Annotated in this window: 52 protein-coding genes, 1 rRNA gene and 1 pseudogene (1 of these 54 cut by a window edge); 31 read left to right on the top strand and 23 right to left on the bottom strand. The window is 65.6% G+C overall.

The features are described 5' to 3' along the window. From PSQ39_RS20065 to PSQ39_RS20055, 3 genes are all read left to right on the top strand, one after another. A protein-coding gene (locus PSQ39_RS20065; RefSeq protein ID WP_409242061.1) for a circularly permuted type 2 ATP-grasp protein crosses the window boundary here: on the top strand, window positions 1-928 show its final stretch. It extends 1742 nt beyond the left edge of the window; the window shows 928 of its 2670 coding nt (coding positions 1743-2670); the start codon falls outside the window, past its left edge; it ends in the stop codon at window positions 926-928. A 4-nt stretch (window positions 929-932) separates the two neighbouring features. Beyond that, entirely contained in the window at window positions 933-1835 is a 903-nt protein-coding gene (locus PSQ39_RS20060) for a transglutaminase family protein (RefSeq protein ID WP_273929177.1), read from the top strand. A gap of 92 nt (window positions 1836-1927) precedes the next feature. After that, a complete protein-coding gene (locus tag PSQ39_RS20055; RefSeq protein WP_273929175.1) occupies window positions 1928-2386 on the top strand; it encodes a RidA family protein in 459 nt (152 codons plus the stop codon). Window positions 2387-2501: 115 nt separating this feature from the next. On the opposite strand, the gene PSQ39_RS20050 is transcribed toward PSQ39_RS20055, so the two are convergent. The 4 genes from PSQ39_RS20050 to PSQ39_RS20035 all read right to left on the bottom strand — a co-directional run bounded on the left by PSQ39_RS20050 (window position 2502) and on the right by PSQ39_RS20035 (window position 9574). Next, a complete protein-coding gene (locus tag PSQ39_RS20050; RefSeq protein WP_273929174.1) occupies window positions 2502-4253 on the bottom strand; it encodes a methyl-accepting chemotaxis protein in 1752 nt (583 codons plus the stop codon). Window positions 4254-4417: 164 nt separating this feature from the next. Continuing rightward, window positions 4418-6760, bottom strand: a complete 2343-nt coding sequence (gene parC, locus PSQ39_RS20045) for a DNA topoisomerase IV subunit A (RefSeq protein WP_273929172.1) — start codon at window positions 6758-6760, stop codon at window positions 4418-4420. Continuing rightward, a complete protein-coding gene (locus PSQ39_RS20040) occupies window positions 6757-7605 on the bottom strand; it encodes a lytic transglycosylase domain-containing protein (RefSeq protein WP_273929170.1) in 849 nt (282 codons plus the stop codon). Before PSQ39_RS20040 ends, parC begins: the two co-directional genes overlap by 4 nt. Next, window positions 7595-9574, bottom strand: coding sequence for a DNA topoisomerase IV subunit B (locus PSQ39_RS20035; protein WP_273929168.1), 1980 nt, complete (start codon window positions 9572-9574; stop codon window positions 7595-7597). The genes PSQ39_RS20040 and PSQ39_RS20035 overlap by 11 nt, the downstream gene beginning before the upstream one ends. 122 nt (window positions 9575-9696) lie before the next feature. Here PSQ39_RS20035 and PSQ39_RS20030 point away from each other — a divergent pair, with 122 nt between their 5' ends. The 6 genes from PSQ39_RS20030 (at window position 9697) to PSQ39_RS20005 (ending at window position 15602) form a co-directional block, all read left to right on the top strand. Beyond that, entirely contained in the window at window positions 9697-10914 is a 1218-nt protein-coding gene (locus PSQ39_RS20030; RefSeq protein WP_273929165.1) for an MFS transporter, read from the top strand. Between the two features lie 260 nt (window positions 10915-11174). Further along, window positions 11175-11993, top strand: a complete 819-nt coding sequence (locus PSQ39_RS20025) for an SDR family oxidoreductase (protein ID WP_273929163.1) — start codon at window positions 11175-11177, stop codon at window positions 11991-11993. Beyond that, window positions 11990-12589, top strand: coding sequence for a class I SAM-dependent methyltransferase (locus tag PSQ39_RS20020; RefSeq protein ID WP_273929161.1), 600 nt, complete (start codon window positions 11990-11992; stop codon window positions 12587-12589). Before PSQ39_RS20025 ends, PSQ39_RS20020 begins: the two co-directional genes overlap by 4 nt. A 56-nt stretch (window positions 12590-12645) precedes the next feature. Next, window positions 12646-13542, top strand: coding sequence for a 4-hydroxy-tetrahydrodipicolinate synthase (gene dapA, locus PSQ39_RS20015; protein WP_273929160.1), 897 nt, complete (start codon window positions 12646-12648; stop codon window positions 13540-13542). A 55-nt stretch (window positions 13543-13597) separates the two neighbouring features. Continuing rightward, complete coding sequence (gene bamC, locus PSQ39_RS20010; RefSeq protein WP_273929158.1) at window positions 13598-14704, top strand: outer membrane protein assembly factor BamC; 1107 nt, start codon at window positions 13598-13600, stop codon at window positions 14702-14704. A gap of 124 nt (window positions 14705-14828) precedes the next feature. Further along, window positions 14829-15602 carry an MBL fold metallo-hydrolase gene (locus PSQ39_RS20005; protein ID WP_273929156.1) on the top strand — a complete coding sequence of 258 codons (774 nt, stop codon included), beginning with the start codon at window positions 14829-14831 and terminating at the stop codon, window positions 15600-15602. A 38-nt stretch (window positions 15603-15640) separates the two neighbouring features. On the opposite strand, the gene PSQ39_RS20000 is transcribed toward PSQ39_RS20005, so the two are convergent. The 4 genes from PSQ39_RS20000 to PSQ39_RS19985 form a co-directional block, all read right to left on the bottom strand. Further along, window positions 15641-16336, bottom strand: a complete 696-nt coding sequence (locus PSQ39_RS20000) for an SOS response-associated peptidase (protein ID WP_273929154.1) — start codon at window positions 16334-16336, stop codon at window positions 15641-15643. Window positions 16337-16455: 119 nt separating this feature from the next. After that, window positions 16456-16722, bottom strand: a complete 267-nt coding sequence (locus PSQ39_RS19995; protein WP_273929152.1) for a hypothetical protein — start codon at window positions 16720-16722, stop codon at window positions 16456-16458. 249 nt (window positions 16723-16971) lie between these two features. Beyond that, window positions 16972-17508 carry a hypothetical protein gene (locus PSQ39_RS19990; protein ID WP_273929150.1) on the bottom strand — a complete coding sequence of 179 codons (537 nt, stop codon included), beginning with the start codon at window positions 17506-17508 and terminating at the stop codon, window positions 16972-16974. 3 nt (window positions 17509-17511) lie between these two features. Then, window positions 17512-18651 carry a cupin domain-containing protein gene (locus PSQ39_RS19985; protein ID WP_273929148.1) on the bottom strand — a complete coding sequence of 380 codons (1140 nt, stop codon included), beginning with the start codon at window positions 18649-18651 and terminating at the stop codon, window positions 17512-17514. Between the two features lie 54 nt (window positions 18652-18705). Here PSQ39_RS19985 and PSQ39_RS19980 point away from each other — a divergent pair, with 54 nt between their 5' ends. After that, complete coding sequence (locus tag PSQ39_RS19980; RefSeq protein ID WP_273929146.1) at window positions 18706-19230, top strand: FKBP-type peptidyl-prolyl cis-trans isomerase; 525 nt, start codon at window positions 18706-18708, stop codon at window positions 19228-19230. 96 nt (window positions 19231-19326) lie between these two features. On the opposite strand, the gene dut is transcribed toward PSQ39_RS19980, so the two are convergent. The 3 genes from dut to PSQ39_RS19965 form a co-directional block, all read right to left on the bottom strand. Continuing rightward, window positions 19327-19773 carry a dUTP diphosphatase gene (dut, locus tag PSQ39_RS19975; protein ID WP_273929144.1) on the bottom strand — a complete coding sequence of 149 codons (447 nt, stop codon included), beginning with the start codon at window positions 19771-19773 and terminating at the stop codon, window positions 19327-19329. 18 nt (window positions 19774-19791) lie between these two features. Next, on the bottom strand, window positions 19792-21003 hold the full coding sequence (gene coaBC, locus PSQ39_RS19970; protein WP_273929142.1) for a bifunctional phosphopantothenoylcysteine decarboxylase/phosphopantothenate--cysteine ligase CoaBC: 1212 nt from the start codon (window positions 21001-21003) through the stop codon (window positions 19792-19794). Window positions 21004-21195: 192 nt separating this feature from the next. After that, window positions 21196-22719 (bottom strand): CoA-acylating methylmalonate-semialdehyde dehydrogenase, encoded by a 1524-nt coding sequence (locus tag PSQ39_RS19965; RefSeq protein ID WP_273929140.1) that lies wholly within the window; start codon window positions 22717-22719, stop codon window positions 21196-21198. A 166-nt stretch (window positions 22720-22885) separates the two neighbouring features. On the opposite strand from PSQ39_RS19965, the gene PSQ39_RS19960 reads away from it, so the two are divergent. From PSQ39_RS19960 to PSQ39_RS19925, 8 genes are all read left to right on the top strand, one after another. Then, entirely contained in the window at window positions 22886-23827 is a 942-nt protein-coding gene (locus tag PSQ39_RS19960; protein WP_273929137.1) for a LysR family transcriptional regulator, read from the top strand. 83 nt (window positions 23828-23910) lie between these two features. After that, window positions 23911-25572 carry a CTP synthase gene (locus PSQ39_RS19955; RefSeq protein ID WP_273929135.1) on the top strand — a complete coding sequence of 554 codons (1662 nt, stop codon included), beginning with the start codon at window positions 23911-23913 and terminating at the stop codon, window positions 25570-25572. A gap of 20 nt (window positions 25573-25592) precedes the next feature. Then, complete coding sequence (gene kdsA, locus PSQ39_RS19950; protein WP_273929133.1) at window positions 25593-26447, top strand: 3-deoxy-8-phosphooctulonate synthase; 855 nt, start codon at window positions 25593-25595, stop codon at window positions 26445-26447. Next, window positions 26444-26734 (top strand): DUF1330 domain-containing protein, encoded by a 291-nt coding sequence (locus PSQ39_RS19945; RefSeq protein WP_273929131.1) that lies wholly within the window; start codon window positions 26444-26446, stop codon window positions 26732-26734. Before kdsA ends, PSQ39_RS19945 begins: the two co-directional genes overlap by 4 nt. Before the next feature lie 74 nt (window positions 26735-26808). Continuing rightward, complete coding sequence (gene eno, locus PSQ39_RS19940) at window positions 26809-28092, top strand: phosphopyruvate hydratase (protein WP_273929129.1); 1284 nt, start codon at window positions 26809-26811, stop codon at window positions 28090-28092. Window positions 28093-28109: 17 nt separating this feature from the next. Further along, window positions 28110-28385 carry a septum formation initiator family protein gene (locus tag PSQ39_RS19935; RefSeq protein ID WP_273929127.1) on the top strand — a complete coding sequence of 92 codons (276 nt, stop codon included), beginning with the start codon at window positions 28110-28112 and terminating at the stop codon, window positions 28383-28385. 39 nt (window positions 28386-28424) lie between these two features. Beyond that, window positions 28425-29057 carry a nicotinamide riboside transporter PnuC gene (gene pnuC, locus PSQ39_RS19930; RefSeq protein WP_273929125.1) on the top strand — a complete coding sequence of 211 codons (633 nt, stop codon included), beginning with the start codon at window positions 28425-28427 and terminating at the stop codon, window positions 29055-29057. Then, window positions 29050-29745 carry an ATP-binding protein gene (locus PSQ39_RS19925; RefSeq protein ID WP_273929123.1) on the top strand — a complete coding sequence of 232 codons (696 nt, stop codon included), beginning with the start codon at window positions 29050-29052 and terminating at the stop codon, window positions 29743-29745. The genes pnuC and PSQ39_RS19925 overlap by 8 nt, the downstream gene beginning before the upstream one ends. Before the next feature lie 88 nt (window positions 29746-29833). On the opposite strand, the gene hslO is transcribed toward PSQ39_RS19925, so the two are convergent. Next, entirely contained in the window at window positions 29834-30823 is a 990-nt protein-coding gene (gene hslO / locus PSQ39_RS19920) for an Hsp33 family molecular chaperone HslO (RefSeq protein WP_273929121.1), read from the bottom strand. 43 nt (window positions 30824-30866) lie between these two features. Then, entirely contained in the window at window positions 30867-31391 is a 525-nt protein-coding gene (locus tag PSQ39_RS19915; protein ID WP_273929119.1) for a gamma carbonic anhydrase family protein, read from the bottom strand. Between the two features lie 90 nt (window positions 31392-31481). Here PSQ39_RS19915 and PSQ39_RS19910 point away from each other — a divergent pair, with 90 nt between their 5' ends. The 3 genes from PSQ39_RS19910 (at window position 31482) to PSQ39_RS19900 (ending at window position 35015) form a co-directional block, all read left to right on the top strand. After that, on the top strand, window positions 31482-32300 hold the full coding sequence (locus tag PSQ39_RS19910) for a ferritin-like domain-containing protein (RefSeq protein ID WP_273929118.1): 819 nt from the start codon (window positions 31482-31484) through the stop codon (window positions 32298-32300). Between the two features lie 162 nt (window positions 32301-32462). Then, window positions 32463-33668: an EAL and HDOD domain-containing protein gene (locus PSQ39_RS19905; protein WP_273929221.1), complete on the top strand. Its 1206-nt coding sequence runs from the start codon at window positions 32463-32465 to the stop codon at window positions 33666-33668. A 57-nt stretch (window positions 33669-33725) separates the two neighbouring features. Beyond that, window positions 33726-35015 (top strand): EAL and HDOD domain-containing protein, encoded by a 1290-nt coding sequence (locus tag PSQ39_RS19900; RefSeq protein ID WP_273929116.1) that lies wholly within the window; start codon window positions 33726-33728, stop codon window positions 35013-35015. Window positions 35016-35122: 107 nt separating this feature from the next. Here the strand turns inward: PSQ39_RS19900 and PSQ39_RS19895 are convergent, their stop codons facing one another. The 3 genes from PSQ39_RS19895 to PSQ39_RS19885 form a co-directional block, all read right to left on the bottom strand. Then, window positions 35123-36106 (bottom strand): Bug family tripartite tricarboxylate transporter substrate binding protein, encoded by a 984-nt coding sequence (locus PSQ39_RS19895; RefSeq protein ID WP_273929114.1) that lies wholly within the window; start codon window positions 36104-36106, stop codon window positions 35123-35125. 42 nt (window positions 36107-36148) lie between these two features. Beyond that, window positions 36149-37042 carry a site-specific tyrosine recombinase XerD gene (gene xerD, locus PSQ39_RS19890; RefSeq protein ID WP_273929220.1) on the bottom strand — a complete coding sequence of 298 codons (894 nt, stop codon included), beginning with the start codon at window positions 37040-37042 and terminating at the stop codon, window positions 36149-36151. 141 nt (window positions 37043-37183) lie between these two features. Further along, window positions 37184-38146 (bottom strand): tripartite tricarboxylate transporter substrate binding protein BugE, encoded by a 963-nt coding sequence (locus PSQ39_RS19885; RefSeq protein WP_273929113.1) that lies wholly within the window; start codon window positions 38144-38146, stop codon window positions 37184-37186. Between the two features lie 119 nt (window positions 38147-38265). Here PSQ39_RS19885 and PSQ39_RS19880 point away from each other — a divergent pair, with 119 nt between their 5' ends. Beyond that, complete coding sequence (locus tag PSQ39_RS19880; RefSeq protein WP_273929111.1) at window positions 38266-39171, top strand: AEC family transporter; 906 nt, start codon at window positions 38266-38268, stop codon at window positions 39169-39171. On the opposite strand, the gene queG is transcribed toward PSQ39_RS19880, so the two are convergent. After that, the gene (gene queG, locus PSQ39_RS19875) at window positions 39118-40242 is read right to left on the bottom strand and encodes a tRNA epoxyqueuosine(34) reductase QueG (protein ID WP_273929109.1); all 1125 of its coding nucleotides are present in this window, start codon (window positions 40240-40242) and stop codon (window positions 39118-39120) included. The two genes, PSQ39_RS19880 and queG, sit on opposite strands and share 54 nt — an antisense overlap. Between queG and tsaE the strand changes: the two genes are divergently transcribed. From tsaE to PSQ39_RS19860, 3 genes are all read left to right on the top strand, one after another. Continuing rightward, window positions 40222-40806 (top strand): tRNA (adenosine(37)-N6)-threonylcarbamoyltransferase complex ATPase subunit type 1 TsaE, encoded by a 585-nt coding sequence (gene tsaE / locus PSQ39_RS19870; RefSeq protein ID WP_409242060.1) that lies wholly within the window; start codon window positions 40222-40224, stop codon window positions 40804-40806. The two genes, queG and tsaE, sit on opposite strands and share 21 nt — an antisense overlap. Continuing rightward, the gene (locus PSQ39_RS19865; RefSeq protein ID WP_273929106.1) at window positions 40803-42332 is read left to right on the top strand and encodes an N-acetylmuramoyl-L-alanine amidase; all 1530 of its coding nucleotides are present in this window, start codon (window positions 40803-40805) and stop codon (window positions 42330-42332) included. Before tsaE ends, PSQ39_RS19865 begins: the two co-directional genes overlap by 4 nt. A 194-nt stretch (window positions 42333-42526) precedes the next feature. Then, window positions 42527-42811: a glycine zipper 2TM domain-containing protein gene (locus tag PSQ39_RS19860; RefSeq protein WP_273929104.1), complete on the top strand. Its 285-nt coding sequence runs from the start codon at window positions 42527-42529 to the stop codon at window positions 42809-42811. 29 nt (window positions 42812-42840) lie between these two features. Here the strand turns inward: PSQ39_RS19860 and PSQ39_RS19855 are convergent, their stop codons facing one another. The 3 genes and pseudogenes from PSQ39_RS19855 to PSQ39_RS19845 form a co-directional block, all read right to left on the bottom strand. Beyond that, the gene (locus PSQ39_RS19855; RefSeq protein WP_273929102.1) at window positions 42841-42996 is read right to left on the bottom strand and encodes a hypothetical protein; all 156 of its coding nucleotides are present in this window, start codon (window positions 42994-42996) and stop codon (window positions 42841-42843) included. A 203-nt stretch (window positions 42997-43199) separates the two neighbouring features. Next, window positions 43200-43610: pseudogene (locus PSQ39_RS19850) on the bottom strand (salicylate hydroxylase); the annotation flags it as partial. A 308-nt stretch (window positions 43611-43918) separates the two neighbouring features. Then, window positions 43919-44572: a DedA family protein gene (locus PSQ39_RS19845; RefSeq protein WP_273929101.1), complete on the bottom strand. Its 654-nt coding sequence runs from the start codon at window positions 44570-44572 to the stop codon at window positions 43919-43921. Window positions 44573-44674: 102 nt separating this feature from the next. Here PSQ39_RS19845 and mutL point away from each other — a divergent pair, with 102 nt between their 5' ends. Next, a complete protein-coding gene (gene mutL, locus PSQ39_RS19840) occupies window positions 44675-46654 on the top strand; it encodes a DNA mismatch repair endonuclease MutL (protein ID WP_273929099.1) in 1980 nt (659 codons plus the stop codon). 87 nt (window positions 46655-46741) lie between these two features. Here the strand turns inward: mutL and fdxA are convergent, their stop codons facing one another. Next, complete coding sequence (gene fdxA, locus PSQ39_RS19835) at window positions 46742-47071, bottom strand: ferredoxin FdxA (RefSeq protein ID WP_273929098.1); 330 nt, start codon at window positions 47069-47071, stop codon at window positions 46742-46744. 211 nt (window positions 47072-47282) lie between these two features. Then, window positions 47283-48647 (bottom strand): serine hydrolase domain-containing protein, encoded by a 1365-nt coding sequence (locus tag PSQ39_RS19830; RefSeq protein ID WP_409242059.1) that lies wholly within the window; start codon window positions 48645-48647, stop codon window positions 47283-47285. Window positions 48648-48825: 178 nt separating this feature from the next. Between PSQ39_RS19830 and PSQ39_RS19825 the strand changes: the two genes are divergently transcribed. From PSQ39_RS19825 to PSQ39_RS19805, 5 genes are all read left to right on the top strand, one after another. Then, window positions 48826-50067: a multidrug effflux MFS transporter gene (locus PSQ39_RS19825; RefSeq protein WP_273929096.1), complete on the top strand. Its 1242-nt coding sequence runs from the start codon at window positions 48826-48828 to the stop codon at window positions 50065-50067. Then, window positions 50060-51034, top strand: coding sequence for a tRNA (adenosine(37)-N6)-dimethylallyltransferase MiaA (miaA, locus tag PSQ39_RS19820; protein ID WP_273929094.1), 975 nt, complete (start codon window positions 50060-50062; stop codon window positions 51032-51034). The genes PSQ39_RS19825 and miaA overlap by 8 nt, the downstream gene beginning before the upstream one ends. Next, entirely contained in the window at window positions 51031-51753 is a 723-nt protein-coding gene (locus PSQ39_RS19815) for an ABC transporter ATP-binding protein (protein ID WP_273929092.1), read from the top strand. Before miaA ends, PSQ39_RS19815 begins: the two co-directional genes overlap by 4 nt. A 47-nt stretch (window positions 51754-51800) precedes the next feature. Continuing rightward, window positions 51801-54356: an FtsX-like permease family protein gene (locus tag PSQ39_RS19810; protein ID WP_273929090.1), complete on the top strand. Its 2556-nt coding sequence runs from the start codon at window positions 51801-51803 to the stop codon at window positions 54354-54356. 163 nt (window positions 54357-54519) lie between these two features. Further along, window positions 54520-55560, top strand: a complete 1041-nt coding sequence (locus tag PSQ39_RS19805; protein ID WP_273929088.1) for a lipocalin-like domain-containing protein — start codon at window positions 54520-54522, stop codon at window positions 55558-55560. A gap of 227 nt (window positions 55561-55787) precedes the next feature. Here the strand turns inward: PSQ39_RS19805 and rrf are convergent. Then, window positions 55788-55882: ribosomal RNA gene (gene rrf, locus PSQ39_RS19800) — 5S ribosomal RNA — on the bottom strand; the annotation flags it as partial.

Raw genomic sequence — 55882 nt, 5'->3', positions numbered from 1 at the left:
AAACACCATCCGCCTGGCCCGGGTCACCCTGGCCAGCCTCAATGGCGATGACCAATCGGCCCAACCCCTGCTGGCCTGGCTCAGCGAGATGGCCATCCTGGGCGGGCTGGTGCTGCCCAGCGTGCCGCCAGCGACGCAAGCGCGGCGCGTGTTCGAACGCTCGCTGATCGACGGCCTGGACAAAACCAACCGCGCCAGCAGCGTCGGCTTCAACCTGCGGGCCCTGCGCCAAGCCGCCTCGGCCGTGCGCGAGCGCCTGTCGCAAGAGCACTGGAACACCATCGTGCAGGCCGAAGAGGAGTTCTTCGCGCGCTTGAAAGCCCCCGCCGTGGGCAGCACGCCCAGCACCATCGAGGGCATGCAAGCCCTGGAAGTGGCCAGTGGCCACCTGGCCGCCATCACCGGTGGTCAGACCGATCGCATGACCCGTGACGACGGCTGGCGTCTGTTGTCCATCGGGCGACACATTGAACGGCTGGCCTTTCTGTCCTCGGCCCTGTCCCTGGGCCTGAAATCGGGTGCACTGCACGACGAGGCGGGCTTTGAGGCCACGCTGGCCCTGTTCGACAGCACGATCACCTTCCACGCCCAGTTCCAGCAAAGCCGCGAACTCGCCGCCCTGCTGGACCTGCTGGTGTTGGACCGCGACAACCCGCGCTCGCTGAGCTGGGTGGCGCAAACCCTGCGCGGGCGCCTGGCGCGCCTGGCGGGCAGCGCCCCGGGTCAGCTGAGCACCTTGTCCCTGCTGATCCCCAACCCCGACCTGTGGGACTTGGCCAAGCTTTGCAATGCCGAGGGCAGCGACGCTCACCCGTCACTGAGCGAGCTGCTCAGCCTGTGCACGACCGCGGCCTACAGCATCTCGGACGACATCAGCGCGCTTTATTTCACCCATTCCGGAGACGCCCGGCACAGCCTGGGCGCTTGAAGCCATGCGATTGGGCATCACCCACGAAACCCATTACGACTACACACCGCAGGTGGAGACGGCCCAGCACATGGCCCACCTGCGGCCACTGGAGACAGCCACCCAAAAGCTGATCAGCCACCGCCTGAGCATCAGCCCCGAAGTGGCCCAGCAGGGCGAGACCCGCGACGTGTTCGGCAACACGCGCGCCTTTTTCTCGCTGCAGAACCCGCACGACGAGCTGCGCGTGTTGGCCCACAGCGTGGTCGACACCAGCACACCACCCCAGCCTGGCCTGGAGGCCGCCGACAGCCTGCCCTGGGAGCAGGTGCGCGAGCGCTTTCGCTACCGCGCGGGTGGCCGCTACGACCCGGCTGCCGAGTTTGTCTTTCCGTCGGTCTACGTGCCCCGGCACGATGACTTCGTGAGTTACGCGCGCGCCAGTTTTGGCACCGGGGTCAGCCTGCTGGCCGGAGCACAGTCGCTGATGGAGCGCATCCACACCGACTTCACCTACGAGTCCAACAGCACCGAGATCAACACCCCGGCCGTCGAAGCGCTGGCGCACAAAAAAGGCGTCTGCCAAGACTTCGCCCACATCATGATCGCCTGCTTGCGCGGTCTGGGCCTGCCCGCGCGCTATGTCAGCGGCTACCTGTTGACCTCGCCCCCCCCCGGCCAGGAGCGCCTGGTCGGCAGCGACGCCTCGCACGCCTGGGTGGCGGTTTACTCGCCTGGCGAGGACGGCATGCGCGGCCAGTGGTTTGACTTCGACCCCACCAACCGGCGCAGCCCGGGCGAGGACTATGTGACCCTGGCCCTGGGCCGCGACTTCGCCGACGTCTCGCCCATGCGCGGCGTGATCCACGGCGGCGCGCACCACATCCTCAAGGTGGCGGTGACGGTCGAGCCCCTCGAAATTCAATAACTTCTTTTCACGCCCCTGTAGCGCCGCCAGGCGCTGGGCGGCGGGCACAATGCAGGCGAATCTGCCTGCCTTCAACCACTGTAGGAACCTCCATGAGCATTTACGCCAAACTCCAAGCCCTGAACATCGAACTGCCGCCCGTGGCCGCGCCCGCCGCCGCCTACGTGCCCTTTGTGCAAACCGGCAAGCTGGTCTTTCTGTCGGGCCACATCGCCAAGAAGGACGGCAAGGTCTGGGTCGGTCAGTTTGGCCGCAACATCAGCACCGAAGAAGGCAAGCTGGCCGCACGCGCGGTGGCCGTGGACCTGATGGGCACGCTGCACGCCGCCGTGGGCGACCTGAACAAGATCAAGCGCATCGTCAAGGTGATGAGCCTGGTCAACTCCACCGGTGACTTCACCGAGCAACACCTGGTCACCAACGGCGCCAGCGAACTGCTGGGCGAGGTGTTCGGTGCCGAGCGCGGCGCCCACGCCCGCAGCGCCTTCGGCGTGGCCCAAATCCCGCTGGGTGCTTGCGTTGAGATCGAGCTGATCGCCGAAGTCGAATAAAACGTCCCACGCCCCCTCTGCGCGCTCATTGAGGGGGCCGCAAACAGCAAAAAGCCCGGCCAAGACCGGGCTTTTTTCATGGGCTCGGGCCAAGGCCGGCCCAGCGCTCAGAAGCTCAGAAGCTTTCCCAATCGTCTTCCTTGGCCGCTGCGCTGGGCGCTGGTGCCTTGGCGGCGGCCAGTCGGGCCGTGGGGGTGGCGCCCACCGCGCGCGGTGCCGAGGCCGACAAGGACTTGGGCGCGGGGGCCGCCGAGACCTGGGGTGCTGGCACCGGGCTGGCCCGGCGAGACACGGAACCCATGGACTGAACCGCGACGGCAGATCCACTGAGCTTGAACGTGGCCACCACGCTGGCCAATTGGTCGGCCTGCTCGCGCAGGCTTTGCGCCGCCGCCGCGCTTTGCTCCACCAGGGCGGCGTTTTGCTGCGTCATCTGATCCAGGCTGGACACCGCTTGGTTGACATCGGCAATGCCTGCGCTTTGCTCGGTGGCAGCCGCCGTGATCTCGCCAATCATGTCGGTCACGCGACGCACCGAGGTGACGATGTCGCTCATGGTGTTGCCCGCGTCGGTGACCAGGCGGGTGCCGTTCTCGACCCGCTCGACCGAGGCGTTGATCAGCGTCTTGATCTCGCGCGCCGCCTCAGCACTGCGCTGTGCCAGGCTGCGCACCTCGCCCGCCACCACGGCAAAGCCACGGCCTTGCTCGCCGGCACGCGCCGCTTCGACCGCAGCATTCAGGGCCAGGATGTTGGTCTGGAAAGCAATGCCATCAATCACACCGATGATGTCGGCGATGCGCTTGCTGCTGGTGTTGATGTCCTCCATCGTGGCGACCACCTGCTGCACCACCGCACCACCACGCTCGGCCACCGACGAAGCGCTGGCGGCCAGGGTGCTGGCCTGCTGGGCGCTTTGAGCGCTGTGCTGCACGGTGTGGGTCAACGTGCCCAGCGAGGAAGCGCTTTGCTGCAGGTTGCTGGAAGTCTGTTCGGTGCGCACGGACAAGTCGTTGTTACCCGCTGCGATTTCCGAGCTGGCCAGCGCAATGCTGTCGGTGCTTTGGCGCACGCGGGACACGGTTTGACTCAACGACTCCCCCATCGCCGCCAGCGAACGCAGCAGCTCGCCAAACTCATCGCTGCGATCCGTCTCCACTGAACTGCTGAGGTCGCCCTGGGCGATGCGCGAGGCCATCCGGTTGGCCTGGCTCAAAGGCTTGACGATGCTGCGGATCAAGCCAAATGCACCCCACAAAATACCCAGCACGATCAGCGTGATGCAAATGGCGGCCACCTTGATGGTGAAGGCGCGCTCCTGGGCCAACGCATCTCGGCTTTGCTGAGCCAGTTGCTCTTGCAGTTTGACAAACTCATTGAGGCTGTCGAGGTAAGTGCTCAAGGCGCTCTTGAAATCGCCATTGACCAGGGCCACAGCTTCGGCTACCTGGCCCTCTTTCTTCAACTTTTGGGCCTTCTCCCGCAGGCTGATCATGGCGCTGCGCTTCTCCGCGATCTTGGCCATTTGGACCTTCTCAGCGTCACTTTGGGCGATCGCAACCAACGCTTTTTGCAGCTCGCTGATTTGCGCGGTGGTACTGGCGATGGAGCCCGACAGGGCCTCCGACACCGCCGGGTCCGCACTGAGCAAGACCGCATAAGTGCGAACGGAGTTGGCCTGGGTCAGCCCCGCCCAACGTGTCGCGCTTTGGATGCGCTCCACAAAGTTGGCCGAACTGCGGTCGCTTTCACGCTGGACCAAAGCCGAACGGTAAGCCGCAAAAGCGATCACTCCCAGAAGGGACACGATGATCAGCGAGACAGCCATCCACAGCTTGGTGGCCATTTTGAGTTGTTGAAAGCGCATAGAGGGACTCCGTCAAGACAACACGGGCAGCACTTTCAAACACGTCCTCAGGCTGCGATGCGCTCCTCACCGGAGGCACCGGGCCAAGCAGAACGATAGAAGGCGCCACTACTTGATGAACGGATCATAAATCATTTTTACCGTTTCAATATGACAATATCAATTTACTCCACGCGCAAGATGGTTTCTGGCTTGAAGCCCAGGTCCGCCGCCTTGCCTTTGCGTGCGCGCAAGCCCCGTGCGTTGTTCAGCGAGCGAATCTCCAGTGTCTCCTCGCGCGCCTTGCCACCGCGCCCCGTGCCCATCAACCGGATGCTGCGTGTGTAGGCGGCAGCGCCAGCCAGGGTGTCCTTGGGCTCCAGGTCGATCAGCAACAGGCCGCGCCCGCCCTTCTCCATGGTTTTGAGTTCGGCAATGTCGAAGGTCAGGATGCGCCCGCCCACCGAGGCACAGGCCACATGCGTGGCCGCCAACAAAGCCTGGCTGCCGCTGGTGTTTGAAGCGTGGGACGGCTTGCACACCGTCTCGCCCTCGCCCAGGCTGAAGAAGGACTTGCCGCTCTTGTTGCGCGACACCATGTTCTCCACGCTGGCCAGGAAGCCATAACCGCCCGAACCCGACAACAAGAGCGTCGCGTTGGCCGGGCCCGCAAAGTAATGCGCGGGCTGGGTGCCCGACTCGAGCTCAATCAGGGTGGTGACAGGCTGGCCATCACCGCGCGCGCCCGGCAGTGCCGCGACCGGCACCGAGTACACGCGGCCATTGCTGCCCAGCACGATCAAGGTGTCGACGGTGCGGCATTCAAAAGTGCCATACAAACCGTCGCCTGCCTTGAAGGCGAAGCTGCCCGCCTCATGGCCGTGGCCGTTGCGGGCACGCACCCAACCTTTTTCAGACACCACCACGGTCACCGGCTCGTCCACCACTTTGACCTCGGCCACCGCGCGCTTTTCAGCCTGGATCAGGGTGCGGCGTGCGTCGGCAAACAGCTTGGCATCGGCCTCGATTTCCTTGACCATCAAGCGCTTGAGCGAGCCCGGATTGCCCAGGATGTCTTCCAGCTTGCCCTGCTCTTCGCGCAGCAACTTGAGCTCTTGCTCGATCTTGATGGCCTCCAAGCGCGCGAGTTGGCGCAGGCGGATTTCCAGGATGTCTTCAGCCTGCCGATCCGACAGGTTGAAGCGCGCGATCAGCGCGGCCTTGGGCTCGTCGCTGTGGCGGATGATGGCAATCACCTCATCGATGTTGAGCAGCACCAGGTGCCGCCCTTCGAGGATGTGGATGCGGTCCAGCACCTTGTCCAGGCGGTGCTGCGAACGACGTGTCAGCGTGGCCTGGCGGAAGGCAATCCATTCCTCGAACATCTGACGCAGCGACTTCTGCACCGGTCGGCCGTCCAGGCCAATCATGGTCAGGTTGATCGGGGCCGAGGTTTCCAGGCTGGTGTGGGCCAACAAGGTGGTGATCAGCTCGGGCTGGCTGATCTTGCTGGTCTTAGGCTCGAACACCAGGCGCACCGGCGCGTCTTTGCTGGACTCGTCGCGCACCGTGTCGAGCACGGCCAGCACCGTGGCCTTGAGCAGGGTCTGGTCTTGCGACAGGGCTTTTTTACCGGCCTTGACCTTGGGGTTGGTCAGCTCTTCGATCTCTTCCAGCACGCGCTGTGTGCTGACGCCCGGCGGCAGCTCGTTGACCACCAACTGCCACTGACCGCGGGCCAGGTCTTCGATCTTCCAGCGCGCGCGCACCTTGAGCGAGCCACGCCCGCTGCGGTACGCATCGGCAATGTCGCCAGGGCCACTGATGATCTGGCCGCCGCCGGGGTAGTCCGGGCCAGGCACCAGGGCCAGCAAGTCGGCCTCGGGCAATTGGGGGTTCTTGATCAAGGCCACGCAGGCGTCAGCCACCTCGCGCAGGTTGTGGCTGGGGATTTCAGTGGCCAAGCCCACCGCGATGCCACTGGCGCCATTGAGCAGGGTGAAGGGCAGGCGGGCGGGCAGCTGAGTGGGCTCCTGGGTGGAACCGTCGTAGTTGGGGATGAAGTCGACCGTGCCTTCATCGATCTCATCGAGCAGCAAGCTGGTGATGCGCGACAGCCGGGCTTCGGTGTAGCGCATGGCGGCTGCGCCGTCGCCGTCGCGGCTGCCGAAGTTGCCTTGGCCGTCGATCAGCGGGTAGCGCTGGTTGAAGTCCTGCGCCATGCGCACCAGGGCATCGTAGGCGGCCTGGTCGCCATGCGGGTGGAAGCGGCCCAGCACGTCACCGACCACGCGGGCGCTCTTGACCGGCTTGGCCGCCGTGTTGCCCGAAAAGCCCAGGCCCATGCGCGACATCGAGTACAGGATGCGGCGCTGCACGGGCTTCTGGCCATCGCACACATCGGGCAGGGCCCGACCCTTGACCACGCTCAGGGCGTATTCCAGGTAGGCGCGCTGGGCGTAGTTGGCCAGGCTCAGGCCGTCGTCAGACTCACCGGAAGAAAAATCGAGAACAGGTTGGTCGCTCATGGGTAATCAATCGCATTGCGCTCCAGGGCGCTGAGCGTGGCGCTGCTCAGGCCCCGGGCATTCAGGGGTTCAATCATGTTGCCGCGGCCCGCGGCACCGCCCGGTACGGCGGGAATTTCGACACGCACGCGCTGGCCGGAGCGGCGCTGCTCCAGCACCGTGGCTGGCGGCTTGAGCAGGCTGTAGAGCTGCGTCACCGTGCGCACGTAGTTCTGGGTTTCGCGGATGTTGGGGATCTGGTTGCCAGCCCGGCTCACGGCGCCCGGGCCCGCGTTGTAGGCGGCCAGGGCCAGGTCCAGGCGGCCGTTGAACAGGCGCATCAAGTGGCGCAAGTAGCGCGTCCCGGTCTGGATGTTGGTGCGGGCATCGGTGAGCTTTTTCTCCACGGGCTGGCGTGCATCGCCGACCACGCCAAACTGCTCGGCCGTGGGCGGCATGACCTGCATCAGACCGACCGCGCCGCGCGGTGAAACCGCCAACTCATCAAAGCCGGACTCGGTGGCGATCATGGCCTGAAGCAGCTCGAAATCAATGCCATGGAGGTCGGCCGCCTCGCGCATGTGCAGCTTGGCCCGCTTGAAGCCAGGCGAGACATCAAAAAAGGCCAGCAGCTGCGGCTGCAGCGTCGGCACTTGCACCGGGCGCGGTGTGTCAGCCCGAGGGAAGTCACTGGACTCGGCCGTGCCACGGTAAAACAGCTCGTAGCGCGCATCCACAGCCTCGGCCGCGAAGTGCGGCGTGCCGCGCGCATCGATGTAGCCCCACACCTCGGCCTGGGCCGGGGCGCAGGCCAGCCCGCAGGCCATCAGCCCGGCCAGCAGGCGTGGACGCAGATCAGACGTCAATCTCAACCGCATCGCCGTGCAATTCCATCAGCTCGCGGCGCGCGGCGGCCTCGCCCTTGCCCATCAGCTTGGTGATCAGGCCTTCGGTGAACGCAAAGTCCTGTGCGCCCAGCTGCACCGGCAGCAAACGGCGGGTGTCGGGGTTGAGGGTGGTGTCCCACAGTTGCTCGGCATTCATCTCGCCCAAGCCCTTGAAACGGCTGATGGTCCAGCTGCCTTCACGCACGCCTTCTTTGCGCAGTTTGTCGAGGATGGACTGCAGCTCGCCGTCGTCCAGCGCATAGACCTTGGAGGCGGGCTTCTTGCCACGCGCGGGGGCGTCGACCCGGAACAGGGGCGGGCGCGCCACGTAGACGTGGCCGGCGTCAATCAACTTGGGGAAGTGACGGAAGAACAGGGTCAGCAGCAGCACCTGGATGTGCGAGCCGTCCACATCGGCGTCCGACAAAATGCACACCTTGCCGTAGCGCAGGCCCGACAGGTCGGGCGTGTCATTGGGGCCATGCGGGTCCACGCCGATGGCCACCGCGATGTCGTGGATTTCGGTGTTGGCAAACAGTCGGTCACGCTCCACCTCCCAGGTGTTGAGCACCTTGCCGCGCAGGGGCAGGATGGCCTGGCATTCCTTGTCGCGGCCCATCTTGGCGCTGCCGCCGGCCGAGTCGCCCTCGACCAGGAAGACCTCGTTGTGCGCGATGTCGCGGCTTTCGCAATCGGTCAGCTTGCCGGGCAGCACCGCCACGCCCGAGCCCTTGCGCTTTTCCACCTTCTGGCCGGCACGCTGGCGGGTCTGCGCTGCCTTGATGGCCAGTTCGGCCAGCTTCTTGCCGTAGTCGACGTGCTCGTTGAGCCACAGCTCCAGCGCCGGGCGCACAAAGTTTGACACCAGGCGCACCGCATCGCGCGAGTTCAGGCGCTCTTTGATCTGGCCCTGGAACTGCGGGTCCAGCACCTTGGCGCTGAGCACGTAGTTGGCGCGGGCGAACACGTCCTCGGGCAGCAGCTTGACCCCCTTGGGCAGCAGCGAGTGCAGTTCGATGAAGCTCTTGACGGCATTGAACAAGCCGTCGCGCAGGCCGCTGTCGTGGGTGCCGCCATTGCTGGTGGGGATCAGGTTGACGTAGCTCTCGCGCACCGGCGAGCCGTCTTCGGTGAAGGCCACCGCCCAAGAGGCGCCTTCGCCCTCGGCAAAGCTGTCGTGGCCACCATCGGCAAAGCCTTCGCCTTCAAACAGCGGGATCACCGGGTCGGCCGACAAGGTCTGCACCAGGTAGTCGCGCAGGCCGCCTTTGTAGAGCCAGTTTTGCGTGTCCTTGGACTTTTCATTCACCAGGGTGACCGACACGCCTGGCATCAGCACCGCCTTGCTGCGCAGCAAGTGGGTCAGCTCGCCCATGGGCAGGGCCGGGGATTCGAAGTACTTGGGATCGGGCCAGACCCGCACTGTCGTGCCCTGCTTGCGGTCGCCTTCCGAGGCGCCACCGCTGGCGCGGGTGCTCAGCGGTTCGATCACGTCGCCGGCAGAAAACACCAGGCGCGCCACTTTGCCTTCGCGGTAGGAGGTGGCTTCCAGACGCAGCGCCAGCGCGTTGGTCACGCTCACGCCCACGCCGTGCAGGCCACCCGAGAAGCTGTAAGCGCCGCCCTTGCCCTTGTCAAATTTGCCGCCCGCATGAAGGCGGGTGAAAACCAGTTCGATCACAGGCGCGTTTTCTTCCGGGTGCAAACCAAAGGGAATGCCGCGACCGTCGTCCTCGATGCTCACCGAGCCATCCAGGTGCAAGGTCACCTTGATCTTCTTGCCATGCCCCGCCAGCGCCTCGTCGGCAGCGTTGTCCAGCACCTCTTGGATGATGTGCAGCGGGTTGTCCGTGCGGGTGTACATGCCCGGGCGTTGCTTGACGGGTTCGAGCCCCTTCAGAACGCGGATCGAGCCTTCAGAGTATTCGGTCGTAGGTTTGACTGCCATGGCGCGGATTGTAGTGCGGCGCAGTGTCAAAGCTGGATACCTATACAGGCACGTCGGGGAGCCGCGCCCCCCTGCCACCAGGGCGACGGGCAAACATGGTCCGAATTGGCTACAGTGCCGGCATGAGCTCACAACCCAAAAATCTATCGATGGCCCAGGTGCTCATCTGTGGCGCCGCCATCGTGACCCTGTCCATGGGCATTCGCCACGGCTTTGGCCTGTGGCTGCAACCCATCACCCAAGACCAGGGCTGGCCACGCCAGACTTTTGCCCTGGCCTTGGCGATCCAGAACCTGTCCTGGGGACTCTGCGGCATTTTTGCCGGCATGCTGGCGGACCGGTTGGGTGCGTTCAAGGTGCTCATGGGCGGCGCCGTGCTTTACGGCCTGGGCCTGATGGGCATGGCCTTGGCCACCAGCCCCTTGAGCTTTGCGCTGAGCACGGGCGTGTTGATTGGGGCGGCCCAAGCGGGCACCACGTACGCGGTGATTTACGGGGTGCTGGGGCGGCAGATCGCGCCGGAAAAGCGCTCTTGGGCCATGGGCGTGGCGGCGGCGGCGGGCTCTTTTGGTCAGTTCCTGATGGTGCCCGTTGAAGGGCAACTGATCAGTAGCCTGGGCTGGAAGGAAGCCCTGCTGGTGCTCAGCGCCATGGTGCTCTTGATCGTGCCGCTGGCCTTTGGCCTGCGCGAGCCGGGCTTTCAAGGCAGCCAGGCGCCCAAGCGTGAACAAACGATCGCCCAAGCCTTGCGCGAAGCCTTCAAGTACCCAAGCTTCCAATTGCTGATGGCGGGCTACTTCGTTTGCGGCTTCCAAGTGGTGTTCATTGGCGTGCACATGCCCAGCTACCTCAAGGACAAGGGTCTGTCGCCCCAGGTGGCCAGCTACGCGCTGGCCCTGATTGGCCTGTTCAATGTGTTTGGCACCTACATCGCGGGCTCGCTGGGCCAGAAGATGGCCAAAAAGAACATCCTGGCCTTCATCTACTTTGCACGCGCCGTGGTGATCAGCATCTTCTTGCTGGTGCCCTTGTCGCCCCTCAGCGTGTACGTGTTCTCTGCGGTGATGGGCGCTTTGTGGCTGTCCACCGTGCCGCCCACCAATGCCACCATCGCGCAAATTTTTGGCGTGCAGCATTTGTCCATGCTGGGGGGCTTTGTGTTCTTCAGCCACCAGATTGGTTCTTTCATGGGCGTGTGGTTGGGCGGTTTCCTCTACGACAAAACCGGCAGTTACGACGTGGTCTGGTACCTGTCGATCGGCCTGGGCGTGTTTGCCGGCCTGGTCAATTTGCCGGTGCGTGAAGCCCCCATCCAACGCACCCCACTGCAAGCGGCTTGAAGACCGGCACCATGACCGCCCCAGCCCCACCCAGCCCCCCACCTGCGACGGGCCTCGATCGCCCCCCTGCGCACCGACGCTGGTGGGTACCAGTGGGCCTGGGTGGCCTGGCGCTGGCCGCCTTGCTGGCGGTATTTGCCCTCTATGCGCGACCTGACTTTTTATTGACACTCTCCAACCAGATTTGGGCTTGCTTCTGAGCCTCGGCCAGCCACAGGCCCCCAGGCGGATCAGCCTCGCTATTTGCGGAAGGGAACACAATGAAAACGATGGTCGTGACCGGTGCCTCAGACGGCATCGGCGCCGAAATCGCTCGCCAGTTGGCACGCGAGCATGGCAAGGGACTGGCCCTGGTGCTGGCCGCGCGCAGTGCCGCCAAACTCAATGAAGTGGCTTTGCAGTGCGCCAGCCAGGGCTGCGACACGCTGGTGGTGCGCACCGACGTGTCCGACGAAAGTGCCTGCCGCCACCTGATCGAGGCCGCCGTCGCCCGCTTCGGTCGCCTCGACGTGCTGATCAACAACGCTGGCATGTCGGCCCACGCTTTGTTTGAGGAGGTGGCCGAGAACGACCTGCACTGGTACGAAGACCTGATGCGCATCAACCTCTGGGGCAGCGTGTGGTGCACCCACGCCGCCCTGCCCCACCTGCGCGCCACGCGCGGCAGCATCGTGGCTGTGTCGTCGCTGGCGGGCTTGATCGGCGTGCCGGGTCGCACAGCCTACAGTGCCACCAAATTTGCCATGACGGGGTTTTTTGAAGCCCTGCGCACCGAACTCAAGCCCTCGGGCGTCAGCGTCACCACAGCCTACCCCGGCGTGGTGGCCACCGACATCCGACGCCACGGCTACAACGCCCAAGGCGCTCCCGCTGGACGCAGCGGTTTGCGCGAGGACAAGGCCATGTCGGTCGAACGCTGCGCGGCCTTGATCCTGCAAGGCCTGGCACGTCGCGAGCGCGAGGTCGTCATGACAGCGCAGGGCAAGCTGGGCCGCTGGCTGCGCTTGATCGCCCCAGGCCTGGTCGAACAGCTTGCCCTCAAAGCCCTGCACGACGATGTGCGACCTGACCACCGATGAACCCAGCCCCTTCCCCTACCGCCCCCGCCGTCCATGGACTCGGCGCCCCATCCCGCTGGGTGCAGCGCTGGTCCCACCTGGTGCAGCCCAAAGGTCGCGTGCTGGACGTCGCCTGCGGTGCAGGCCGGCACAGCCGATGGTTTGCACAGCGCCAACACGCCGTGGTGGCGGTCGACCGCGCCCCTGAAGCCCTGGCAGCCCTGCCTGCCGGCGTGGAGGCGGTCTGTGCAGACCTCGAAGGCGGCCCCTGGCCTTTCCTGGGCCAGACCTTCGACGCGGTGGTGGTGACCAACTACCTTTGGCGCCCGCTGTTCCCCGTTCTGCTGGCCAGCCTGGCGCCGGGGGGGGTGCTGATTTACGAGACCTTTGCCCTCGGCAACGAAAGCGTGGGCAAGCCCTCTCGGCCTGATTTTTTGTTGCGCCCGGCAGAGCTGTTGCAAGCCTTTGACGAGCTCGAAACCGTGGCCTACGAAGCGGGTTTCGAAGCCTCGCCAGAACGATTTGTGCAACGCCTGTGCGCCGTGCGACCCAACGGACAACCGAACGGTGCGCCCGCGCGTTACCCCTTGACGCCCCTGTCGGCAACCCCGGGCTGAGCCACGGGGCCCGGCAGCCTAGTTAGAATGCTCTTTTACCGTTTGAGACTGCGGACATGACCTCCCCAACCGGCCCTATTACAGGCAGCATCGTCGCCCTGGTGACTCCGATGCACGAAGACGGCAGCGTGGACTACCCCACCCTGCGCAAATTGATCGACTGGCACATTGCCGAAGGCACCGATTGCATCGGTGTTGTGGGCACCACCGGGGAATCGCCGACGGTCAACGTCGAGGAGCACTGCGAAATCATTCGCGTGTCCGTGGAACAAGCTGCCAAGCGCGTGCCCATCATGGCCGGCTGCGGCGCCAACTCGACGGCTGAAGCCATCGAATTGGCCAAGTTCGCGCGCGGCGTGGGGGCTGACTGCCAACTGCAAGTCGTTCCCTACTACAACAAGCCCACGCAAGAAGGCCAATACCGCCACTTCAAGGCCATTGCCGAAGCCGTGGGCGACCTGCCGACCGTGCTGTACAACGTGCCGGGCCGCTCGGTCGCCGATATGGCGCACGACACCGTGCTGCGCCTGGCCGAAGTGCCTGGCATCGTCGGCATCAAAGAAGCCACCGGCAACATCGAACGCGCCCAATGGCTGATCCGCGATGTGCCCAAGGGTTTTGCCATCTACTCGGGTGATGACCCCACCGCCGTGGCCCTGATGCTGTGTGGCGGTCAAGGCAACATCAGCGTGAGCGCCAACGTGGCCCCGCGCCTGATGCATGAACTCTGCGTGGCCGCGATCGCTGGCGACGTGAAGCGCGCCATGGAAATCCAGTTCAAGCTGATGCCCCTGCACAAGAATCTGTTCGTCGAAGCGAACCCGATTCCCGTCAAGTGGGCCATGAAGCGCCTGGGCCTGTGTGGCGGCGCCATGCGCCTGCCCATGACCGAACTCAGCGCTGCCAGCGAACCCGTGGTGGAAGCCGCGCTGCGCGCCAGCGGCCTGCTCTGAACCTCCCTCTGTTTTGCTGATCCGACACCCCATTCCTGCCTTGGAAGGACCCCTTGTGACCCAATTCAAACGACTGGGCCTGTGCAGCCTGTTGAGCCTGTCTGTCGTGCTGTCGGCCTGCTCGTCGCTGGACGGCGACAAGATCAATTACAAAAGCGCCACGCGGGCTCCGACCCTGGAAATCCCACCGGACCTGACCCAGCTCTCGGGTGACACCCGCTACGCCCTGGGCAGTGGCCCGGTGTCGGCCACGGGCTTCCAAGCCGCGATGGGCAAGTCGCCTGCCACGGCCGCCCAAACCGCCGCCAGCACCCTGGGCGACGTGCGCGTGGTGCGCGAAGGCAATCAACGCTGGTTGGTGGTCAAACGACCGGCCGACCAACTGTGGACGCCCGTGACCGACTTCTGGACCGAAAACGGTTTTGCCCTGGTGCTCGATGATGCCAAGCTGGGCATCATGGAAACCGACTGGGCCGAGAACCGCGCCAAGCTGCCGCAGGACTGGATTCGCAACTCGCTGGGCAAGGTGTTTGACTCCTTGTACGACACCGGCGAACGCGACCGCTTCCGCACCCGCCTCGAACGCAGCGCCGACGGCAGCACCGAGATCTACATCAGCCACCGCGGCATGGTGGAAACCTACACCACCAACAACAAGGAAACCGCACAGACCGCCTGGCAACCACGCCCGAGCGATCCGGAACTGGAAGCCGAGTTCCTGCGTCGCCTGATGATCAAGTTGGGTGGTGGTACGGCTGAGCAAGCACGCCAGCAGACGGCCGCCGCCACGGTGGTCGCCCAAGCCCGCGTGGTGCAGGTCAACAACTTGCCAGCCGCCCAGCTCGACGATGGCTTTGACCGCGCTTGGCGTCGGGTCGGCTTGAGCCTGGACCGCACCGGCTTCACCGTGGAAGACCGCGACCGCGCCAAGGGCCTCTACTTCGTGCGTTACGTGGCGCCGAATCCGGACAAGAAGGAGCCCAGCCTCTTCAGCAAGATGTTCAGCAGCTCGGACAAGAACACCGGCCCGGTGAAGTACCAAATCGCGGTGCGAAGCACGGACAAGCAGACCACGGTGTCGGTGCTGGACGCCAATGGCGCGCCCGACACCTCGGCGAACGCTCAGCGCATCGTGCAGGTGCTGGTCGACGATCTGAAGTAAAGCCCGGCCTGGGAGCGGACGGCGCAGCCTCTGCGCGTTCCGCCTCCCCGCCAGTGAGCCCCCCGGGCAGGCCTTTGTGGCCTGCCTTTTTTTTGCAGCTCACTCAGGCCTTTGCCCCAGCACCATGCGTTTCAAGAATCTGGCCAGCGGCAGCACTGGCAACGCCACGGTCGTGGAAGCAGGCCACGGAGCGGACTGCCGGCGCCTGCTGGTCGATTGCGGCCTGGGCCTGCGCCAACTGGCGCAGCGGCTGGGGCAGGCCGGCTTGCAGCCGAGCGACCTGCATGGTCTGTTCATCACCCACGAGCATTCGGACCACATCGGCTGCGCACTCAGCTTCTCGGCGCGCCATGGACTGCCGGTGTGGATGAGTGAGGGCACTTGGTTGGCCCTGGGCGAGCCCGATTTTGGGGACCGCTTGCGCCTGGCCCGCGACCAGGTCCCGATCGACTTCGGCCCGATGGCCTTGCACCCCTTCACCGTGCCGCACGATGCGCGCGAACCCCTGCAGCTGCGCTGCGAAGACGGCCAAGTGCGCCTGGGCCTGCTGACCGACCTGGGCCATGTGAGCCCGCATGTGCTGAGCCAGCTGGCGGGCTGTCACGCACTGTTGATGGAGTCCAACCACGACGCCGCGCTGCTCAGCCAGTCGCGCTACCCGGCTTTCCTGAAGCGTCGCATCAGTGGGCCTTGGGGTCACCTGGAGAACACCTGCACCGCCCAAGCCCTGCGCCAGCTGCAACACCCCGGCCTGCGCCAGGTGGTGGCGGCCCACCTCAGCGAGCAAAACAACCAGCCCGACTTGGTACGCCAAGTGCTCAGCGACGCCCTGGGTTGGCTGCCGGAACAAGTGGGCATCGCCTGCCCGGTCAATGGGTCAGCCTGGATCGAGGTCTGACCCCCATGCCAGCGTCCCCCGGTCGGGGCGGTCTGCCTTTATTTGGCTTTCTGCACAGGGTTGGCCAACAGCCAATTGGCAGGGTAGGCGCGCATGAACTCGCGGGCCTTTTCTGGTGGGGCGTTCAGCCAAGCCTCGTAAGCCCCTTCGTTGAGGATGGCGGGCATGCGCTTTTCGCTGCCGTCGTGCTGGTAGCGGCGGATCAAGGCGTGGCTGTTGGCATTCACCGTGAGCAAGGTGAAGCTGGTGATGGGGTCACCCCCCGGGCCATTCCACTGCGCCCACAGACCAGCCACCCCCATGGGTTTGCCATCCACGCGCGCAATGCGGGTGGACACCGGCTTACCGCTGCGCAGGTCATCTTCAAAAAACGCCATCATCGGCACGATGCAGCGCTGCGCATTGACCCAGGATTCGCGGAAGTTGTTCGAGGTGTTGACCGCCTCAGAGCGGGCGTTGACCAGTTTGGGTGAGCGCAAGCGCGCGTCCGAAGCCGACTTGACCCACGAGGGCACCAAACCGAATTGCCCCGAACGCAGCACCCGCCCCACGGGCGCCTTCTCAGCGCCATCGGCGGGCAACTCAGGGACCAAAGCCGCCTCAGGGTCGCGGCAAATGAACACGCCATTCATGCGTGGACGCAGTTCGCGCGCCAAAGCCAGTTCAGGGGCCGGCACATCGAAGGCCAGCGGGTAAAGATCGGCAGCGTGAACGCTCTCGTATTGGACAGTCATGCCGCGATGCTAGCGCAGGGAACGGCCTGTACCGGCCCCCAGCGCCGAACTATCTTGGGCCCCATCCCAGAAAAACAAAAAGCCACCCGAGGGTGGCTTTTCAAGCAAGCGCGAAGAATTTACTTCTTGGCAGCAGCGTCTTCAGCAGCCTTCTTGGCGGCGTCAGCAGCAGCGTCAGCGGCCGGAGCAGCGGCAGCAGCCGGAGCGGTGGTGGCGGTGCCAGCGTCAGCGGCGGGGGCAGCAGCGGGAGCGGCCGGAGCTTCAGCGGCGGGAGCCGGAGCAGCAGCGGGAGCGGGTGCGGGAGCAGCAGCGGGTTCTTCCTTCTTGCCGCAGGCGGCGAGGGCGGCAGCGGCAATCAGGGTTGCCAAAACGAGCGATTTCTTCATTTCAAGTTTCCTTGTTGGATAGAGAGAATTCCGGTTGCCAGGTTGATCAACTCGAACGACCTGACTGAGCGAGCGCTGTACGAATGCCGCGCAAATTTCACTCAACTTCAAATTATAGGAGGTATTCGTCAATCCCAACAAACACTGACAGCGGCAAAAAGTGCGACCTTGTGTGTCATTTTTGTAAAGCAGCCGAGAAACACCTGTGGCCATGGCCTTGACCCGCATCCAGCACGCACCGAGGAGGGATCAAAGCCCCAAAGTGGATGCCGGAAACGCAGGCGAACCGCGGCGCCACCAGCTGTCCAGGGACTCTCTCAACTGAACCCGGCGCTCGGGTACGGTGGAGCACACCCCTGTGCTGCGCTGCAAATCCAGGCGCTGCAGCATCCAGGCGGGACTCCAGAGCGCGCTGGGCAAATCGCCAGGGTCGGCACGGCGGCAGGCTCGGGCCTCAATCAGGTGATCCCAGGTGCGGCGCCACTGGACAAAGCGCGCATGGCGACGCTGCACCTCGTCGTAGTGACAGGCCAGCAGCAGCAGGCGCCGACCGCCGCGCGACCAGGCCTGCAAGGACTCGGCCACGGCCCGCTCACCCAAAGGCCAGTCCTCAAACGTGGCGTCACTCCACACCATCTCCTGCCAGCCTAGGCGAGCCGCCTCGGCCAGGGCCAGGCGCAGGCGCTCGGCGAAGGCCTCTCGGCCTTCGAAGCGACCTTGCAGGGCGTCCGGTGGCCAAGAGGATGAGGGCTGCGTGGCATCGGCGTCGGCGGGACGGGCCACCATGGCTCAGGCCTCGGTCGGGATGGGGTGCAGCCACCCAGCCTGACACCACTCAAGCAGCAGCTCGCGTGCGCCAGCGCTCAAACGTGCCACATCCTTGGCGCCCAGGACGCGCAGGCTGGCCAACTGGCGCATCAAGGTCGCGTCACGGCCCGCAGCGCGGAAGCCCTCGCCATTGATGAACACATGACGCTCGTCGTGCAGCATGCGGGTGCGGCGGTCCAGGCGCACCCCGGCGGCCAGCGACGGCGGCTCGCCGTCTTCTTGGCTGTCAAACCAGACCTGGGCCTTGGGCTCGGTCAGGTACTCACCAATCACCCGGGCCAGGGCGTCGGGGTCGTTGAGCACCCGCTGCAGCGCATCCGCCGCGAACAGGTGCAAGTCTTCGGGAATGGCGGCCGGATCGGCCACGGCGGGCTGGGTCGGATCACGGTACAGGCCGTCACCGGCCAGGTCTTCGGCGTCCTCGGCCAGGCGCTGCAGCACCTCGCGCGCCAGCTCGTCACGCTTGGGGGAGCGAAAGCCGATCGAGTAGGTCATGCACTCGTCTTCGGCGATGCCGTCATGGGCATAGCGCGGCGGCAGGTAGAGCATGTCGCCCGGTTCGAGCACGAACTCTTCCTCAGGTTCGAAGTTAGCCAACACCTTGAGCGGGGTGTCCTCCCGCAGGCTCAGGTCTTTTTGCCGGCCGATGCGCCAACGGCGCTTGCCGTGGGCTTGCAGCAAGAAAACGTCGTAGCTGTCAAAGTGCGGGCCCACGCCGCCACCCGGTGTGGCGTAGCTGATCATCAAGTCATCCAGCCGCGCATCCGGAATGAAGCGAAAGCCCTGCATCAGGTGGTGCACAGCCTCGTCGTGCAGGTCCACGCCTTGCACCAGCAGGGTCCAGTCGGGCTGGCTCAGCGCGGGCAGGCTGCGCCGGGGCAGCGGACCCGAGCGCACGGCCCAGCCGGGCTGGGTGTTGCGCACCAGGCGTGACTCCACGGCCTCGCTGGCGGCCAATTCGAACAGCTCGCCGCGCTCCAGCAGGGGCTGGAAGCCGGGCACGGCCTGGCGCACCAGCAAAGGCTTTTTCTGCCAATGGCGTTTCATGAATTGCTGGGGCGTGAGGCCGCCGAGCAAGGTGAGGGGTTGGTGAATGTCCATGGCAAAAAAGGGCCCGTGTGACCGGGCTGCAACTCAAACTGCGACAATTCTCCTATGGAAATCACTGAACAATGCGTGGTCGCGCTGACCTGGACCCTCACCGACACCCTGGGCGAAGAGCTCGACATCCTGGACGAACCGGTCGACTTTCTGGTCGGCGGCGATGATCTGCTGAAGAAAATCGAAGAGGTTCTGCAAGGCCATGAGGCCGGCGCCAAGGTCAAGCTGCAGATCGAACCCGAAGAGGGTTTTGGCGAGTACAACGAGAAACTGATCTTTCTCGAGCCCCGCCAGCTCTTCCCGGCCGAACTCGAAGAAGGCATGACTTTTGAAGGCAGCGCCCTGCCCGAGGGTTGCCATGCCGAAGCGCCGCGCGACGCGCTCTACACCGTCACCGACATCTACCCCGAGCACGTGGTGCTGGACGGCAACCACCCGCTGTCGGGCATCGCGATTCGCCTGCACCTGCAGGTGCACGCTGTGCGTGAAGCCACCGAAGAAGAAATTGGCCGCGGCACCGCTGGCACCGGCTTCTTCCGCATCCAGCCGATGGCGCCGGGCAACGACCAATTGCACTGAGCCTCACCCACCCCATGAGAAAAGCCCGCTGGCATCGCTGCCAGCGGGCTTTTTGCCTTGGGGCGCCGCAGCACCCGGTGCGCAAGGACGGGTTGCTCAGGCCTGGCCGGTGGAGCCGTAGCCGCCTTCACCGCGCTGCGTCGGCGCGAAGTCGCTCACCACATTGAATTGGGCCTGCACCACGGGCACGATGACCAACTGGGCAATGCGCTCCAGCGGTTCGATGGTGTAGGGCGTGGGGCTGCGGTTCCAGGCGCTGACCATCAGCTGGCCCTGGTAATCGCTGTCGATCAGACCCACCAAGTTGCCCAGCACGATGCCGTGCTTGTGACCCAGGCCCGAGCGCGGCAGGATCATGGCCGCATAGCCCGGGTCTTGCAGGTACATGGCGATACCGGTGGGCACCAATTGCCAGGCGTTGGGGGCCAGGGTCAGCGGCTCGCTCAGGCAGGCGCGCAGGTCGAGGCCCGCACTGCCGGGGGTGGCGTAGGCGGGGAGTTGATCCGCCAGGCGCGGGTCGAGGATCTTGACGTCGATGTTCATGCAAAAAATCTCAAATATTCAGCCGGCCTTGCGGCGGGCGATGTCGGCCACCAGTTGGCGAGCCAGGGTCAGCTTGGAGGCGCGGGGCGTTTCACAGACGCCCGCATCGTCCACCAGCAGCAGCTGATTGTCGTCTTGACCAAAGGCCGCCGGGCCGATGTTGCCCACCAGCAGCGGCACGCCTTTGCGCGCGCGCTTGGCCTGGGCGTGGGCCACCAGGTCATGGCTCTCGGCGGCAAAACCGACGCAATACAAAGCGCCTTGGCGGGCGCGGGGGCTCTGCGCCAGGGTGTGCAGGATGTCCGGATTCTCCACAAAGCTCAGCTGGGGGGTCTGGCCCGAGCCGTCTTTTTTGATCTTCTGGTCACTGGCCGAGGCGGGGCGCCAATCGGCCACCGCTGCCGTGGCGATGAACACGTCGGCCGACTCGGCGGCCGGCACGCAGGCGGCCAGCATGTCGCGCGCCGACACCACGTTGAGGCGGCGCACGCCGCGCGGCGTGGGCAGGTGCACCGGACCGGCCACCAGGGTGACCTCGGCGCCCGCCTCGCGGGCAGCGCGCGCGATGGCGAAACCCATCTTGCCCGAGGAGTGGTTGGTGATGCCGCGCACCGGGTCAATGGCCTCGAAGGTGGGGCCGGCCGTGACCAGCACGCGCTGTCCGCGCAAGACCTTGGGCTGGAAGAAGGCAATCACCTCTTCACAGATCTCCAGCGCTTCGAGCATGCGCCCGTCGCCGGTCTCGCCACAAGCCTGATCCCCGCTGGCCACGCCCAAGAGCACAGCGCCATCGGCCTGCAACTGGGTCAGGTTGCGCTGGGTGGCGGGGTGGGCCCACATTTCGCGGTTCATGGCCGGCGCGATCAGCAGGGGCACGCGCTCGATCGGGCGCGCCAGGCAAAGCAGGCTCAGTAACTCATCGGCACGGCCCTGCACCAGACGGGCCATGAAGTCAGCGCTGCAAGGCGCCAGCACGATGGCGTCGGCCTCCCGGCTGAGGTTGATGTGGGGCATGTTGTTGGCCTCGCGGCCATCCCACTGCGAGCTGTACACCGGGCGGCCTGACAGGGCTTGCATGGTGACCGGGGTGATGAACTGGCAGGCCGCCTCGGTCATCGCCACCTGCACCGTGGCGCCTTGGCGGATCAGTTCGCGGCACAGCTCAGCGGACTTGAAGCAAGCCACGCCGCCGGTGAGGCCCAAAACAATGTGTTTTCCCTGGAGGTCCATGGTGACAAAAGCCCTGCTGGACAAGGCCCGGTTGGCAAAGAATGCGGCAATGTAGCAGACCCCCGCGCAAGATCAGGGAAGCCTGAAAAGCCGGGTGACGAGAAAAAGCCGCGCCAGTGCCCCGCCCAGCCCGCCTCTCGGCGAGAAGACGGGCCACCCGCGCGGCCCTGTACCGGCTGTAACGGCTCGGTCTTACTTGGCCGTGGGCATCACGAACTCAGCGCCCTTGCCAATGCTTTCAGGCCAGCGCTGCATGACGCTCTTTTGCTTGGTGTAGAAGCGCACGCCCTCTTCGCCGTAGGCGTGCATGTCGCCAAACAGGCTCTTCTTCCAGCCGCCAAAGCCGTGCCAGGCCATGGGCACCGGGATCGGCACGTTGATGCCGACCATGCCGACCTGGATGCGGCGGCTGAACTCGCGCGCCACATTGCCGTCGCGGGTGAAGCAGGACACGCCGTTGCCAAACTCGTGGTCGTTGATCAGCTGAACGGCAGTGGCGAAGTCAGGCACGCGCACACAGGACAGCACGGGGCCGAAGATCTCTTCCTTGTAGATCTTCATCTCAGGCGTGACATGGTCGAACAGCGTGCCACCCAGCCAGAAGCCCTGGTCACAACCAGGGCCCGCGGTCTTGCCGTCAAAGCCGCGGCCGTCCAGCAGCAGTTGGGCACCTTCTTGCACGCCCGCCTCGATGTAGCCGCTGATGCGGGCATGGGCGGCGCCGGTGACGATGGGACCCATTTCGGCGGCCAGGTTCATGCCGTCCAGCACCTTCAGGCTCTTGGCGCGCTCCAGCAGCTTGGGGATGACCTTGTCGGCCACGTCGCCCACCAGCACCGCCACACTGATGGCCATGCAGCGCTCACCCGCCGAGCCGTAGCCGGCACCAATCAAGGCGTCCACCACCTGATCGATGTCGGCGTCGGGCATCACCACCATGTGGTTCTTGGCGCCGCCCAGGGCTTGCACGCGCTTGCCGTGGTGGGCACCGGTTTCGTAGATGTAGTTGGCGATCGGGGTCGAACCCACAAAGGACACGGCCTTCACGTCCGGGTGGACCAGCAGCGCGTCAACCGCTTCCTTGTCGCCCTGAACCACGTTGAACACACCGTCCGGCAGGCCGGCCTGCTTGAGCAACTCGGCCATGAACAGGCTGGCGCTCGGGTCGGTGGGGCTGGGCTTGAGCACAAAGGTGTTGCCAGCGGCGATCGCCACCGGGAACATCCACATCGGCACCATGACCGGGAAGTTGAACGGCGTGATGCCGGCCACCACGCCCAGGGGCTGGCGCATCGTCCAGTTGTCGATGCCGGTAGAGACCTGCTCGGTGTAGTCCCCTTTGAGCAACTGCGGGATGCCGCAGGCGAACTCGATGATGTCAATGCCGCGGCTGACCTCGCCCTGGGCGTCGGTGAACACCTTGCCATGCTCCAGCGTGATCATGCGCGCCAGCGTGTCCTTGTGCTGGTTGACCAGTTCCAGGAACTTGAACATCACGCGCCCCCGGCGGATCGGGGGCATGTCCGCCCAGGCCGGGAAGGCCGCTTGGGCGGCCGCCACGGCGGCATCCACATCGGCCACGCTGCCCAGCAGCACTTGGCGACTCACCTCGCCAGTGGCAGGGTTGTAAACCGGCTGGCGACGGGTGCTGACACCGGCGGTGGTGGCGCCTTGGATGTAGTGGCCGACATCGGCGCTGGAAAGGGTTTGGCTCATGCTGCCTCTTGGAAAGAAAAGGGGATTTCGACTCCGCTGGGTGGCCTCGCCCCTCTGATGAGGCAGCCAGGGCTCCCATGGCGTGGAGCGAAGTCTAGGCAGGGCCTCGGCCCCTGCCTAGGCCCTTGCGCTGAACTTATTGTTCAATTTGATGAACAATCAAGACATGGAAGAACAACTCATCCACACCTTGTGGGGCCACCTGCACTGGTTGGTCGTGCTGGCCCAGCAGGGCAGCTACACGGCGGCCGCGGCGCGGCTGGGCGTGAGCAAAGCGGCGGTCAGCCAACGCATCTCGGAACTGGAGCGCCTGGCCGGCGTGCCCCTGGTGCAGCGCACCACCCGAAGCGTGCGCCTGACCGAGGCCGGCCAGCGCCTGGTGGACGACACCCAAGCGCCCTTCGACACCATTGCCCACAGCTTTGCCAGCGTGCGCGACCTGGCCGGCACCCCGCGCGGGCGGCTGCGGGTGACCGCGCCCGTGGCCCTGGCGCGCCAGCAACTGGTGCCACGCCTGGCGGATTTCTTGCGCCAATACCCCGAGGTGCGGCTGGAGCTGGAATTGTCCGACCGCCTGGCCTCTCTGGCCATGGAAGGGCTGGACCTGGCCATCCGCCACAGCGACCAGGTGCCCGACACCCATGTGGCCTGGACCTTGTGCCCCACCCGCTCGGTGCTGGTGGCCAGCCCCGCCTACCTGGCCCGGCGCGGCGTGCCCGACAGCCCCCAGGCGCTGACCCAGCACGACTGCCTGCACTACCCGCGCAGTGGCGACACGCCCACCTGGACCTTCGAGCAGGGGACAGAGCGCCAAACCATCCCGGTGCGCGGTCCGCTGGCGGCCAACAACAGCGAAGCCCTGCGCGATGCGGCCCTGGCCGACCTGGGCATCGCCTTGCTGCCCGACTTCAGCGCCCAGGCCAGCCTGCGCAGCGGCCAGTTGCAAGTGGTGCTGGCCGAGTGGGCGAATGTGGGCCCCTTCGCGCGCCAGCTCTACGCGATTCGGCCTTATTCGGCCCATGTGCCCTTGGCTGTCACCGCACTGGTGCAGCACCTGCGACAATCGCTGGTTGGCGGATTTGATTTGCACCCCCCGCAACCGCTCTGAATTTCGACGCCGCCGCTGCCTGTGCAGCGGCACCTTTATAATCTCCGTTTACCACCTCCCGGGACCCCTGCTCCCGACCCGACATGACCAAATTCGTCTTCGTCACCGGCGGTGTGGTGTCTTCCCTGGGCAAGGGAATCGCCTCAGCCTCCCTTGCCGCGATCCTCGAATCGCGGGGCCTCAAAGTCACCCTCATCAAGCTGGACCCGTACATCAACGTGGATCCGGGCACCATGTCGCCGTTCCAACACGGCGAGGTTTTTGTGACCGACGACGGCGCTGAAACCGACCTGGACCTGGGCCACTACGAGCGTTTCATCGAAACGCGCATGAACAAGGCCAACAACTTCACCACTGGCCGGATCTACCAATCCGTGCTCGAAAAAGAGCGCCGTGGCGACTACCTGGGCAAGACCGTGCAGGTCATTCCCCACATCACCAACGAGATCCAGGAATACGTCAAGCGCGGCGCCGCGTTTGGCACCCCGGACGCCGTGGATGTGGCCATTGTGGAAATCGGCGGCACGGTGGGCGACATCGAGTCCCTGCCCTTCCTTGAGGCCGCACGCCAAATGAGCCTGCGCCTGGGTCCGAACAACACCGCCTTCGTGCACCTGACCTACGTGCCCTGGATTGCAGCGGCGGGCGAACTCAAGACCAAGCCGACCCAGCACACGGTGCAAAAGCTGCGCGAGATCGGTATCCAGGCCGATGCCCTGCTGTGCCGCGCCGACCGCCGCATCCCCGATGACGAGCGCGCCAAGATCTCGCTGTTCACCAACGTGCCCGAGTGGGGCGTGATCTCCATGTGGGACGTGAACACCATCTACAAGGTGCCCCGCATGCTGCACGAGCAAGGCCTGGACGGCCTGATCTGCGACAAGCTGCGCCTGAACACCCCGCCGACCAGCCTCAAGCGCTGGGACGACCTGGTGTTCGAGACCGAAAACCCCAAGGGCGAAGTCACCATCGCCATGGTGGGCAAGTACGTCGACCTGTCGGACAGCTACAAGTCCCTCAACGAAGCGCTGCGCCACGCCGGCATGAAGAACCATGTCGCGGTCAAGATCGAGTACATCGACTCGGAAACCATCGAGCCTGACAACGTCAAGCGCCTGAGCCAGTTCGACGCCATCCTGGTGCCAGGCGGCTTTGGCAAGCGCGGCGTGGAAGGCAAGATCAGCGCCGCCCAGTTCGCCCGTGAGACCCAGGTGCCTTACCTCGGCATCTGCCTGGGCATGCAAGTGGCCACCATCGAGTACGCCCGCCATGTGGCCGGCTTGAAGGACGCCAACAGCACCGAGTTCGAACCCGAAGGCCCGAACCCCGTGATCGCCCTGATCACCGAGTGGAAAGACGCCGACGGCACGATCAAGAAGCGCGACGAGAACTCCGACCTGGGCGGCACCATGCGCCTGGGCGCCCAAAGCTCGGACGTGGCCCCCGGCACCCTGGCACACCAGATCTACGGCGACGTGGTCACCGAGCGCCACCGCCACCGCTACGAAGCCAACGTCAACTACCTGGATCAACTGCGCCAAGCCGGCCTGGTGATCTCGGCGCTGACGCAGCGCGAGCAACTGACTGAAATCGTTGAACTGCCGCAAAGCGTGCACCCCTGGTACATGGGCGTGCAGTTCCACCCCGAGTTCAAGTCGACCCCGTGGGACGGCCACCCGCTGTTCAACGCCTTCATCAAAGCCGCGGTGGAACACCAAGCCGCTGGCCACAAGAAAACGGCCTGAGCGCCACTGGAGACCCAAGCATGAAACTCTGCGGCTTTGACATCGGGCTGGACCACCGCTTTTTCCTGATCGCCGGCCCTTGCGTGGTCGAGTCCGAGCAGCTGCAGATGGACACGGCGGGCACCCTGAAGGAAATCACCCAGAGCCTGGGCATTCCCTTCATCTTCAAGAGCAGCTACGACAAGGCCAACCGCTCCTCGGGCACCAGCTTCCGCGGTCCCGGCATGGAGCGCGGCCTGGAGATCCTGGCCAAGGTCAAGAAGACCCTCAATGTGCCGATCCTCACCGATGTGCACAGCGAGGCTGAAATCGCCCAAGTGGCTTCGGTGGTCGACGTGCTGCAGACCCCCGCCTTCCTGTGCCGCCAGACCGATTTCATCCGTGCCGTGGCCCAATCGGGCAAGCCGGTGAACATCAAGAAGGGCCAGTTCCTGGCCCCGCACGACATGAAGAACGTCATCGACAAAGCCCGCGCTGCTGCCCGCGACGCCGGCCTGCCCGAAGACAGCTTCATGGCCTGCGAGCGTGGCGCCAGCTTTGGCTACAACAACCTGGTCAGCGACATGCGCAGCCTGGCCATCATGCGCGAGACCGGCGCCCCGGTGGTGTTTGATGCCACCCACAGCGTGCAGTTGCCCGGCGGCCAGGGCACCAGCTCGGGTGGCCAGCGCGAGATGGTGCCGGTGCTGTCGCGTGCGGCGGTGGCCGTGGGCGTGGCCGGTCTGTTCATGGAAACCCATCCCAACCCCAGCCAGGCGCTCAGCGACGGCCCCAACGCCGTGCCCCTGAAGCACATGAAGGCCCTGCTCGAAACCCTGGTCGCGCTCGACAGCGTGACCAAGAAGAACGGCTTCCTTGAGGACCACTTCGAATGAGCAGCGCCTACATCATCGCCCATGTCAGCGTGACCAACCCGGTGCAGTACGAGGAGTACCGCAAGTGGTCCACCGCCGCCATGCAGGCCTACCAAGCCGAGGTGTGCGTGCGCGGTGGCCGAGTCGAAGTGCTCGAAGGCGACTGGGCGCCCGAGCGCCTGGTGATCCTGAAGTTTGCGGATGTGGCCGCCGCACGGGTCTTTTATGATTCGCCCGAATACGGCCGAGCCCGCGCAGCCCGCGAAGGCGCGGCCATCATGCGCATGATCGTGGTTGAAGGGGTCTGATCCGACGGCGCGGCCGACTGCAGGCCGTGCGTCTTCAGCCCCCCAGTTTTTGTGTTTGTATTGAAAGAAGAAACATGAGTGCAATCGTAGACATCGTAGGCCGTGAAGTGCTGGACAGCCGCGGCAACCCCACCGTCGAGTGCGACGTGCTGCTCGAATCGGGCGTCATGGGCCGCGCCGCCGTGCCCTCGGGCGCCTCGACCGGCAGCCGCGAAGCCATCGAACTGCGTGACGGCGACAAGAGCCGTTACCTGGGCAAGGGCGTGCTGCGCGCGGTGGAGAACATCAACACCGAAATCTCCGAAGCCGTGCTGGGCCTGGACGCGTCCGAGCAAGCCTTCCTGGACAAGACCCTGATCGACCTCGACGGCACCGACAACAAGAGCCGCCTGGGCGCCAACGCCATGCTGGCCGTGTCGATGGCTGTGGCCCGCGCCGCAGCTGAGGAATCGGGCCTGCCGCTGTACCGCTACTTCGGCGGCATGGGTGGCATGCAATTGCCGGTGCCGATGATGAACGTCATCAACGGTGGCGCCCACGCCAACAACAACCTCGATCTGCAAGAACTGATGATCATCCCGGTCGGTGCCCCCACCTTCCGCGAAGCCGTCCGCTACGGCGCCGAAGTGTTCCACGCCCTCAAGAAGATCATCAACGACAAGGGCATGAGCACCGCCGTCGGTGACGAAGGTGGTTTCGCACCCAGCGTGGCCAGCCATGAAGCCGCCATCCAGCTGATCCTCGAAGCCATCGACAAGGCCGGTTTCGTGGCCGGCGAGCAAATCGCCCTGGGCCTGGACTGCGCTGCCAGCGAGTTCTACAAGGACGGCAAGTACCACCTCGAAGGCGAAGGCTTGGTGCTGTCGGCTGAAGAGTGGACCAACATCCTGGCCACCTGGTGCGACAAGTACCCCATCATCAGCATCGAAGACGGCATGGCCGAAGGCGACTGGGATGGCTGGAAGCACCTGACCGAGCGCCTGGGCAAGCAAGTCCAGATCGTGGGCGACGACCTGTTCGTCACCAACACCAAGATCCTGAAAGAAGGCATCGACAAGGGCATTGCCAACTCGATCCTGATCAAGATCAACCAGATCGGCACCCTGACCGAAACCTTCGCTGCCATCGAAATGGCCAAGACGGCCGGCTACACCGCCGTCATCAGCCACCGCTCGGGCGAAACCGAAGACTCGACGATTGCCGACATCGCCGTGGGCACCAACGCCGGTCAGATCAAGACGGGTTCCATGAGCCGCAGCGACCGCATCGCCAAGTACAACCAGCTGCTGCGCATCGAAGAAGACCTGGGTGACGTGGCCCACTACCCCGGCCGTGCGGCCTTCTACAACCTGCGCTGAGCGCCGGTGGATTGACCATGGGCGTGCGCCTGCTCCCCGTGCTGTTGCTGGCCGTGCTCGGCCTGCTGCACGCCCAGCTCTGGCTGGGCCGCGGCAGCATTCCCAATGTCGCGGGATTGCAGCAAAAGATTGACGAGCAAAAAGCCCGCAACGCGGCGGCCCAGCGCATCAACGACCAACTGGCCTCCGAGGTCAACGACCTCAAAGAAGGCCTGGCCATGGTCGAAGAGCGCTCCCGCATCGAACTGGGCATGGTCAAGCCCAACGAGATCTTCGTCCAGATCACCAAATGAGCGCTGCGGCCGGCGGCCGCAGCCTCCCCTCCCCCACCCATGGACGCCCTGTTCGCCACCGCGTTTGAACTCTGGGGCACCCCAACCAGTTGGACCGAAGTGCTTGCCTTTGCGCTGGCTTTGGCCATGGTGGGCTGCAACATCCGACAAATTCATTGGGGCTGGCCACTGGCCATCCTCAGCTCCCTGCTCTATTTGCTGGTGTTCTGGCGCAGCCGCCTCTATGGCGACGCCGTGCTGCAACTCTTCTTTGCCGCCTTGGCCGGCTGGGGCTGGACCCAGTGGCTCAAGGGCCGAGGCCAGCAAGCGGGCCAAGAGGCGCCGCTGCGCGTCACCGCCCTCAGCCCCCGGGGCCGACGCTGGACCGTGCTGGCTTGCGCGGGCCTGTGGCCGCTGACGGGCTGGTTCCTGCTCAGCTTCACCGACACCGATGTCCCCTGGTGGGACGCCTTCCCCACGGCAGCCAGCCTGGTCGGGCAGGTGCTGCTGGGCCGCAAACACCCAGAGAACTGGCTCATCTGGCTGGCCGTCAACGTGGTCAGCATGGGCCTGTTCGCCTACAAAGGCCTGTGGCTGACCACCGTGCTCTATGGGCTGTTCACCGTGCTCAGCGTGGTGGGCTGGCGCGCCTGGCGCCAAGACCTGCAACGCCCTCAGGTTCACCATGCCTGATTTGCAGCACGTCATCTGCCTGCTGGGGGCTGAAAGCACCGGCAAAACCGCCCTCACCCTGAGCCTGGCCCAGGCCCTGCGCGACTGTGGCCTGGACTGCGCGGTCGTGCCCGAGACCTTGCGCCAATGGTGCGACGAGCAAGGCCGCACGCCGCGCCCCGACGAGCAAGCCGACATCGCCCACACCCAGGCCCAGCGCATTGCCGAGGCCGCCCAGCGCCACCCCCTGGTGCTGGCCGACACCTCGGCCCTGATGACGGCGGTCTACAGCGACTTCTTGTTTGCCGACCGCAGCCTTTACGCCCACGCCGCCCAGGCGCAGGCCCGCTATGGGCTGAGCCTGCTGACCGGCTTGGACCTGCCCTGGGTGGCCGATGGTCTGCAGCGCGACGGTCCCCAGGTGCGTGAGCCCGTCGACGCCCTGCTGCGCCAAGCCCTTCAAGCGCAGCGCTTGCCCTACAAGGTGGTCTATGGCCAAGGGGCCGAGCGCGGCCACAACGCCTTGAGCGCCTTGGTCGGCCTGCCCTGGCTGCAGGCCTTGCCCCAAGCCGAAGCCCTGGGCGAGCGCCTGCGCCAGCAACGCGATGAGGCCCGCCTCAACAAGCCCTGGCAATGCGAGCACTGCAGCGACGGCGGCTGCGAACACAAGCTGTTCACGGGCCTGCTGGCCGCGCGCTCGGTGCCATGAAAAACGCCCCGCACGCGGGGCGTTGGGGTGCGTTGGGGAGGTCCAGCCGGTTCAAGGGCTGGCGCGGCGAGCAGCGCTCAACGCTGTTTCACTGCACGGTCTTGATGCCGTCCACCAGGCGCTCACCCTGAGTGAAGATGCTGGCCGCATCGACCGCGTCATAGCGGTACTGCTGGCCGCAGAACTCACACGCCACCTCGATCTGGCCTTGCTCGGCCAGGATGCTTTCAGCCTCTTCCACGCCCAGACTGCGCAGCATCTGGCTGACGCGGTCACGGCTGCAGCGGCAGGCAAAGCGTGGTGCGGTCTCGCCCTGCAGGGGCTCGAAGCGCGACACTTTCTCCTCCCAGAACAGGCGGCGCAGAATCGTGTCCACATCCAGCGTCAGCAGCTCTTCGCGCTTGAGGCTGGAGGCCAGCAGCGCAATGCGGTTGTAGTGCTCATTGAGGCCGATTTCGTCCTCATTGGCCTCCGAGCGCAGGCTGCCCGCCAGGTTGCCTTCGCCCTCCAGCGGCAGGCGCTGGATCAGCAGGCCAGCGGCCACTTTGTCGTCAGCGGCCAGCACCAGGCAGGTGTCAAGCTGCTCGCTTTGCAGCATGTAATGCTCGAGCACCGAGCTGAGCTTCTCGAGCTTCTCGCCCTGGTCGCCAAACAGGGGCACCACGCCTTGGTAGGGCTGCTGGCCCGGGAACTTGTCCTTGGGGTCCAGCGTGATGGCGCAACGCCCGCCATTGTTGAGGTTGACCATCTGGCTGAGGCTGGCGGTTTCGCTGACCTCCCCCACCAGGGTGGCGGTGGCGCGCAGGCTCAGGTCGGGCTGGACCTCGGTCACAGCGACCTTGACCGGGCCGTCGCCAAAGATCTGCAGCACCAAAGCGCCGTTGAACTTGATGTTCGACTGCATCAGCACACCCGCGGCGGCCATTTCGCCCAGCAGCTCACGCACCGGCGCCGGGTAAGGCCCAGTCTGGGTGTTGGCCGCACGACGGGCCTGGATCTCGGTCCAGGCGTCGGTCAAGCGCACGATCATGCCGCGCACCGGCAGGCCGTCAAAAATAAACTTGTGAAGTTCAGACACGCAAAATTCCTGAAAAACGCTGCCGCGCCAAGCCCCCCTGGGCTCAGTCGATGCGGCGCAAACCCGCCTTGAAGCGGCGGGCGTTGTCAATGTAATGCTTCGCACTTTGGCGAAGCCCCTCCATCTGCTCCGGGCTGAGCTGGCGCACCACCTTGGCGGGGCTGCCCAGGATCATCGAGCCATCGGGGAACTCCTTGCCCTCGGTGACCAGCGAACCCGCGCCCACCAGGCAGTTCTTGCCGATGCGCGCCCCGTTGAGCACCACGGCACCAATGCCGATCAGTGACTCGTCGCCGATGGTGCAGCCATGCAGCATGACCTGGTGGCCCACCGTCACATGCCGCCCCACCACCAGCGGCTTGCCATGGTCGGCATGCAGCACGCTGGCGTCCTGGATGTTGGAGCCCTCGCCAATCGAGATCGACTCGGTGTCCCCACGCACCACGGTGCCAAACCAGACGCTGGCGTCCGCGCCCAAACTCACCTGCCCCATGACCTGGGCGCTGTCCGCCACCCAAGCCGATTCAGCCACCTGAGGCGCCACGCCATCCAACGCATACACAGCCATTGCTTTGTCTCCAAAAAACCCATGTAAGGGGTGGCGGCCTGTTTCTCAAGTCAAGGCCTTGTCCACCCGGTGCAGCCTAGAATTGTAGAGATGGAGCTTCGTCACCGTGCACTGCAGGTCTTGTGCCTCACCGATCCCGCGCAAAAAGTAGCGGCCACCATCGATTTACACACCCAATTCGAGCAGCTGACGCTGGACACCGAGGGCGGTCCCCAGCTGCCGCCAGGCCAGTCCCTGCCCGGCCACCCGGAGCGCCCAGAGCTGGTCAAACACACCAGCGTGGTCAAGCGCTCGCCCACCACGCTGGAGGGCCGGGCCGCCCTGCTGCACTCGATTGCCCACATTGAATTCAACGCCATCAACCTGGCGCTCGACGCGGTCTGGCGTTTTGACGGCATGCCGCGCGACTACTACGCCGACTGGTTGCGCGTGGCGCGCGAAGAGGCCTACCACTTCAGCCTGCTGCGCGAGCACCTGCAGCGCATGCCGCACCTGGGCCGACCCTGGGACTATGGCGACTTTCCGGCCCACCAAGGTCTGTGGTCCATGTGCGAACGCACCGCCGGCGACGTGCTGGCGCGCATGGCCCTGGTCCCCCGCACGCTGGAGGCGCGCGGCCTGGACGCCACGCCCTTGATCCAGGCCAAGCTGCGCCAGATCGGCAGCCCCGACGCACTGGAGGCCGTGGCCCTGCTCGACATCATCTTGCGCGACGAGGTGGGCCATGTGGCGATTGGCAACCACTGGTACCGCTGGTTGTGCGAGCGCCAAGGCCTGGACCCGACCGAACACTACCCCGTGCTGACCCAGCGCCACGAGGCGCCCCGCTTGAAGCCCCCCTTCAATGAAAACGCGCGTCGCCGTGCAGGATTCACGGATGTGGAGATGGCGTGGCTCCAAAATGGTTAAGCCCCGGAAAAGCCGCTGAATGGGCATGGAACAATCCGGCGCCCAGTGCCGTTCGTCCCTAAAATACGGCCAAAGAAAGACCTGCCTGCCATGACTGCCCCCCCGATCACCGCGTCCGACATCCTCTCCAACCGCAACGCCGGAGTGGAGAAGGGGTCGCCCATGATCGCGCGCCAACCCATCGTGGACGCAGGCCACCAAATCGTGGGCTATGAGTTGTTCAACCGCAGCCAGGCCAGCGGCGATCACACGGCGGCATCCGACGTGTCCCTGGTGTTCAACGCCCTGTCCCACGTGGGCGACGAAGACCTGTTTGGCAAGTTGTTCTTGTTCGTCAACTGCACCCACGCCAGCCTGGGTGGCGGCCACCTGGACCTGGTCAACCCCGAGCGCGTGGTGCTGGAGATCCCCGCGGTGGACAACGCCTCGGCTCAGGACATTGAACACCGCCTGCCCATCCTGGCCCAACTGCGCCAGCGTGGCTTTCGCCTGGCCTTCGGCCAGTACGTGCTGGAGCCGGCCTACGCCTTGTGGCGCCCCCTGGCCGCCTTCGTCAAGCTGGACCTGAGCCTGATCCCGAACAGCCAGCTCAAAGAGGTTGTGAAAGCAGCACGCCGCAGCACCGATGCGGCACTGATCGCCGAAAAAGTCGAGACCGCCGAACAGTACGACCGCGTCTCCAGCTTGGGTGTCCAGCTGTTCCAAGGCTATTGGTTCGCCAAGCCGACCCTGGTCAAGACCCGCATCGTCAGCCCGTCGCAGGCGCACATCATTCAGCTCATCAACCTGGTGCGCAACCAGGCCAGCACGGCCGAGATTGAAGAAGTGCTCAAGAAAGATGCCGGCCTGGCCTTCAACCTGCTGCGCCTGATCAACTCGGCAGGCTTTGGCTACGCCCGTGAAGTCACCTCGTTCCGCCAGGCCGTCATGCTGCTGGGCCTGAAGAAGTTGTTCCGCTGGGCCGCCCTGCTGCTCACTGCCACCAAGTCCTCGGACGGTCAGGCCACCATTGGCAACATGGCCGTGGTGCGCGGCCGGTTGATGGAACTGCTGGCCGAACAGGTCATGACGCCCGAAGATGCGGACAACGCCTTTGTCTCAGGCATCTTCTCGCTGCTCGATGTGATGCTGGGCGTGCCCATGTCCCAGGCCGTGGAAATGCTGACCCTGCCCCAAAGCGTGATGGACGTGCTGGTTCACCAACAAGGGCCTTACGCGCCGTTGCTGGAGTTGGCCAGCGCCTGTGAACTGGGTGACGAAGATCGCTTCAACTCGGCCTGCCAGGCCCTCCAGCTGTCGGGCCAACAAGCCAACTGGGCCCATTTGCAGGCCCTGGCCTGGGCTGACCAGATGGTGACCCAGGCCTGACGCTGGGGCCCTTCGATTTCCCCCAAGCCCCCATAAGAACAACAGGAAGGATCCGCCATGAGCCACAACCCCCATCCTCCCCTGGCCGAAACGGCCCCCGTGCCTTTGGAAGAAGGCGCGACACCCGACGCGGACCTCGAGAACGCGGCGGTCATTGCGCGCCAGCCCATCGTGAACGAGCACCGTGCCGTCTATGGCTATGAGCTGTTCGACCGATCCACCCGCGCGACCGCCCACACCGCTGCCAGCGACGCGGCCTTGCTGTTCAACGCGCTGTCCTATGCCGGCACCGAAGCCCTGGTGGGCAAGAAGACGGTGTTCATCAACTGCACCCACGACAGCTTGGCCGGCGGCCACCTGGAACTGATCAGCCCTGAAAAAGTGGTGCTGGAAGTTCCGCCCATGCCCACCGACGACGTGCCCTTGATCGAGCAGCGCGCCGTGGTGCTGCAAGCCCTCAAGGAGCGTGGCTTTCGCCTCGCCTTCCCGCACCAGATGCTGCGCCGTGCCTATGCCTCCTGGCTGCCCCTGGCGTCCTTCATCAAGATCGAGATGAACACGCTGCGGCCCGAGCTGGCCGAGCCCTTGATCAAGTTTGCGCGCGCCAACACCCGCGCCGAAATGATTGCCGAGAAGGTGGAAACCGCCGAGCAGTTCGAGCGCATGAGCGCCCTGGGCGTGAAGCTGTTCCAGGGCTTCTGGTTTGCCAAGCCCGCGCTGGTGCAGGCCAAGACCATCCGCCCGGCCCAGGCGACGATCATTCAGTTGATCAACCTGGTTCGCAAGCAAGCCGACGCCGCCGAAATCGAAGACCTGCTCAAGAAGGATCCCACCCTGTCCTTCAACCTGCTGCGTTTCATCAACTCGGCGGGCTTTGGCCTGCAGGTGGAGGTCACCTCCTTCCGCCACGCCGTGATGATGCTCGGCATGAAGAAGCTGTTCCGCTGGGCCGCCCTGCTGCTGACCACCTCCAAAGAAGGTGCCCCCCCGGCGGTGGGCAGCACCGCCGTGGTGCGCGGGCGTTTGATGGAGTTGCTGGCTGCCGAATTGCTGCCGCCAGAGGAGTTCGACAACGCCTTCATCGTGGGCGTGTTCTCGCTGCTCGACACCATGCTCGGCATCTCGCTGGAAAAGGCCCTGGACACGGTGTCCTTGCCGCAGAACGTGGTCGACGCCTTGCTCAACAAATCAGGCCTGTTCTGGCCTCTGCTCGAATTGACCATCGCCTGCGAAACTGGCGATGACGCGGTGTTCGCCCGTGTCGCCACCGAGCTTCACCTGTCCAACCGCCAAGTCAACTGGGCTCATTTGCAAGCCCTGGATTGGGCTGAATCCCTCAACGACTGAGGGCCAGACCCACCATCCAATTTGGTGCACCTTCGCAAACGGGTGCACCATAACGAGGCTTCCGCAGCCGATGGGCCGGCTGCGGCCCTCGCCCAGCGTCCACGGACTCAATCGGGCTTGATGCCCGCGGTGCGGATGATGCGCGCGTTGGCCTCGGACTCCTGCGCGATCAGGCGCGCCAGGTCGGCAGGTTTGCCTCCGGCGGGCTGGTTGTCGGAAGCCAGCAGGCGCTGGCGCACCTCGGGCCGGGCCAACACCCGGTTCACCTCCTCGTTCACGCGCTCCACCACGGCCTGCGGCGTGCGGGCGGGCGCAAACAAGGCAAACTGAGACGCGAGGTTCGCTGCCGCATAACCCAGCTCGGCCAGGGTCGGCACCTTGGGCAAGGTGTCCAGTCGCTGCGCGCTGCCCACCGCCAAAGGGTGCAAGCGCCCTGAGGCAATGTGCTGAAGCACGGCGGCGCTGGCGTTGGTGGACAGCACTTCAAATTGCCCACTGAGTGCATCGGTCATCTGCTGGCCGCCCCCCTTGTACGGCACATGGGTGATGTCGACCTGGGCCGCCGCCTTGAGCTGCTCCAGCATGATGTGGCCCAGCGAGGCCTGCCCCGCCGTGGCCCAGCGCAAGCCACCAGGGCGTTGCCGCGCTTGCGCCAGCAGCCCCGCGAAGTCGCGCACAGGGGTGGCCGAGGTCGCCAACAGCAGCACCGGTGAGCTCATGACCTGCACCACGGGCTGCACATCGCGCAGCGGGTCGTAGGGCACCCGCCCCAGGTGCGGGCTGAGGGTCAACGGGCTGATCGCACTGAAAGTCAGGGTGTAGCCATCGGGCGCGGCCTTGGCCACGGCATCCATGGCAATGGCACCGCTGGCACCAGCCTTGTTCTCGATCAGGACCGACACGCCAAGGGCGGGCTGCAATTGTTCGGCCAGCAGGCGGGCCACGGCATCACTGACACCGCCGGGCGGGTAGGCCACCAGGATGTGCAGCGGCCGACTCGGCCAAGGAGCAGGGCTTTGGGCCCAAGTCGGGGTCAGGCCCAGCGCCAGCGGGGCACCGACCAGGAGTTGGCGTCGGGACAAGGGGGTCATGTCGTTCCTAGAAGATCGGTGGCGCCGGCCTGGCCCTGCCGCTCAGCCGCGCGGGTGGTGCACGGCATGCAGTTGGCGCAAGCGCTCGCGCGCCACGTGGGTGTAGATGGTGGTGGTGGAAATGTCGGCATGGCCCAGCAAGAGCTGCACCGAGCGCAGGTCGGCGCCATGGTTGAGCAAATGCGTGGCGAAAGCGTGGCGCAGCGTGTGCGGCGACAGGGGGCTGTGGATGTGGGCCAGTTGCGCGTTCTTGCGCACGATGACCCAGAACATGACCCGCGTCATGCGCTGGCCGCGTTGGGTGACAAACAGGTCGTCCGAACTTTGCCCCCCCAGGATCTGCGCGCGCGCCTCGGCCAGGTAGCGGGTGAGCCAATCACGGGCCACCTCGCCAAAGGGCACCAGGCGCTCTTTGTCGCCCTTGCCCATGACCTTGAGCACCCCCTCCTTGAGCCCCAACTCGAACAAGCGCAGGCCCACCAGTTCGGACACCCGCAGGCCGCTGGCGTACATCAACTCCAGCATGGCACGGTCGCGCAGGCCCAGCGGTGTGCTGGTGTCGGGCGCGGCCAGCAAGGCCTCGACCTGGGCTTCGCTGAGGGTCTTGGGCACGCGCAAAGGCTGGCGCGCGGCCAGCAGACGCAGGGTGGGGTCGGCGTTGACCCGGCGCTCGCGCAAGGCCCAGTGGAAGTAGCGGCGCAACACCGTCAGGCGTCGGTTGGAGGTGCTGGCGCGGGTGCTGGCATGGCGCGCATCAAAGTACTGGCGCAGGTGCTCTTCGGCGGTGTGATCCAGACTCAAACCCTGAGGCCCCAGCCAGTCGGCGTACAGGCTCAGGTCCTTGCGGTAGGCCGCCAGGGTGTTGTGCGCCAGGCCGTCCTCCAGCCACAGGGCATCGATGAATGCGTCAATGGCGTCTTGGCTGGCAGGCGACAAGAGCACGGGCGAGGGCTTGGATTTCAAGGTCACGACTTCAGAAAAGGCAAAGCGCACTATGCCACGGCCCGGGTACACCGCCGCCATGAAAAAAGCCCGGCCAAAGCCGGGCTGGAGGACAGGCTGCGCGCCAGCTTGCGCTCAGTCCAGGGTCAGCTTCTGCTGCGTGACCACGCGCTTGTAGGTGTCGAATTCAGCCTTGATCTGCTCGGCAAACTGCTCGGGCGTGTTGGCCACGATGATCGAGCCCGTGTCTTCGATGCGCTTGCGCACCGCCGGGTCTTCCAGGGCCTTGCGCACACCGGCGTTGACCTTGTCGACGACTTCCTTGGGCAGGCCTTTGGGGCCGTAGATGCCGTAGTAGGCCATGCGGTTCACCGGCTCCAGACCCACTTCCTTGAAGGTGGGCACATTGGGCAGTGCCGGCACGCGCTGAGGGGCCGCCACCACGATGGGCACCAGGCGGTTTTCCTTCAGGAAGGGCATGGCCGAGGGCAGGTTGTCAAAAATCATCGGAACCTGACCGGCCACCGTGTCATTGAGCGCCGGGCCGGCACCGCGGTAGGGGATGTGGGTCACAAAGATGCCGGCCAGGTTCTTGTACAGCTCCATTTGCAGGTGGCCAATGCCCCCCGTGCCCGACGAGGAGTACGAGTACTTGCCCGGCGACTTCTTCACCTCCGCCAGAAAGCCCTTGTAGTCCTTGGCCGGGAAGCTGGGGTGCACCGCGATGATGTTCGGGGTGGCCGCCACATTGATGATGGGCGTGAAGTCCGTCAGCGGGTTGTACGAGATCTTGGGGTTGATGGCCGGGTTGGCTGCCGTGGTGGACACCGTGGCCACGCCCAGGCTGTAGCCGTCAGGCACGGCACGCGCGGTTTCGGTGGCCCCCACCACGCCGCCGCCGCCCGCCTTGTTGACCACCACCACCGGCTGGCCCAGGGCCTTGCTCAGCGGGTCGGCGATGGTGCGCGCAATGATGTCGGTGGTGCCACCGGGGGCAAAGGGCACGACCAATTGAACGGCCTTGTTGGGGTAGCTTTGAGCGAAGGTGGCGCTGGTCAGCGCGCTGAGCATGAGTGCAGTCCAGGTGCGGCGATGCATGAAAAATCTCCTTGGGAACCGTAATTCAATCCAAGATCGTAACGGCTTCAGAAGCGCTTGCGCATGTGTTTCTCCACTAAGTGGAAACCCGGCAGAAGGTGGGCTGTTATTCTCGAGCGGTGAACTACGCCCAACTGCTTTTTCCAGACTTCTCGCTCATTCTTTGCGGCTTTTTGCTGTGCCGTTACACCGCCCTGAACCGCACGGTCTGGCAGCAGGTGGAGAGCCTGGTCTACTTCTTTCTCTTCCCGGTGCTGCTGTTCCAGTCCATCGTGAAAAGTCCGCTCAACCTGGATGCCGCCTCGGGCTTGTTGATGGCGGGGGTGCTGATGGGTTTGTCGGGCATTGCGCTGTCCTACAGCCTGCCGTGGTGGCCCTGGCTCGGGCGCCACGTGCGGGGCCGCGAACACGCGGCCAGCGTGCAAGTGGCATTTCGCTTCAACTCCTTCATCGCATTGGCCATCACCGATCGGCTGGCGGGCCCGCAAGGCATGTTGTTGATTGCCGTGCTGATCGGGGTCTGTGTGCCCATCTTCAACATCGCCGCGGTCTGGCCCATGGCGCGGGGGGGGCAACGTGGCTTTGTGGGCGAGGTGCTGCGCAATCCCTTGGTGATCGCCACGGCCAGCGGACTCGCGGCCAACCTGGCCGGCTTCACCATGCCGGTCTGGTTGGAGCCCACGGTGTCGCGCATTGGCGCCGCCTCCCTGGCGCTGGGCCTGATGGCGGCCGGTGCAGGCATGGAGATTGGCCAGCTGGCACGGGCCAAGACGCTGGCGGCCTCGGTGCTCACCATCCGCCACCTGGTCCTGCCGCTGCTGGCCTGGGGCCTGGCGCGGGCCTTTGCGCTGGACAACGTGCAAACCACCGTGCTGCTCGCGTTTTCGGCCTTGCCCACCGCCTCGACCTGCTATGTGCTGGCGGCGCGCATGGGCTACAACGGGGCTTATGTGGCCGGCCTGGTCACCCTCTCAACCCTGCTGGGCATGGTCAGCCTGCCCTTCGCGCTGGGGGTGTTGCGCTAGGGCCCAATCCAGGTGCTCGGCCAGCAGGGCCGAGGCCTCGGGCCGCAGCGCCTGCAAAATCGCCCGCAAGGCCAGCGCCTCGGGCTCAGGGAGAGCGCTCGAATGCAGCGCATTGCCCGCCGCCACGGCCAGGTTGCGCTGCCAGCGTGCATGACCAATGCGGCGGATCGGCCCCCCCTCGGTGCGACGCAGAAATTCGGCCTCCGACCAGCCCAGCAGTGTGGCCAGACTCGAGCCCGACAAACCCGCGCGCTCATCAAAATCAGGCAGGGCCGAGCGCTGGGCGTACTTGTTCCAGGGGCAGGCCAACTGGCAGTCGTCACAACCGTAAATGCGGTTGCCCATCAGGGCCCGGAATGCCAGCGGAATGGGGCCGTCGTGCTCGATGGTGAGGTAGGAGATGCAACGCCGCGCGTCCACCCGGTGCGGCGCCACAATGGCCTGGGTCGGGCAGGCGCTGAGGCAGGCACTGCACTGGCCGCAGTGGGCCGACACCGGCTCGGTGGGCGGCAGGGCCAGGTCCAGAAAAATCTCGCCCAGAAAGAACATCGAGCCGCCTTCGCGGTTCAGCACCAGGGTGTGCTTGCCGCGCCAGCCCTGGCCACTGCGCTGGGCCAGCTCCACCTCCAACACCGGGGCCGAGTCCGTGAACACCCGGTAGCCCAGCGGCCCCACCTCGGCGGCCAGGCGATCGGCCAGTTTTTGCAATCGGCTGCGCAAGACCTTGTGATAATCACGCCCCCGGGCATAGACCGAGACCACGGCCTCGCCCGGACGCTGGTGGCGTGACCATTCGCGGGCGACCCAGTCACCGGGGGTGTTGGCCGGCAGATAATCCATGCGCGCCGTGAGCACGCTGACCGTGCCGGGCAGCAGTTCGGCCGGCCGGGCCCGTTTCAGGCCATGCGCAGCCATGTAATCCATGCTGCCGTGGAACCCCGCCGCCAGCCAAGCCTCCAAGCCGGGCTCGGCGCTGCTCAAGTCCACGCCGGCCACGCCGATTTGGGAAAATCCGAGTTCCAGTGCCCAGGCCTGGAGACGGGAAACGAGTTGACTGCTGTAGTTGTGCACCCTGGAATTGTAGGAAGCCCCACCCCCATGCCCCACCCGACCCCCGCCTTGCTGCAAACCTGGACCTGCGAAGACGACACCGCGGCCTTCGCCCAGCGCCTGGCTGCCTTGCCGGGGGTGCGCCATGCCTTCATCGAACTGCACGGCGACCTGGGGGCAGGCAAGACCACCTTCGTGCGCCACCTGCTGCGCGCCCTGGGCGTGAGCGGACGCATCAAAAGCCCCACCTACGCGGTGGTCGAGCCCCACGAAGTGGGTCAGGAGGCGCAGCGCCTGCGGATTTGGCACTTTGACTTCTACCGCTTCAATGACCCGCGCGAGTGGGAGGACGCGGGCTTTCGCGACCTGTTTGCCAGCCCCGGCCTGAAGTTGGCCGAATGGCCTGAAAAAGCCGCCAGCGTGCTGCCCCCGGCCGACCTGGTGTTGAACCTGCGCGTGCTGGCCGACACGGAGGCGGCCAGCACCACTGAAGACTTGGACGAGGCCCCGCCCGCGCCACGCGAACTGCGCCTGCAAGCTGGCACGGCGCTGGGCCGGGAGCTGCTGGAGGCCCTGCGCGCATGAGCCGCCCTTCTCTGCCCAAGGCACCGCCCACCGCCCTGACCCGCCGCCCCCTGACCCGCCGCCAATGGCTGCGCACAGGTGGCCTGGTGCTCAGCCTGGGGCTGAGCGAACTAGCCTGGGGGGCCACCATCGTGGCGGTGCGCGTTTGGCCCGCGCCCGAATACAGCCGCGTGACCATCGAGTCCGACGGCGCCCTGGTCGCCAAACACACGTTCGTGGCCAACCCGCCGCGCCTGGCCGTGGACCTGGAAGGCATCGAACTCAACCCCGCGCTCAAGGAGCTGGTGGCCAAAGTCAAGGCGGATGACCCCTTCATCAGCGGCATCCGCGTGGGCCAGTACGCGCCTGGCGTGGTGCGCCTGGTGATCGATCTCAAACAGCCCGCCCTGCCCCAGGTGTTCAGCCTGCCGCCCGTGGCCGCCTACCAGCACCGGCTGGTGTTTGACCTCTACCCCACGGTCGAGGCCGACCCGTTGGAAGCCCTGATTGCCGAGCGCCTGCAAGACAGCAAGCCCAAGCCTCAGGTCGATGCCAGCCCACGACCCAACCCGGCGCCGACCTTGGCCACGTCGCCCCGCCCCGCCCCGGCCCCGGCCGACCCGCTGGGTGAGCTGATCGCGCAGCACCAACCGGGCAAGGGCGGCGCAGTTGCCAGCGCACCAGTGCCGGCGTCCAGCGCATCGCCGGCGCTGCGACCCAGCCCCAGCCTGGGCGCTGGCAGCCCGGCAACGCCGCCGCCAACCGCGAGCCCGCCATCGGCGCCCACCACCGCCCCCGCAGCGACCAAGCCCAGCAGTGCCACGGACCGCCTGATCATCATCGCGCTGGACCCAGGCCACGGCGGCGAAGACCCCGGCGCGACCGGCCCCTCGGGCACACGCGAAAAAGACGTGGTCTTGAGCATTGCGCACCGCCTGCGCGAGCGCATCAACAACACCACGGTCAATGGCAACCCGATGCGCGCCTACATGACGCGCGATGCCGATTTCTTTGTGCCCCTGCACGTGCGGGTGGACAAGGCGCGGCGCGTGCAGGCCGACCTGTTTGTCAGCATCCACGCCGATGCCTTCATCACCCCGACGGCGCGGGGCGCCAGCGTGTTTGCGCTGAGCCAGAGCGGCGCCTCCAGCTCCGCCGCGCGCTGGATGGCCGACAAGGAGAACAAAGCCGACCAAGTGGGCGGCCTCAATGTGCGGGTGCAGGACGCCACCGTGCAACGCGCCTTGCTGGACATGAGCACCACCGCCCAGATCAATGACAGCCTCAAGCTCGGCAGCGCGCTGCTGGGCGAGATCGGTGCGGTCGGCCGGCTGCACAAGCCCAAGGTCGAGCAGGCCGGCTTTGCGGTGCTCAAGGCCCCGGACATCCCCAGCGTGCTGGTGGAGACCGCCTTCATCAGCAACCCTGAAGAAGAAGCTCGCCTGCGCAGCCCGGAGTACCAAGACCAATTGGCCGACGCGGTGATGCGCGGCATCCAGCGTTACTTCTCGCGCAACCCACCTCTGGCGCGCAACCGCAGCACCTGAGGCAGGGCGATGGGCCGTGCACTGGCGGCGCCCCGCGTGGGGCCGCCGTGCTGCCAGCCCCAATGCAAACATTTGGTATCAACTGAAACACGCGTGAAAGGCGCTGTCGGCCTATTCTCGAGTCAGACAAACGGCAGCAATTCGGTATTGAACGTTAAGTTCCAAGCCACTGCCTTCGCTTCAGAGGATTCACCATGACCGCATCACTTCACACCAACAAGCCACTGCATTCCGCCCCAGCCGCCTCTTTCAGCGCGCGTTCGGGTGCCCGTTCTGCCACCGTCATCACCCTGCTGGCCTTGAGCCTGTCGCTGGGTGCCTGCGCTTCGCGCCCGACCCACCAGCAAGTGGGCACGGTGGCCGGTGCAGTGGTCGGGGGCGCCACGGGCAGCGTGCTGTTTGGCAGCACCTTGGGCACGGTGGCCGGTGCAGCCGCCGGCGCTCTGGCCGGCAGCGAGCTGACCAAGCACCGCCGCTGATCCGCTTTGGCGGCCCCGGGAGGGCGGCTTCAAAGCGGGTAGATCAGCGAATTGAGCACGGTGTCGCCGTCCAGAATGCATCGCCGGCTTTGCAGCCTCAGCCCCTCGGAGGTGTGCACCAACTCATCCAGGTAACGCCCCACGCTGTAGACCTCGCTGGCCTGGCTGGGCCGGTTGCCGAACACGGCAAAACGCGGTTTCGGCCTGCACCACCCCCTGCTGCTCCGGGCCCGGCTCCACTTGAGGCAGGCTCAAGCGTGCCGGCGACAGCACGTGGCGCCTGGTGTAGGGCGCGAGGTAGAGGGTCTGGGTGATGCCGTAGACGCGGTCGCGCAGCATGCCCTGCCCCTCCAGCGCCAGCAAGGCCAGCGGCAATTGCCGGTCAAAGTTGCTGGCTGAACTCGATCACCTCGCCATCGTCGGCACTCACAGAGCCCGCAGGCACGAACAGGTTGGCCTGGCGCAAGCGGCGCTGGGTCATCTCGGGGCTGTCGTCGGCAAAGCCGAAATGGGTCCAGACAAAGTCAAACTCACCGGGACCGCGCGGCACGATGTGGCGGGTGGGCAGCGAGTTGACCTGTTGTTGCACGATCAGCCCCGGGAACAAGGTCATCATGGCCACGGTGGGGGTGATGATCTGGCCTGGTTGGGCCGGGTCGGGCACCGTCCACCAGGGGTCGCTCACCACGTCCAGCAAGCGCGGGTCGGCCAGGCTCATGTTGAGCCTTGAAAGAACGCCCCCCTCCGTGACGGCCGCTTGGCCGCCTTCGTTGCGGCGCGACACCATGACGGCGCGGCGTTCGCCAACCCAGCTCAGGCGGTCGTCACCAAGCTGGGGCACCTCGGCCTCCAAGCCAACGCAGTTCCAGTGCTCGCCATCAAAGAAGCGCTGCAACTCGCGTTCATGCAGTTGCGCGTCGGTGTAGAGCCGGTGCGGGACACGGCTGGAGCCCGGGCCGCTCCATTCAAAAGGGGAGGCCTCCGAGGGCCCGCAGGCTGCGGTCATGTGTCTCACTCCCCAATGCGGGGAAGGGGGAGACAAATAAAAAGCCCACTGATAATCAGTGGACTGGTGCAGATTGACCCTGAGAAAGCCCCCCCAAGGCCTCAGGCTTGGGCGCCAGCGCCCGAGCGGCGGCTGCGCCAGGCGGCCCACAGCGCCGGCAAGCCCGGCAGGATGATCATGGCCCAGATGATTTTCTCGAAGTGCTGACGCACCCACGGCAGGTTGCCGAACAGGTAGCCAATCGTGCACACGCCCAGCACCCAGATCAGGGCCCCCAGCACGTTGAAGGCGGTGAAACGGCTGCGCGTCATTTCGGCCACACCGGCCACAAAGGGCGCGAAGGTGCGAATGAAAGGCATGAAGCGTGCGGCAATCACCGTGACGCCGCCCCAACGCTCGTAGAAGGCGTGGGCTTGGTTGAAGGCCTGCTTGTTGAAGAAGCGCGAGCTCTCCCACTGGAACACGCGCGGCCCAAAAAAGCGGCCAATCTGGTAGTTGCATTGGTCGCCCAGGATGGCGGCCACGATCAGCACCACGCAGGCCAGGGGCAAGTTCAGCAGACCGGCACCGCCCATCGCACCCACGATGAAGAGCAGCGAATCGCCAGGCAAAAAGGGCATCACCACCAAACCCGTCTCAACAAAGACGATGGCAAACAGCAGCGCATAAACCCAGACACCGTGGTTCTGGACGAAGTATTCGAGGTGCTTGTCGACGTGGATGATGAAGTCGATCAAGGCGGCAATGATTTCCATGGGGCTCCTTTTGGGCGACCGATTATGACGGCAGCAGGTGCTGCGCGCGTGACATGCCCCCGCCAAGCGTCGGGCTGACGGCCCGGCCTCTAAAATCCCCGGGTGAACGATCTCCACCCTGCCCCCGCCCGCCGCCCGATCCGGGAGCTTCCCGATGAACTGATCAGCCAGATCGCCGCCGGCGAGGTGGTCGAACGCCCCGCCTCGGTGGTGCGTGAGTTGGTGGACAACGCGCTGGACGCGGGCGCCCACCAGATCACACTGCGCCTGCTGGCCGGCGGTGTGCGTTTGATCTCGGTCGAGGACGACGGCATCGGCATTCCCCAGGACGAGCTGCCCGTCGCCCTGAAGCGCCACGCCACCAGCAAGATCCAAAGCCTGCACGACCTGGAGTCGGTGGGCACCATGGGTTTCCGGGGCGAGGCCCTGGCGGCCATCGCCTCGGTCTCGGAAATGGCCGTGCTGTCGCGCCCAGAGGGCCAAGCCACGGCCTGCCTGTTGGACGCGCGCACCGGTGAGATCAAGCCCGCAGCGCGCGCCACCGGCACCACGGTGGAGGTCAAGGAGCTGTTTTTCTCCACACCTGCGCGGCGCAAGTTCCTCAAGTCCGATGCCACCGAACTGGCCCACTGCGTCGAATCTGTGCGGCGCCACGCGCTGGCGCGGCCCGATGTGGGCTTTGCCATCTGGCACGAAGGCAAGCTGGTGGAGCAGTGGCGTGCCTGCCACGGCCCCGAGGCACACGACCGGCGACTGGCCGACGTGCTGGGCGAGGACTTTTTGAGCCAATCGGTGGCGGTGCACTACAACGTGGGCCCGGTGCGCGTGAGCGGCCGCGCGGGCGTGCCCGACGCCGCACGCTCCCGTGCGGACCACCAGTTTTGCTACGTCAACGGCCGCTACGTGCGCGACAAGGTGCTGACCCACGCCGCCCGCAGCGCCTACGAGGACGTGCTGCACGGCCACCGCCAACCGATTTACGCGCTGACGCTGGAAATCGACCCCACCCGCGTGGACGTGAACGTGCACCCGACCAAGATCGAAGTGCGCTTTCGCGAAAGCCGCGAGGTGCATCAGGCGGTGCGCTATGCGGTAGAAAACGCCTTGGCCGCCCCGCGTGCCGCCATGGCCGCCGCTGCAGCAGCGGCGGCGGCGGCGCAAAACCCGGCATTGGGCCCAACCGACCCCAGCACCCCAGGCCTGACCTTGAGCCCATCGCCCGCCGCCGGCCCAGCCGCCTTCAACGCCCACTGGACCCAGCCTGGCATGGGCTTTGGCCAAGAGCCGCCCGGCCACCGCGTGAGCGACTTGGGCGCCCTGTGGCAACCCGGCTTGCCGGCCGCTTCAGGCGAAGCCGGCCTGGATGCCCAGCCTTTTGGCCGTTGGGGCCAGGCCAGCGGCTCAGCGCCCGCGCCAGCCGCGCTGGGCCAGCCCCTGTTCAACCAGGCCAGCCTGCCCCCCATGGCGGCCCCCAGCGGGCTGCCGCAAACCCAGGACAACTGGCCCCTGGGCCGCGCCATCGCGCAGCTGCAAGGGGTCTACATCCTGGCCGAGAACGCCCACGGCCTGGTGATTGTCGACATGCACGCGGCACACGAACGCATCGTGTACGAGCGCCTCAAGACCCAGATCGATGTGGCACCGCTGTCCAGCCAACCGCTGCTGATCCCCGCCACCTTTGCCGCCACAGCCCAAGAAGTGGCCACGGCCGAGGAATGCGCCGACACCTTGGCCACCCTGGGCCTGGAGATCGTGCCCTTTTCGCCCAAGACCCTGGCCGTGCGCGCCGTGCCCAGCACCTTGGCGCAAGGGGATGCCGTGGAATTGGCACGCAGCGTGCTCGCCGAACTGGGCCAGCACGACGCCAGCACCGTGGTGCAGCGTGCGCGCAATGAATTGCTGGCCACCATGGCCTGCCACGGCGCCGTGCGCGCCAACCGCCGCTTGACGCTGGACGAAATGAATGCCTTGCTGCGCCAGATGGAAGACACCGAGCGATCTGACCAATGCAACCACGGCCGGCCCACCTGGCGCCAGCTCACACTGCGCGAGCTGGACAACCTGTTCCTGCGCGGCCGCTGAAGCAAGCCGACGGAGATCGGTGCCGACCTCGGGCACGCACCGACGTGGGGGGTTTGGGCCCGCCAGTGCCGCAGGCCGCCCAGGCGCTCACACCTGCAGCAAATGCCGCTTGGCGCTCACCTGAGCCCAATGGACATGCTCGGCCATCGGAGGTTCATGGCGGCGAATGGGCTGCCAGCCCGGCGCCTTGGCCAGCCGGGCATTCAAGGCGACATAGTCGGCTTGATCCGGCGGCACCTCGGCGGCATTGACGATGGCCTGCACCGGGCACTGTGGCACGCAGACCGAGCAGTCAATGCAACCGTCCGGGTCGATCACCAGGAAGTTGGGACCGGCCACAAAGCAGTCCATGGGACAGACCTCAACGCAGTCGGTGTAACGGCACTGGATGCAGGCCTCGGTCACGATGAAAGGCATAGGCCCTCCGACTGTGGCATCCCTGGGCTGTCAAGGCCTCGCCATCGGCCGTCGTCGGCCCTCTCCAACACACTCACCACCGCACATCCCTTTCGGACAAACATCCCTGATCACACCCCCAAGTTGAGGTGCGTCGGCATTGTGCCCAGATCAGCGCGTCAGAGGCTGCTGCGGGGTCTTTGGGCTGTGTGGCGTCCGGTGGCGCCCGGTGTCAGCGCAGGGCTTGGGCCAGTGCGGCCCAGGCCTTGAGCGTGGTGGCGTGGGTGAAGGCCGCGCCCGCCACGGGGTGGGAGGACAACTTGATCACCACCATCTGCGCGGCCGGATTGATGTGGATGAACTGCCCGTGCACACCGGCGGCCTCGTAGGCGCCGTCCGCGTTGTGCAGCACCCACCACTGGTTGCGGTAGCTGTAGCCCGGCCGGGCCGCCTGCAGGCCTCCCGCCTTGAAGCGTTCGCGGTCACCGCCGCGGGCCGTGTCCTCGATGACCGCGGCGTCAAAGATTTTTTGGCCGTTGAAGCGTCCGCCCAGGCGCAGCATCTCGCCCACCCGCGCCAGGTCCCGTGCCGTGGCATTGAGGCCTGCGCCCTGCAAAGGCGTGCCCACACTGTCGACCATCACATAGGCATCCTCTTCCATGCCCATTTTTTGCCAGAGCTGCTGACTCATGAGGTCGGCCCAGTGCTGGCCGGTGACACGCGAGACGATCCAGCCCAGCACCTCGGAGTGCACCGTGCGGTAGGTGAAGGCCTGGCCATGTTCGCCATCCTTGGGCAAGGTCTTGAGAAAGTCGTACACATTGCCGGCCCCCTGGTAGCCCGCCGGGCGTGGCAACAAGCCACTGGCCCAGGCATAGCCAAAAATTTCGCTGCTCGGGTCGGTGTAGTTTTCACGGAAGCGCACGGCGCCGGTCATGTCCATGACCTCACGCACCTTCATGTCACCCCAGGCGGAACCCGCGAGTTCGGGAACATAGCGGGTGACCAGGGCCTGCGGGTCCAGCCGGCCTTCGTGCGCCAGTTGCGCGGCCATCAGGCCCGTGAAGGACTTGGTGACAGAAAACAGCAGGTGCGGCGAGCTGGGCTGCATCTGGTTGTCGTAGCGCTCGTAGACCACCCGACCTCGGTGCAAGACCAGCAAAGCATCGGTGTAGGTGCTTTGCGCCCACGCCTCCAGGCTGATTTTCTGGCCTTTGGCATCCTCGAACTGCAGTGCGCCCAGTGGCTTGGGATCGGCCGGCAAGGCCGAAGCCGGAGCGCTGCCACGGCGGATGTTGCGCGTGGGCTGCAACTCGCGCAGGTGTTGCACCACCCAACGCAATTGAGGGTATTTGTAGGCATTGCTCTGGTCCACCCGCTGTGCACCTTCGGGCGGAAAAGTGCTCATGTAACCCAAGCGGTCCAAATGCACACTGTCAGGCGGTGGCAGCGTGGGCGCCGGCGATTGGGCCATGACCGGCACGGCACCCGCTGACAGCAACAGGCCCAAAGCCGCAGCGAGGCGACTGAGCCCAAGGCGCCAAAGCCCTGGCGGCGCGGCCAACAGCGTCTGGGAGCGGACAAGGAAAGAGGTCATGGGCGTCTCCTGTGCGGGTTGAACGGAATGAGCGCACACAGGTCGCGGCCTGAGTTCGCCCCGGCAAGGTTAAGGGGGGGGCGGGCCGTGCAGGCATCGCCTAAGTGACAGGTTTGCCGTGGACGCCACCCCTGCTTGCACAAGTCCGGATCAGCGGCTTTCTGATACCCTCGATTGGATGTCTGTTTCCTCTTCTGCCTCCTCGACTTCCCTGGCCCCTGCCACGCTGATGTCCCCTGGCCTGGTGGTGCTGGTGCTGTCCCTGCTGCTGGGTCTGCAACCGGTCACCACCGACCTCTACCTGCCCGCCTTGCCCGCCATGAAAGAGGGCTTTGGTGCCAGCATGACCCAGGCCCAACTGACCCTCAGCGCCTTGCTGTTGGCCTTTGGTTGCTCGCAACTGGTCTGGGGACCGCTGTCTGACCGGTGGGGCCGTCGTCCTGTGCTGCTAGCGGGCATGGTGGCCTACACGGTGTCGGCGATCGGCTGCGCAATGACGCAGTCCATGGAGGCGCTGATCTTCTGGCGTTGCGTGCAGGGCGCGGCCATGGGGGCTGGGGTGATGGGTGCACGTGCCATCGTGCGGGACCTGTATGCACCGGCCGAAGGGGCCCGTGTGATGTCCAAAGGTTTGTCTGGACTGGGCGTGTTCGCCTGTTTGAGCGCCCCCCTGGGGGGCTTGCTGTCCAACCACCTGGGCTGGCGCGCCGCCATGCTGGCCCTGGCCGTGTTCGGCGCACTGACCCTGGGCCTGCTGGCCCTGCGCTTCGAAGAAAGCCTGAAGCAGCGCAACCCGCGCGCCCTGCAACCCGCCACCCTGTGGCGCACCTGGGGGCAGATCCTGCGCCACCCAACTTTTGTGGCCTTCTCGGTGTTGACGGCCGCCTCGTACGGCGGTTTGTTCACCTTTTTAGCGTCCTCGTCCTTTGTGTTCATTCAGGTGCTGGGCCTGGGCAAGACGGCCTACGGACTGATCATGTGCTCGATGTCGTTTGCCTATTTTGTAGGCACCTTCATCTGCCGCTGGATGCTGCCGCGCTACGGTGTGCGGCGCAGCGTGGCCCTGGCAGGCGGGCTGACCCTGCTGGGCGGCAGCTTGATGGGGGGCTTGTCCTTGCTGGGCTGGCACAACGGCTGGGCCATCATGCTGCCCTACTACCTGTTCATGCTGGCCCACGGCGTGCACCAGCCCTGCGGCCAAAGCGGCGCCGTGGGCCCCTTCCCGCACGCCGCCGGCGCCGCCTCCGCCCTGAATGGCTTTGGCATGATGCTGATCGCCTTTGGCATGGGCGCCTGGCTGGGACAACACCTGGACGGTACGGTGTTCCCGCTGACCCTGGGCATCTGGTTCTGGAGCGCCTGCATCGCCCTGACCGCCTGGACCCTGGTGCAACGCCACGGGGAGCCCGCCCATGCTTGACCACGTGCAGGCCCCGATCCCCCCTTGTCTGGCCCTGGCCGGCCCCACCGCCTCGGGCAAAACGGCCGCCGCCCTGGCCTTGGCCCAGCGCCACCGCATTGAAATCATCAGCGTCGACTCGGCCCTGGTTTACCGTGGCATGGACGTGGGCACGGCCAAGCCCACGGCGGCCGAGCTGGCCCAGGTGCCTCACCACCTGATCGACATCCGCGACCCCTTGCAGGCCTACAGCGCCGCCGAGTTCGTGCAGGACGTGCTCCGCCTGATGCCCGACATTCGAGCGCGTGGTGCCCAGCCGGTGCTGGTGGGCGGCACCATGCTGTACTTCAAGGCCTTGATGGACGGCCTGGACCCCATGCCCGCGGCCCAGCCCGCCCTGCGCGCCGCCCTGGAGGCGGAGGCGGCCGAGCGCGGTTGGCCCGCTTTGCACGCTGAACTGGCCCAGGTGGACCCCGAGACCGCCGCCCGCCTGGCGCCCAACGATGCGCAACGCATTCAACGCGCCTTGGAGGTCTTCCGCGCCACCGGCCAGACCCTGAGCCACTTCCATGCGGGACGAGCCGGCCGCGCCACACCCGGACTGCCCCTGGTGCTGCTGACGCTGGAGCCGCACGACCGTACCTGGCTGCACGAGCGCATCGCGCGCCGCTTTGATGAGATGCTGAGCCAAGGCCTGGTCGATGAGGTACGGCAACTGCGCGAGCGCGGCGACCTGAACCCCGACCTGCCCTCCATGCGCTGTGTGGGCTACCGCCAGGCCTGGGAGGCGTTGGATGGTACCCTTTCCTTGGCCGAGCTGCGCGAACGCGGCATCTTTGCCACGCGCCAACTGGCCAAACGCCAACTCACCTGGCTGCGCGGCATGCCGAGTCGCCAGATCGTGGTGGCCGATGCGCCGGATGCCTTGCACCAGGTCTTGCAAGCGGCTGAACGGGTGCTGATCTCTCAACCAGCCACGCCACCATGACGCCCTCGACAGACGCAGCACAAAAAGCGCCCCGGGTCGCCAGGGGCCAGCCCCCTGCAGCGGTCGAGCTGATCGCCGTGGGCAAGCACTACGGCACGGTGCCGGTGTTTCAGAACGTCAGTTTTCAGGTGGCCCCGGGCGAGTTTGTGGCCATTGTGGGTGACTCCGGCGTCGGCAAATCCACCCTGCTGAACTGCCTGGCCGGTCTGGACCATTGGGACCGGGGCCGCATCCTGGTGCACGGCACGGACCTGGCCAGCTTGGACGACAACGCACGGGCCCTGTGGCGCCGCGCCCAGGTGGGATTTGTGTTCCAGGCCTTCCATGTCCTGCCCCACTTGGACGTGGCCCAGAACGTGGCCCTGCCGCTGATGCTGCTGGGCCAGCATGGGCCAGACGCCCATGCCCGCGTGCAAAGCCTGCTGGACACCGTGGGCCTGGGAGGCCTGGGGAGTCGCCTTCCGCAGCAGCTCAGCGGCGGCCAATTGCAGCGCGTGGCCATGGCCCGCGCCTTGGTGCACCGGCCTGGCCTGCTGCTGGCCGATGAACCCACCGGCAACCTGGACCCAGACACGGCGCAGCGCATCCTCGATGTGCTGCAAACCCAAAGTCGAGAGCAAGGTGCCGCGCTGGTGCTGGTCACCCACTCCGAAACCGCGGCCGCCCGCGCGGACCGGGTACTCCGTTTGCGCGCCACCGGCATTGAAAACAGTCCCTGAGCCCCACCCGTCCGGGCCACTCGACCCGGCTGCACAAGACGCCCTTCATGCCATTGCAAGCCATTCGCTCATCGCCTCTGTGGGGTTTGATCCGCAGCTTTTCCTGGCAGGAGCTGCGCCAACACCCCTGGCGCTCTGCCGCTGCCATCGCAGCGGTGATGTTGGGCGTGGCACTGGCCTTTTCGGTGCACCTGATCAACGCCTCCGCGCTGGACGAATTCGCGCAGGCCGCGCGCTCGGTCAGCGGGCAGGCTGACCTGATCTTGCGCGCTCGCCAGGGTCGGCTGGATGAGCAGCTCTACACCCAGGTCGCACTGCACGACGGCAGCGCCGAGGTGGCCCCGCTGCTGGAAATCAACACTTTGTTGTTGCGCGCGGATCTGCCCCCGGTGGCCTTGCGCGTCATCGCCGTGGATGCCCTGCGCCTGGGTCAGCTGTCTCCCGAGCTGCTGCCGCTGACTGACGCGGGCATGGACCGGATGGCAGGCTTGCAGGCCGGGCAGGTGTTCTTGAATGCCTCGGCTCAGGCCCTGGTCGGCGAGACGCGCCACGTGCGCCTGAAAACCCCCAGCGGCGAGGCCGACTTGCAGCGGGCTGGCCGCGTCATGGCCTCGGGGCCGCCTCTGGCCGTGATGGACATTGCCGCCGGACAAGACCTGTTTGACGCTGTGGGCCAATTGAGCCGCCTGGATGTGCGCCTGGCCCCGGGTGTCGACCGGCAGCGCTATCTGCAAAGCCTGTCTTTGCCCGCCCAGGTGCTGGCCAGTGAACCGGAGGATGCGGCGCAGCGGGTCAACCAGCTGTCCCGGGCCTACCGGGTCAACCTCACGGTGCTAGCCTTGGTGGCCTTGTTCACGGGCGGCTTTTTGGTGTTCTCGGTGCTGTCTTTGAGCGTGGCCCGCCGCACCCGGCAGTTTGCACTGCTCGGCGTGCTGGGTTTGCGCCCGCAGGAAGGAGCGCAGTTGGTCCTGGCCGAATCGCTGCTGCTGGGTCTGCTGGGGAGTGCGCTGGGCTTGGCTCTGGGCACAGGGCTGGCCGCGCTGGCCTTGCAACTGCTGGGCGGCGATCTGGGCGGGGGCTACTTCGCCGGCGCGTCACCGCCGTTGCAGTGGAGCCCTGCCGCTGCCGCCCTGTATGGTGGCTTGGGCGTGGCAGCCGCCCTGCTGGGGGGCTGGTGGCCAGCCCGATCGGCTGCAGCGCTGGCCCCAGCCCAGGCCCTCAAAGGCCTGGGGCAAGTCAGCACCGGGGCGCGACGCGGCGGCGCGGGATTGGGCTTGATGGCCATGGCCGGCCTGCTGGCCCTGCTGCCGCCCTGGCAAGGCATCCCACTGGGTGCTTATTTCGCGGTGGCCTTGCTGTTGCTGGGGGGCATTGTGCTGCTGCCCGAGCTGATGGGCTGGACCTACGCCCCCCTGGCTAGGCGGCTGGAGCGCCATGTGTTGCCCTTGTTGGCCGTGGAGCGGGCGCGACGCGTCAACGGCAGCGCGGCCTCCGCCATCAGTGGGGTGGTGGCCAGCTTGAGCCTGGCGGTGGCCCTGACGGTGATGGTGAGCAGCTTTCGTGGCTCGGTGATTGAGTGGCTGGACCAGGTGCTACCCGCTCCGCTGTACCTGCGCGCCAATGGCGGCGCCCAGGCCAGCGATGTGGCCACCCTCAGCCCTGCCCAAGTGGAGCGCATCGCGGCGCTCCCCCATGTAGCAGCCGTCAGCGGACTGCGGCTGCGGCCGCTGCTCTTGTCTTCCGGGCAGCCGAATCTGACCCTGATCGCCCGCAGCTTGGACCCCCAGGCTGGCAACCTGCCCCTGATCGGCAAGGCCTTGCCCGTGCCGGCGGGACAGATCGGCGTTTACGTGAGCGAAGCGGTGCTGGATTTGTACCCTGTCCAACTGGGGCAGAGCTGGGATGCCCTGGCGACGGCCTTTCAGGCTCAGCCAACGTCGCCCGTCGCCCCTGCCCGCTTTTTTGTGGCTGGGGTCTGGCGTGACTACGCGCGTCAATTTGGCAGCGTGGTCATGGGACTGTCCGATTACCAGACACTCAGTGGCGACTACTTGTTCAACGACCTGGGCCTGTGGCTGGATGCGCCAGAGCACGAGGCCGAGGTGGTCACCGCCTTGAATGCACAAGCGGCAGGGCAGTTCGAGATCAGCTCCTCCGCCGAGATCCGACGCAATTCACTGCGCATCTTTGACCGCAGCTTTGCCGTCACCTACTGGCTGCAAGCGGTGGCCATTGGCATTGGTCTGTTTGGCGTCGCGGCCAATTTCAGCGCGCAGGTACTGGCCCGACGCAAAGAGTTTGGTCTGCTGGCCCACCTGGGTTTGACGAGGCGCCAAATCCTCACCGTCGTGGCGGGTGAGGGCTTGGTGTGGACAGGGATTGGCGCCCTGGCCGGCCTTCTGCTGGGCCTGGCGGTGTCTCTGTTGTTGGTGAAGGTGGTGAACCCCCAAAGCTTTCACTGGAGCATGGAACTCCACCTGCCCTGGGCCCGTCTGATCGGCTTGTGTGCGGCCACGGTGGCGGCAGGCACCCTGACCGCGTGGTTCAGTGGCCGCGCTGCGGTAGGACAAGACGCCGTGATGGCAGTGCGCGAAGATTGGTGAACGCTTGACGAGCAACGACCTCCATGTGCAGTTGGAACCCTGGTTGAAAGTCCCCATGCCCTTCCCTGACCGACGTACTTTTTTGCGCCAATTCCTGCTGCTGAACAGCCCAGGACTGGGTTGTGCGTTGACCAGCGCGAGCCCTCTGGCGCAAGCCAAACCCATGAGCCCACCCACCGTGGATGCCGTACCTGCGCTGAACTTTCCACGTGACTTTGGCAGCCACCCCGAACAAGCCATTGAATGGTGGTACATCACCGGCAGTGCCAGCTCGGGGGGGCGCTTGTTTGGTTACCAATTGACGTTTTTCCGCGCCCGCGTGCGTGGCAATGAGGGATTGCGCTCGGCCTTCGCAGCCAAGCAACTGATCTTGGCCCATGCCGCCGTGACGGATCTGCAGGGTCAGCGCCTGTGGCACGAGCAACGCAGCGCCCGACTGGGCATGGGTCTGAGCCGCGCATCAGAGCAGGACACCGATGTGGGCTTGCACCCCTGGACCCTCCAACGCGACGCCTTGCCCAACGGCTCTCGTTACCGCGCCAGACTGAGCAGTGAGCATTTCAGTCTGTTGCTGGACTTCCAGAGCACCCAGCCCCTGCTGCTCCAGGGCCAACAAGGTCTGTCGCAGAAAGGACCAGACGCCCGCCAGTACAGCCGCTACTACAGCGAAACCCAGATGACGGTACAAGGCGAAATTCAGTTGCAAGGTCAGCGCTTTCCCCTTGATCCTCCAAACCAGCAGCCCCATGGCCGCGCCTGGCTCGACCACGAATGGAGCGACCAATTGATGGCATCGCAAGCCCAGGGCTGGGACTGGTTGGGTATGAACCTGTTCGATGGCCGCAGCCTGATGGCCTTTCGCATGCGAGGCCGCGACGGCACCCCCATCTGGGACGCTGCCACATGGCAAGACAACGATGGCCGTGTGCACAGTGCCCCCCAGGGCAGCACCGAATGGCGGCCCGGGGCACGTTGGAAGAGTCCCCGGACACAGGCCGAATACCCCGTCGAGTGGCAACTCAACTGCCCTCTGGGCCAATTTCGCGTGAAAGCCATGCTGGCCGATCAAGAGCTCGACAGTCGAAGCTCCACGGGTAATGTCTATTGGGAGGGCTTGAGTGAACTTTTCAATGCGGAAGGCGTGTGCATTGGCCGCGGTTACGTGGAGCTCACGGGGTATTCGGAGGCCTTGCGCCTTGGGTGAGCATGCCTTGACTCGATGCGTTTGATGCAACTTGAGACGCCGCTGAGCGTGATGTGCCAACAAGAACAGCTCCTTTGGGAGCTGTTTTTTTGTGTAGGGTGTGGTGAGCTTGCCTGCTCTGCTCTGCTCTGCGTTTGGCGTTTGGCGAGAGAGGGGGTAGTGGTTTTGGAGTCCCCAAAGACAAAACCCCCGCCCAGTAAAGGGAGGGGGTTTTGAGGGCTGTAATAGCCTGACGATGACCTACTTTCACACGGGAACCCGCACTATCATCGGCGCGGAGTCGTTTCACTGTCCTGTTCGGGATGGGAAGGAGTGGTACCAA

Origin of the sequence: Curvibacter microcysteis (genome assembly GCF_028649455.1) — a bacterium.
Lineage (GTDB): Bacteria > Pseudomonadota > Gammaproteobacteria > Burkholderiales > Burkholderiaceae_C > Curvibacter > Curvibacter microcysteis.
This window is presented reverse-complemented; position numbering and strand designations above follow the sequence as displayed.

Excerpts from the sequence above, each read along its gene's own strand:
- PSQ39_RS19980 (WP_273929146.1), top strand. The coding sequence starts at position 18,706 with ATGGAAATCACTGAACAATGCGTGGTCGCGCTGACCTGGACCCTCACC.
- PSQ39_RS19985 (WP_273929148.1), bottom strand. The coding sequence starts at position 18,651 with ATGGACATTCACCAACCCCTCACCTTGCTCGGCGGCCTCACGCCCCAG.
- PSQ39_RS19910 (WP_273929118.1), top strand. The coding sequence starts at position 31,482 with ATGGAGCTTCGTCACCGTGCACTGCAGGTCTTGTGCCTCACCGATCCC.
- coaBC (WP_273929142.1), bottom strand. The coding sequence starts at position 21,003 with ATGGACCTCCAGGGAAAACACATTGTTTTGGGCCTCACCGGCGGCGTG.
- dapA (WP_273929160.1), top strand. The coding sequence starts at position 12,646 with ATGACCTCCCCAACCGGCCCTATTACAGGCAGCATCGTCGCCCTGGTG.
- PSQ39_RS19815 (WP_273929092.1), top strand. The coding sequence starts at position 51,031 with ATGACGCCCTCGACAGACGCAGCACAAAAAGCGCCCCGGGTCGCCAGG.
- PSQ39_RS20020 (WP_273929161.1), top strand. The coding sequence starts at position 11,990 with ATGAACCCAGCCCCTTCCCCTACCGCCCCCGCCGTCCATGGACTCGGC.
- parC (WP_273929172.1), bottom strand. The coding sequence starts at position 6,760 with ATGAGCGACCAACCTGTTCTCGATTTTTCTTCCGGTGAGTCTGACGAC.
- PSQ39_RS19845 (WP_273929101.1), bottom strand. The coding sequence starts at position 44,572 with ATGGAAATCATTGCCGCCTTGATCGACTTCATCATCCACGTCGACAAG.
- PSQ39_RS20035 (WP_273929168.1), bottom strand. The coding sequence starts at position 9,574 with ATGGCAGTCAAACCTACGACCGAATACTCTGAAGGCTCGATCCGCGTT.
- PSQ39_RS19915 (WP_273929119.1), bottom strand. The coding sequence starts at position 31,391 with ATGGCTGTGTATGCGTTGGATGGCGTGGCGCCTCAGGTGGCTGAATCG.
- PSQ39_RS19960 (WP_273929137.1), top strand. The coding sequence starts at position 22,886 with ATGGAAGAACAACTCATCCACACCTTGTGGGGCCACCTGCACTGGTTG.
- eno (WP_273929129.1), top strand. The coding sequence starts at position 26,809 with ATGAGTGCAATCGTAGACATCGTAGGCCGTGAAGTGCTGGACAGCCGC.
- pnuC (WP_273929125.1), top strand. The coding sequence starts at position 28,425 with ATGGACGCCCTGTTCGCCACCGCGTTTGAACTCTGGGGCACCCCAACC.
- PSQ39_RS19955 (WP_273929135.1), top strand. The coding sequence starts at position 23,911 with ATGACCAAATTCGTCTTCGTCACCGGCGGTGTGGTGTCTTCCCTGGGC.
- PSQ39_RS19885 (WP_273929113.1), bottom strand. The coding sequence starts at position 38,146 with ATGCATCGCCGCACCTGGACTGCACTCATGCTCAGCGCGCTGACCAGC.
- PSQ39_RS19830 (WP_409242059.1), bottom strand. The coding sequence starts at position 48,647 with ATGACCTCTTTCCTTGTCCGCTCCCAGACGCTGTTGGCCGCGCCGCCA.
- PSQ39_RS20030 (WP_273929165.1), top strand. The coding sequence starts at position 9,697 with ATGAGCTCACAACCCAAAAATCTATCGATGGCCCAGGTGCTCATCTGT.
- PSQ39_RS19825 (WP_273929096.1), top strand. The coding sequence starts at position 48,826 with ATGTCTGTTTCCTCTTCTGCCTCCTCGACTTCCCTGGCCCCTGCCACG.
- PSQ39_RS19805 (WP_273929088.1), top strand. The coding sequence starts at position 54,520 with ATGAGCCCACCCACCGTGGATGCCGTACCTGCGCTGAACTTTCCACGT.
- PSQ39_RS19925 (WP_273929123.1), top strand. The coding sequence starts at position 29,050 with ATGCCTGATTTGCAGCACGTCATCTGCCTGCTGGGGGCTGAAAGCACC.
- PSQ39_RS19900 (WP_273929116.1), top strand. The coding sequence starts at position 33,726 with ATGAGCCACAACCCCCATCCTCCCCTGGCCGAAACGGCCCCCGTGCCT.
- PSQ39_RS20060 (WP_273929177.1), top strand. The coding sequence starts at position 933 with ATGCGATTGGGCATCACCCACGAAACCCATTACGACTACACACCGCAG.
- fdxA (WP_273929098.1), bottom strand. The coding sequence starts at position 47,071 with ATGCCTTTCATCGTGACCGAGGCCTGCATCCAGTGCCGTTACACCGAC.
- miaA (WP_273929094.1), top strand. The coding sequence starts at position 50,060 with ATGCTTGACCACGTGCAGGCCCCGATCCCCCCTTGTCTGGCCCTGGCC.
- PSQ39_RS20055 (WP_273929175.1), top strand. The coding sequence starts at position 1,928 with ATGAGCATTTACGCCAAACTCCAAGCCCTGAACATCGAACTGCCGCCC.
- PSQ39_RS19860 (WP_273929104.1), top strand. The coding sequence starts at position 42,527 with ATGACCGCATCACTTCACACCAACAAGCCACTGCATTCCGCCCCAGCC.
- PSQ39_RS20005 (WP_273929156.1), top strand. The coding sequence starts at position 14,829 with ATGCGTTTCAAGAATCTGGCCAGCGGCAGCACTGGCAACGCCACGGTC.
- PSQ39_RS19995 (WP_273929152.1), bottom strand. The coding sequence starts at position 16,722 with ATGAAGAAATCGCTCGTTTTGGCAACCCTGATTGCCGCTGCCGCCCTC.
- PSQ39_RS20000 (WP_273929154.1), bottom strand. The coding sequence starts at position 16,336 with ATGACTGTCCAATACGAGAGCGTTCACGCTGCCGATCTTTACCCGCTG.
- PSQ39_RS19945 (WP_273929131.1), top strand. The coding sequence starts at position 26,444 with ATGAGCAGCGCCTACATCATCGCCCATGTCAGCGTGACCAACCCGGTG.
- dut (WP_273929144.1), bottom strand. The coding sequence starts at position 19,773 with ATGAACATCGACGTCAAGATCCTCGACCCGCGCCTGGCGGATCAACTC.
- PSQ39_RS19895 (WP_273929114.1), bottom strand. The coding sequence starts at position 36,106 with ATGACCCCCTTGTCCCGACGCCAACTCCTGGTCGGTGCCCCGCTGGCG.
- PSQ39_RS20025 (WP_273929163.1), top strand. The coding sequence starts at position 11,175 with ATGAAAACGATGGTCGTGACCGGTGCCTCAGACGGCATCGGCGCCGAA.
- PSQ39_RS19965 (WP_273929140.1), bottom strand. The coding sequence starts at position 22,719 with ATGAGCCAAACCCTTTCCAGCGCCGATGTCGGCCACTACATCCAAGGC.
- PSQ39_RS19935 (WP_273929127.1), top strand. The coding sequence starts at position 28,110 with ATGGGCGTGCGCCTGCTCCCCGTGCTGTTGCTGGCCGTGCTCGGCCTG.
- PSQ39_RS19810 (WP_273929090.1), top strand. The coding sequence starts at position 51,801 with ATGCCATTGCAAGCCATTCGCTCATCGCCTCTGTGGGGTTTGATCCGC.
- PSQ39_RS19990 (WP_273929150.1), bottom strand. The coding sequence starts at position 17,508 with ATGGTGGCCCGTCCCGCCGACGCCGATGCCACGCAGCCCTCATCCTCT.
- PSQ39_RS19905 (WP_273929221.1), top strand. The coding sequence starts at position 32,463 with ATGATCGCGCGCCAACCCATCGTGGACGCAGGCCACCAAATCGTGGGC.
- PSQ39_RS19865 (WP_273929106.1), top strand. The coding sequence starts at position 40,803 with ATGAGCCGCCCTTCTCTGCCCAAGGCACCGCCCACCGCCCTGACCCGC.
- kdsA (WP_273929133.1), top strand. The coding sequence starts at position 25,593 with ATGAAACTCTGCGGCTTTGACATCGGGCTGGACCACCGCTTTTTCCTG.
- PSQ39_RS20050 (WP_273929174.1), bottom strand. The coding sequence starts at position 4,253 with ATGCGCTTTCAACAACTCAAAATGGCCACCAAGCTGTGGATGGCTGTC.